Raw genomic sequence first — 46,628 nt, 5'->3', positions numbered from 1 at the left:
TTCCTACCGCAATACAGTTGCCAGCCGCGCGATGTCCATCGCGCGGGAAGACGTCTTCGCCTTCACAGAGGTGCGTTCTTTCGGCTCGCCGACGCTCGCCGGCTGGATGCCGGATCAGGTCCGGCATGACGGAGACCTGTATAGCCCCGCCGCGCACCTCACTCGATCCGCACCCGCGCCATGTCGCCGCGGACGTGGATCGCCGGCTTTGCTCCCGGCGTGTTGGGGAGCTTGCTGTCGACATAGGAAGCCCTTGCCTCGACGAGGTAGCTGACGGGCGTCGGCACGAGGAAGTGGAAACCCGCGTCGAGCATGCTGCCGGCGAGTGCGACGGTCTCGTTCTGCATCACCTTGTCGAAGACGACCCGCGCCCGAAGCGCCGCACCCGAGAGCGAGAGCTCGGCCGCATGGCCGCGGAAGCGGACGTCACCGGCATCGCTGTGCACGTCGACGGCGGAGAAGTCTCCCTGGAGATCGGTCTGTGAGGCCTGCTGGTCGATGGCGACGGCGGCCTCGGGCTTCAGCCGGGCGGAAAGCGTCATCGTGCAGTCGGACCAGCTGTAGAAATGCGTGCTGCCGAGGTCGACGACGAGGGTGTCGCTGTCGATGCGCATGCCGCCCTTGCCGAAAACGCTGGATTTCCCGCCCGCACCTGCTTAGGGAATGGCCATGCTCGAAACCTCGCCGCCCGATATCTTCGATTGCCAGACCTGCGGGGCGTGTTGCGCCCATTCGGCCGACTGGCCGCGCTTCTCGCTGGAGAGCGACGAGGCGCTTGCGCTCATTCCGGAAAAGCTCGTCGCCGCCGATCTTTCCGGCATGCGCTTCGAGGAGGGACGCTGCGCGGCGCTCACCGGCGAGCTCGGAAAGCATGTCGGCTGCGCCGTCTACGCCGTGCGACCGATCGTTTGCCGCGACTGCATGCCGGGTGACGCCGAGTGCGGCATGGCGCGGGCGGAAAAGGGCTTCGACCTCGCCGGTCTGCCGGCGCCCGAAGTCTACCGTGAAGGTTGAGCCGGACACGCGGCCGACTTTCTTCCGCTTTGTTTTTTCAAGAGGATACGGTCGTTCGATGAACGAGCATTTTCATTCCTCCGGCGGCCCGCCTGCGGGAAAGACTTTGCCGCTACCCGCGACAATTTGATCTTTGGCAGGTTGCCTCCGGGGGCTTCCGCTCCTATGTTCCCGATCGATCGATTTTCCGCACACTGTTGCCAAGAGGAGATATCACCATGGCTTTCGAATTGCCCGAACTTCCCTACGCCTACGATTCGCTCGCCCCCTACATGTCGGCGGAAACGCTCGAATATCACCACGACAAGCACCACAAGGCCTATGTCGATAACGGCAACAAGCTCGCCGCCGATGCGGGCCTCGCTGATCTCTCGGTCGAGGAGGTCGTCAAGAAGTCCTTCGGTACCAATCAGGGCCTCTTCAACAACGCCGCCCAGCACTACAACCACGTCCACTTCTGGAAGTGGATGAAGAAGGGCGGCGGCGGCAACAAGCTGCCGGGCAAGCTCGAAAGCGCGATCGCCTCCGACCTCGGCGGCTACGACAAGTTCAAGGCGGATTTCATCGCCGCCGGCACCACCCAGTTCGGCTCGGGCTGGGCCTGGGTCTCCGTCAAGGACGGCAAGCTCGAAATCTCCAAGACCCCGAACGGCGAAAACCCGCTCGTCCACGGCGCGACCCCGATCCTCGGCGTCGACGTGTGGGAACACTCCTACTACATCGACTACCGCAATCTGCGTCCGAAGTACCTCGAAGCCTTCGTCGACAACCTGATCAACTGGGACTACGTCCTGGAACGCTACGAAGCCGCGACGAAGTAAGCTCCGGCCCTTCGCTGGAATTTTTCGGAACCCGGTGCCGCAAGGCGCCGGGTTTCTTCGTTGGGGAGCGTCATCGGGTGGTTCTGTGCCTGCGCGTCAGAGCCCGAAGGTGACGAAGCCACTGGCGTCGATCGCCCATGCCGGGTTCCAGGCTACCTCCCAGGCGTGGTCGTCGGGATCGGCGACATAGCCGCGAAAGCCGCCGTGGGGCGGTTCGTCGGCAGCCCGCAGCAGTGTGCCGCCGGCATCGACCAGCCGCTGCAGAAGCGGTTCGACCTCTTTTCTTTCCCGCACATTGTGGGCGAGCGAGAAGGCGCCCGGCGCGAGCAGCCCGCGCCGGTTCATGTCGGCCTCCAGCGCATCCTTGCGGAAGGTTCCGAGCACGAAGCCGTTCATCTGGTAGAAGATGATCTCGGGGTTTTCGAAGACCGGCGACCAGCCGAAGCCCTCGACATAGAAGCGGCGCGAACGGGCGAGATCGGCGGTGCCGAGCGTGATGATGGAAATCTGTTGCTGCATGACCAAGCACCTTTCGTTGGCGCAGGCACCATGCCTGCGCGTTTGAAGGTCTTGGGCCGCTGCCGCGGCAACGGAAGGACCCGCTTTCGCGGGGGCCGGGCCAACCGCACCGACCTAACCTATTTCAGACGAAACCAATATAGCGCCGTCGCGCCCGCTGCCAAGAGGCCGGCGCAGATATCGCCGCCGGCGCTCTCGTCGGATGGGGCAGCCGCTTCACGTCTTGTTGCGGATCTGCGTCAGCGTGCGGGCGGGCGTGATCGCTTCCGGATCGAGCTTGATGTCGAGGATCGCCGGCTTGCCGGAGGCGCGGGCGCGCTCGAAGGCGGGGGCGAAATCCTCGGTCTTCTCCACCACTTCGCCATGGCCGCCATACGCGCGGGCAAGGGCGGCGAAATCCGGGTTGGTGAGGTCTGTCGCGCTGACGCGGCCCGGGTACTCCCGCTCCTGATGCATGCGGATGGTGCCGTAGATGCCGTTGTTCACCAGGCAGACGATTATCGGCAGGTTGTAGCGGATCGCCGTCGCAAATTCCTGGCCGTGCATCATGAAGCAGCCGTCACCGGCAAAGCAGATGACCTCGCGCTCGGGGAAGAGCTGCTTGGCGGCGACTGCGGCGGGAAGCCCGTAGCCCATCGAGCCGGAGGTCGGGGCGGCCTGCGTGTTGTAGGCGCGGAAGCGGTGGAAGCGGTGGACCCAGGTCGCGTAGTTGCCGGCGCCGTTGGTAAAGATCGTATCCTTCGCGGTGTTTTCTTCCAGCCATTCCATGATCGGGCCCATGTGGACCGCGCCGGGCCCGCTCGCGAGTGGCGTCGACCAGGAAAGATAGGCGGCGTGCATCGCCTCGGTGCGGGTAGCCCAGGCGGGTGACTGCGGTGCCTGAACCGACGTCAGGGCGGCGACGAAATCCTCGGGCGCGGCGCAGATCGCAAGGTCCGGGCGATAGACGCGGCCGAGCTCCGACGGATCGGGATGAACGTGCACGAGCGTCTGCGACGGGTAGGGGACGTCGAGGAGCGTGTAGCTCGACGACGGCATTTCGGAGAAACGGCCGCCGAGGAGGACGACGAGATCGGCCTCCTTGATTTCCTTCGCCAGCGCCGGATTGATGCCGATGCCGACATCGCCGGCATAGGACGGATGCAGGTGATCGAAGAGCATCTGGCGGCGGAAGGAGCAGCCGACCGGAAGTTTCCAGGCGGCGGCGAAGTCCTCGATTGCCGCGACCGCGTCCTCGCTCCAGCGGGTGCCGCCGAGGATGAGCATCGGCCGCTCGGCCTTCGCAAGCATGTCCGCGAAGGTCGCGATCTGGGCGGCGCCCGGATGGCTTTCAACCGGGGTGGCGGCACGGGGCGCCGACGCTTCGACCAGTTCGACCAGCATGTCCTCCGGCAGCGTCAGGACGACGGGGCCGGGCCGGCCGGAGGTCGCGACGGCGAAGGCGCGGGTCACGAATTCCGGGATGCGGCGGGCATCATCGATCTCGCCCACCCATTTGGCGAATTCGGTGAAGGCGCGGCGGTACTCGACCTCCTGGAAGGCTTCGCGCTCGCGGGCATCGCGCTGGACCTGGCCGATGAAGAGGATCATCGGGATCGAGTCCTGCCGGGCGATGTGGAGGCCGGCGGAGGCGTTGGTGGCGCCGGGGCCGCGGGTCACCATGCAGATGCCGGGCTTGCCGGTGAGCCGGCCCCAGCAATCGGCCATCATCGCCGCGCCGCCTTCCTGGCGGCAGACGATGGTCTCGATGCCACTGTCACGCAGGGCATCGAGCACGGCGAGATAGCTTTCTCCGGGCACGCAGGACACGCGCTCGACACCATTGGCGAGCAGCGCATCGACGATCAGTTGTCCGCCGGTCTTCTTCATCTTGAAGCCTTTCCTTCGATGTCCGCCAGCTCGGCGAGAACCTCATCCTGGTGTTCGCCGATGCGCGGGCTCGGCCGTTCGTAGCGCAGCGGGGTCTTTGAGAGCACGATCGGCGTGCGCACGCCCGGAATGCTGTTGCCGTCGGCGTCGTCTAGATCGATGCGCAGGCCGCGTGCCTTCACCTGCGGGTCGTCGAACATCTCGGCGATCGAATTGATCGGCCCGGCCGGCACGGCATTGCTCTCGCAGGCGGTCAGGAGATCGCGCTTCATCCATTTCGCGGTTTCGGCCGAAACGATGCGGCGGACCTCGGCCTTGTTGGCGACGCGCGCCTTGTTGGTCGAGAAGCGCTCGTCGTCCGCAACGGCGGCGATCTCGAGGATGGTGCAGAGGCGCCTGAACTGGCCGTCATTGCCGACGGCGAGGATCAGGTGACCGTCGGCGGTCGGCACGACCTCATAAGGGGAAATGTTCGGATGGGCATTGCCGAGGCGAACCGGCGCCTTGCCGGAGACAAGATAGTTCATGTTCTGGTTGGCGAGCACCGCGGCCATGACGTCGAGGAGCGCCATGTCGACGTGCTGGCCCTCGCCGGTCTGCATCGCGTGGATCAGCGCCGCCTGGATGGCGGTGACGGCATAGATGCCGGTGAAGATGTCGGCGATCGCGACACCCGCCTTCATCGGCTGACCGTCCGGCTCGCCGGTGATCGACATGAAGCCGGACATGCCCTGGACGATGTAGTCGTAGCCGGCGAAATTGGCATAGGGGCCGTTTTGGCCGAAGCCGGTGATGGAACAGTAGACGAGCTTCGGGTTGATCGCCTTGAGGCTCTCGTAGTCGAGGCCGTATTTTTCCAGCCCGCCGAGCTTGAAGTTCTCGATCACGACATCAGCGGTGGCGACCAGCCGGCGGACCACGTCGCGGCCTTCCTCCGTGCGGAAATCGACGGCGATCGAACGCTTGTTGCGGTTGGTCGAGTGGTAATAGGCGGCCGAGAGGTTCTCCCCGTCCTTGCCCTCGACGAAGGGCGGGCCCCAGGCGCGGGTGTCGTCGCCGCCTTCCGGGTTCTCGACCTTGATGACGTCGGCCCCCATGTCGGCCAGCATCTGCCCGGCCCATGGGCCGGCGAGGACGCGGGCCAGTTCGATCACGCGGATGCCGGCAAGCGGCGGGCGGGGCTCTCGGGCTTCGGTCATGCGACGTCCTCGTGTTCGGGGCGTTCCACCGGCGGCGATCTTGCGGCTACCGAATAAAGTCCGGCCCTGTCCGCCTCGAAGGGCGGTTGCTAAACATTTGCTATAGCGCCGAAATGTCCAGTCGGCACTTGAATTTCGCTCATGGGATCATTCCGTTTCGGACGCTGAAGCGGTCGCGACGGACGATCGGTGGCCGGCGAGCGCACGCTCGGCCCAGGCGGCGAAATCGGCGATCGCCTCCTGCCGGCCGAACTCGTTCAACGTTTCGTGGCGCATCTCGTCATAGATCCGGGTCGTGACATCGGTGAAGCCGTGGCGTTCCAGACGGCGCCCGAGCCAGGCGATCTCGCGGCCGCCGCGCGTCGCCGGGTCCTTGCCGCCGCCGACGAGGTGGATCGGCAGGTTCTTCGGCAGGCGGGCGAGCATGGCCGGGGCGGGTGCGCGGAAGGTGAGTGCAAAGACGTCGCGCCACATCGAGACGCTCGCCTCGAACCGGCAGAGCGGGTCGCCGTCGTATTTTTCGACCTCCGCCCGGTCGCGGGAGAGCCAGTCGCTGTCGGACTGCCGGCCGGGAATGGAGCGGCCCCAGGCGCGGAAGGTCGCAAGCGGCAGGATGGTGCTCGGCACGTCCGAGCCTTTCAGCATCTGCTCGGCGAACAGCACTGCCTGGGCGAAGCGGCCGGCGATGCCGGGGTTGAAGTTGGAATTCCAGACGGCGAGGGCCTGAAAATCCTGCGGGTGCGAGACCGCGGCGTTGAGCGCGATCAGCCCGCCCATGGAGTGACCGAAGAGAAGGACGGGAAGGGCACCATGGCGAGAGACGGCGAGGTCGCGCATCGCCCTGACATCGGCGATCACCTTCTCGACGCCGCCGGCCGGCGCGAAGCGGCCGAGCGGCGCCCCTTCGGCGATCGTCTCGCCGTGTCCGCGGTGGTCGTGGGCATAGACCGCAAAGCCGCGGGCGGCCATCGCCCCGGCGAAACCACGGTAGCGGCCGGAATGTTCGACGAGGCCGTGATTGACGATCAGGATGGCGCGCGGTGTGCCTTCCGCCGGCGCATGATGAAAGGCGAGCCTGGCGCCGGAGGGTGCGTCGTGAAAATCGGTCGTCTCAAACATCGGTGATCCCGTTTCCGGTTGAATTTGGCAGTCGTTATTTCAATCTTAAGTTATTTTACCTGATCTTGGGCCATTGCCCGTCCGGAGTTCCGACCAACCGTGCCTGCCCCGCGAGTTTTGCCGGATTTGGTCCTTCGGTGTCAACGAGAGCCGGGCCTTTGCCGGCGAGGTGGGGAATGGTCGATGCGACGAAATCATCGGGGATGAGCCGCGAGGCGGAAACGTCCGGGCGGATCACGCTCGTCCTGATCGCCTTCGGCGTTGCCGTCCTGCTGACGGTCTTCGATATCATGGATGGCCGCTTCTACTACCGCGATATCGACGATCTCCTGAGGTCGCTGCAAATCCGGACGCTTCTTGACGGCGGAGGTTGGTACGACCTGACGATTCCGGCGATCCGGATGCCGGAGGTCTATCTCTCTCCGTGGTCGCGTCTCGTCGATCTGCCCTACGTCGTCCTGACGCTGTTGACCCAGCCCTTTCTGGGGCGCGAAAGGGCGCTGGCCTTCGCCTTTCACGTCTGGCAGCCGGTAATGCTGGCCGGCTTCTGCTGGCTGACCGTGGCCACGATGCAGCGCATCGCCGGTGAGGCCGGCCTCGTACGCCCGGTTCACGTCATCGCCGCGTTCGCAATGATGCCGCTCTCGCTGTGGGAATTCAGCCCCGGCCGGATCGACCACCACAACATGCAACTCCTGCTGCTGATGCTGGCGCTTTACGGCGTCTCGCTGTGGTCGGCGGTGGGCGGTGTGCTCGCCGGGTTCGCCTGCGTCCTCTCCGTCGCCGTCGGGCTCGAACTGGCACCCGTGGTTCTGATCGTGATGCTCGGCGTCGGTGCGGCCTGGGTCTTCGGCGTTGCCGGCAGCGGGCCGGTGCAACGCGCCGTCACGGCATCGGTTGCAGTTCTGACGCCGGCCGCGGCGCTCCTGCTGATCGGGCCCGGCGAGATGCTCGTCACCCGCTGCGATGCCTTCTCCGCGCCCTATCTCGCTGCGCTCACCAGCTACGGGGCAATCAGCTTCGCAGCCACCCATTTCGTCCGTGACGCTCGACCCGTCGTCCGGCTCGGCGCCGTTGCCGTACCGGGCGGGCTGCTTGCCCTTCTGCTGGCCTTCGCCTTTCCGAGCTGCCTGCACGGCCCGTATCAGATGATCGACACCCAGCTTCACGCGCTGTGGCTCGACCGGGTCCAGCAGGAGAAGACATTCCTCGACTTCTATGTGGCGGGCGAGACGATCAAGGTCGTCTGCCTCGGCCTGATGGCGATCGTCGCTGCGGGCGCGCTGCCGGTCGTCTGGCGGTGCTCGCGGCGAGGGGAAGTGGCAGTCGCGACCGTCTATGCCGTCGCCGTGGCGCTGTTCCTGTTCACGCTCTTGCAGACGCGGTTCATCCGCTTTCCGGGCGCATGCGTCATGCTCTTCCTGCCGGTCGTATGGTCAGAGATCGGGCGGAGGAACATTGCCGTCGCCAGGGCGACGGCCGCGGCGACGCTCGTGGTGCTGGTCGGCGGCTATGGCCTGTACCGGCTCGTGCCGGCCGAGCCATTCCGCCCCGACGTGGTCGACTATCTGACCTTCGACACCTGCACGGGCGTGGATGTGAGCGAGCTTGCGGGGCTGCCGCCCGGGCGCATCATGGCGCCGTCTTCGCTCGGCCTCGACATCGCCGGCCGACTGCCGGAGGGCATGAGCGTCGGCGCGATCTCGTTCCACCGCGCGGTGCCGGGGCTCAAGCGCATGTTCGACCTCTTCGTCTCGACGGAGGGTGCGGTGCGCAGGCAAGCCGCAGAACCTTTCGACTATGTCGCCGTCTGCCGCTATCCGATCGTCGGCTATATCCCGAACGACACGCTCTACGCCAAGCTGGCGCGCGGCGGCGAATGGCCGGGGCTTGTCAGGATCGTCGATTCTCCGAAAGACGGCTTCCAGCTCTTCCGGATCGACCACCGGGCGCTCCGCTGAGGCCCTGCCGGGGCGGCGGTCCGCGCCTCACAGGGGGATTGGCAGTTGCCCCGCAGTGCCCTTTCGCCTACATAGCGGCACATCCAGTTCTTTTCCCCCGGGGAGCACATTTTCCATGGCACGGCAGTTCATTTATCACATGGCCGGACTGAACAAGTCCTACGGCAACAAGAAGATCCTCGAGAACATCCATCTCTCCTTCTACCCGGACGCCAAGATCGGCATTCTCGGCCCGAACGGTGCCGGCAAGTCGACGGTTCTGAAGATCATGGCGGGGCTGGACAAGGAATGGACCGGCGAAGCCTGGCTCGCCGAGGGCGCGACCCTCGGCTACCTGCCGCAGGAGCCGCAGCTCGACGAGGGCCTCAACGTGTTCGGCAACGTCATGGAAGGGGTGGCCGACAAGAAGGCGATCCTCGACCGCTACAACGAACTGATGATGAACTATTCCGACGAGACGGCGGAAGAGGGCGCCAAGCTCCAGGACATTATCGACAGCCAGAACCTCTGGGACCTCGAAAGCCAGGTGGAGATGGCGATGGAAGCGCTGCGCTGCCCGCCCGGCGACGCAACGATTGACAATCTCTCCGGCGGTGAGAAGCGCCGCGTCGCGCTCTGCCAGCTGCTGCTGCGCCAGCCCGACCTGCTGCTGCTCGACGAACCGACCAACCACCTCGACGCCGAGACGATCGCCTGGCTCGAAAAGCACCTGCGCGAATATCCGGGCGCCATCCTGATGGTCACCCACGACCGCTACTTCCTCGACAACGTCACCGGCTGGATCCTCGAACTCGACCGCGGCCGCGGCATTCCTTACGAAGGCAACTATTCCGCCTACCTGACCGCGAAGGCGAAGCGCCTGGCGCAGGAAGAGCGCGAGGAAGGCAGCCGCCAGAAGGCTCTGTCGCGCGAGCAGGAGTGGATTGCCTCGAGCCCGAAGGCCCGCCAAGCGAAGTCGAAGGCTCGTATCCGTGCCTATGACGAGCTGGTGGCGGCGGCCGAGAACCGGCGCCCCGGCGAAGCGCAGATCATCATTCCGGTGGGCGAGCGCCTCGGCAATGTCGTCATCGAGGCGGAGAACATCACCAAGGCCTATGACGGACGCGTGCTCTTCGAAAACCTCTCCTTCAAGCTGCCGCCCGGCGGCATCGTCGGTGTCATCGGCCCGAACGGCGCAGGCAAGACGACGCTCTTCAGGATGATCACGGGCCAGGAGAAGCCCGACAGCGGCGACATCCGCATCGGCGATACCGTCCACCTCGGCTATGTCGACCAGAGCCGCGATTCGCTCGATGGTTCGAAGAATGTCTGGGAGGAAATCTCCGGCGGCAACGACATCATCAAGCTCGGCAAGTACGAGATGAATTCCCGTGCCTATTGCGGTGCCTTCAACTTCAAGGGTGGCGACCAGCAGCAGAAGGTCGGCAACCTGTCCGGCGGCCAGCGCAACCGCGTGCACCTCGCCAAGATGCTGAAGGCCGGCGGCAACGTGCTGCTGCTCGACGAACCGACCAACGACCTCGACACCGAAACGCTGGCGGCGCTCGAAGACGCGCTCGAAAACTTCGCCGGCTGCGCCGTCATCATCTCGCACGACCGCATGTTCCTCGACCGGCTCGCCACCCATATCCTCGCCTTCGAGGGCGACAGCCATGTCGAGTGGTTCGAAGGCAACTTCGAGGACTACGAACAGGACAAGATCCGCCGTCTCGGCGCCGATGCGGTCAACCCGAAGCGCGTGACCTACAAGCGGCTGACGCGGTAGTCAGTGACTATCGGATAAGGCGGTAATTCCCGTTTCCCCTGAATTCGAGATATCCATTGTCTCGAAGAAACTGGAGTTGCTGCCTTATCTTCGGTCGGATGTTGTTGTTTTCCGGATAGATACTGCGCAGGTACCGTTCGAAGCCATAGACCTGCTCCAGCGAGAATTCAGTGGCTTCGAGCTGGTCGATGCAGGACATGACGTCGGCCAGCCATCCCCTTGCCGCCGGCGGCTGTTCGTCCAGAAAGGCCGTTTTCCGCCATTGCGAGAGGATGTCTTCCTTCGGAACAACCACTCCCTCTTGAATGAAGTATATTCTGCCGGCTGACGGCACATTTCCGATCAGGATGTTCGATCCGACCCATCCTGCACGGCGTGCCTTTGCTGCCAACGGTTTTCGCTTTTCGACGATCGAGGGTACGAAGAAGCGGCGCGGTATGACGCACACGCTCCTGACCTCGGCAGCTTCGAGACTATACCTCAACAGAATGAGATTGGGCGACGTATCCGACTGGAGACGTTGTATCTTCGTCTCATAGGCGCCGTTCGCCAGCTTCTTGCCGAACTCTTTCTTTTGGCTCTTGAGCTCGTACTGGTCATTGCACTTGGCGCAGTAGAAGTCCGCAACCGGCCGGTTGGCGGGAAACTGGTGCAGCCGGGCGTTTCCGCAGTTCGGGCAAAACATGCTCTCTGCCACCCAGGATTCGGTAATCGACCTTGCCGTTTGCGATCCGCTGTTGAAGGTGCGTTGTGGTTCGGAAAATCCCAGTTTCATGCGGGCTTGGACAATTCGAGTGCGAGTTCCCGGAGGAAGATGGAAAGGTTCTTGCTGTAGGTGGCGGCGAGCAGTTGGTAGTCCGGCTCGTGTCCGGCTTCCGCGGGAGAATAGTAGATCTCGTAATCTCCGTCGTCAGTGCGTTCGACAAATACTGACAGGTCCTCTGACTCTACCGGCGAAAAATCGCGCGCGCCGCAATTCGGACACTCATCGTCACAGCAGCAAGACCACTCATCATCCCATCCGGTGCCGCACTCGTCGCACTGATAGGTGTTACGATACCAAGCCATGGAGAAACCCTCCGTTCGACGTCTCGTCCGAAAATATGGATCTGAATCAATGGACTAGCAAGTAGATATATGTTTGGGCGAATTACGAACTTGAACGAACCGAGAAGTTGACATAAACATATCTTTATATCTTGATCGGGGATTGGAATGGCGAAGCTGATGGAATTTGGCGTGGATGCGCTTGTCGAACTGCTGAAGGCGGCGGGGGAGCCGACGCGGCTTCGGCTTCTCGCCCTGCTTTCCGCCGGCGACCTGACGGTGACCGACCTCACCGAAATCCTCGGCCAGTCGCAGCCGCGCATCTCCCGCCACCTGAAGCTTCTCGGCGAGGCCGGGCTGATCGACCGCTACCAGGAGGGCGCCTGGGCCTATTTCCGCCTGAAGCAGGACGGCGACGCCGCCGCACTCGCCGGGATCATCCTTTCGGCGGCCCGCGTCGACGACCCGGTTCTGGTCCGTGACGGCGAGCGGCTCTCAGCGGTCAAGCGCAACCGCGCCGACAAGGCTCAGGCCTATTTCAGCCGCAACGCCTCCGAATGGGACGAGCTGCGGCGGCTGCACGTGGACGACTGGCAGGTCGAAGCAGCACTCCTCGGCGTACTCGGGCCGGAGCAGGTGGATGCGCTCCTCGATCTCGGCACCGGCACCGGCCGCATCCTGCAGCTTCTTTCCGAGCTCTACCGACGCGCCGTCGGCATCGACGCCAGCCGCGACATGCTGGCGGTGGCGCGCGCCAATCTCGACAAGGCCGGCATCCTCAAGGCGACGGTGCGCAATGGCGACATCCTCAACCTGCCGCTCGACGGCAGCGAATACGACCTCGTGACGATCCACCAGGTGCTGCACTTCCTGGTGCAGCCGGAGCTGGCGATCGGCGAGGCGGCGCGGATGCTGAAGACCGGCGGGCGGCTGGTGATCATCGACCTTGCGCCGCACAACCTAGAACATCTTAGGGAAGACCACGCCCATGTCCGGCTCGGCTTCTCGCATCCGGTGATGGCCGACTGGCTCGCCAAATACGGGCTCGCCGTCGAGAAGGTGGTCGACCTGCCGCCGGCAAGCCCGGCCACGCAGGCGCTGACCGTCACCATCTGGGTGGCGCGCCGGCGGGGCGGCGAGGGCACCGCGGCAGACAGCATCGAAAACAGGGAGGAATGAGATGACGCCGGACGATCGACATCCGCAAGGCAAGAGGCGGCTCGGCATCTCGTTCGAGTTCTTTCCGCCGAAATCGGAGGAGATGGAAGGACAGCTCTGGACGACGATCGAGGCGCTCGCCGGCTGGAATCCCGACTTCGTTTCCGTGACCTACGGGGCCGGCGGCAGCACCAAGGCGCCGACCCTGACGACGGTGCGGCGGCTGATCGCCGAAACGAGCCTGCCGACGGCGGCGCACATCACCTGCGTCGACGCCACGCGGGAGGAAGTCCGCCACGTGGCGGAGGAGTTCATCGCTGCCGGCGTGCGCCGTTTCGTGGCGCTGCGGGGCGACCCGCAGGGCGGGGTCGGTGCGGCCTATGCCCCGCATCCGGGCGGCTTCGCCAATGCAGCCGAACTCGTCGCAGGGCTGAGGGAAATTGGCGACTTCGACATCTCGGTCTCGGCCTATCCGGAAAAGCATCCGGAAAGCCCTGACGTTGCCGCCGACATCGACATGCTGAAGCGCAAGGCCGATGCCGGCGCGACGCGGGCGCTCACCCAGTTCTTCTTCGACAACGACGTCTTCGAGCGCTATCTCGAACGGGTGCGGGCGGCGGGCGTCGCGATGCCGGTGGTTCCGGGCATCATGCTCATCCAGAACCTCACGCAGCTGAAACGCTTCGCCTCGCTCTGCGGTGCGAGCATCCCGGCTTTCCTCGACGAGCGCTTCGCCGGTCTCGACGACCAGCCGCAGGCGCGGGCGGAAGTTGCCGCCGACGTTGCCGCCGAGCAGATCGAGGACCTCGTCCGCCGCGGGATCACCGACTTCCATCTCTATACGATGAACAGGGCGCCGCTCGTCTCTGCCGTGTTGCAACGGCTCGGCCTGGAGCGGGACGGCGAGGCGCGGTCCGGTGCTGCGGCGTGAGCATACAAGTCGCCTGAACTGAAAAGGCGCATACCGTTCGCCATCGGTATACGCCTTTTTAAGAATTCTTGCATATTCTAGCCAGCACGGACGCTGATTATGTCCTGTTCCGGCGCCTGTTCATCTGGTGACTCAGATGAACAGCATGGTGGCTATGAAAACAAACGCTGCACCGACGATCAGGACATTCAAGGAATTGGTAAGTCCCATGTGTGCCTCCTTGCGTTGACCGGGGGATAATATGTCCTTTTTGTGTCGGTTGGGAAGCGAATTGTGTGCTGCGATGCAGTGATCGCGGCCTGCCAACACCCGTCAAATTGTCGCATCGCCCTGAAAATCAAGGCCTCGGTGCGCCGCATCTTTTTCGTGGATTTGTTAACGGAGCTGCTCCTGCGGCTCTTCTTCGGCCGCCGTTCGTCTCTGGATGAAACGTCCGCGAAGGCGTGTCGCGCGGCAGGGAGAACCGCTGTTTGCCTCCGGCGGCGTCGCGTGCATCATGGCGCAGAACGAGAATCGCCGCAGGAGGATTTCCGCTGGACACCGCCGTTGCCGAAAATGCCGGCCATGCCACCGCGCTCGTCGGCATCGCAGCCGTCGTCGCTGTCGCGGCTTTGCTCGGCCTTCTTTTCCTTGGGCTGCGGCAACCGCCGCTCGTCGGCTTCATCGCCGCAGGCGTCGCACTCGGACCAACCGGCGCCGGGCTGATCTCCAGTTCGGAAAACGTCGCGGTGCTCGCCGAAATGGGCGTCGTGGTGCTGCTCTTCTTCATCGGCATGGAACTGTCGGTCAAAGCCTTCGTGCTGTCGCTCAGGCAGGCGCTTCTGGTGATGGCCGGACAGTTGCTCGCCGCCATGGTGCTCGCGCTCGGGATCGCCACGCTCTCCGGTGCCTCCGGTTCCGAGACGATCATCCTCGGCTTCATCATCGCGCTCTCCTCGACGGTCGTCGCCATGAAGATGCTCGAAGAGATGGGTGTGCTGCGCGGTGACGCCGGGCGGATCGCCGTCGGCGTGCTGATCGCGCAGGACATCGCCGTGGTTCCCATGCTGATCTTCGTTTCGAGCCTCGGCGGCGAGGTGGTCGACTACCGGCTGATCGCGATCCGCATGGCGGTCGCGCTGGCGCTGCTCGGCGGGCTCCTCTGGTGGTTCGGCCGGCACATGAAGCTCAAGCTGCCGTTCGCCGAGGCGATCGAGGACAAGGTGGAGATGCTGGCGCTCGGCGCACTCGCCGTCTGCTTCACCGCCGCGGCGATCTCCGGCGTCGCCGGCCTTTCACCCGCCTACGGCGCTTTCCTCGCCGGCATCATCGTCGGCAACTCGACGTTGCGCAGCCGCGTGATCCCGGTGATCGAACCTGTCCAGAGCCTGCTGCTCGTCGTCTTCTTCCTGTCGATCGGCCTGTTGATCGACCTCGACTTCATCGCCGAACGTTTCTGGCAGGTGCTGTTCGTCTCGCTCTTCGTCATCGCGGCGAAATCGGTGCTCAACATCTTCCTCCTGCGCAAGACCGGGTCGAGCCCGCAGACGGCGCTGGTCGCCGGCCTTTCGATGGCACAGATCGGCGAGTTCTCCTTCGTGCTGTCGTCGGCGGGCTATGCGGCGGGTGCGCTCGGCTACGACCTCTTCCGGCTGTCGATCGCCGTCTCGGCCGTTTCGTTGCTCGTCTCGCCGCTCTGGGTCAACGTGATGCACCGGCTGGAGAACATGGCCTCCGAGGGGCTGGAGAACTACCGGCAGGCGCTCGCCGTCGCCTACGCCCACGAGCTTCACGAGGTGAGCCGCGGGCGCGACGTGCTGGCCCGCGGCGTCGACTGGGTGCGGGTCCGCCTCCGGGCCGCCCGCGTCGCCTACGAACAGCGCCGCCGCGCGCGTCGCGGCGGCGACAGCTGATTGCCACTCAGAGGGCATTGAGGAGCGCGGGCGTCGCCCAGCCGTCGGCGGGAATGCCGAGACGCTGCTGTTCCTTCTGCACGGCGACGCGGGTGCCGGCGCCGAGAATGCCGTCGATCTCGCCGACCTCGTGGCCGAGGGCCTGAAGGCGCGTCTGCAGCGCCTTCATCTCGGTGTCGCTGAGGCCGGGTTCCGGATTGCCCTTCTGGTAGGGCTCTGCTCCCATCAGCCGGGTGGCGAAATAGGCGGCCGAGGTCGTGTAGATGAAGGACTTGTTCCACTCGAGATAAACGCTGAAATTCGGATAGGTGAGGAAGGCCGGCCCCTTGCGACCCTGCGGCAGGACGAGACCGACGGGGAGGGCGGCGGAGGCCGTGTTGCCGTCACGCGGAGAAACTCCGAGCGCGAACCAGTCGCCTGCAGTCATGCCGCCTTCGAGACCGGTCTTCTCCCAGGGGAGATTTTCCGGAAGGGTGACTTCCTGGATCCACGGCTCGCCGGCGCGCCAGCCGAGACTCTGGATGAAGCGTGCGGCGGTTAGGATCGCATCCGGCGAACTCTTCTTGACGTTGACGTGGCCGTCACCGTCACCGTCGATGCCATAGGCGACGATATCCTTCGGCAGCATCTGCACCTGGCCGATCTCGCCCGCCCAAGCGCCGGTGTTGGTCGAGGGGTCGAGGTCGCCGTGCTCAACCATGGTGATGAGGTTGAGCAGCTGCGGCCGGAAGAGCTCGGGGCGGCGGCAGTCGTGGGAGAGGGTCACCAGCGCATTGCGGGTGTTGAAATCGCCCTGGACGGCGCCGAAGTCGGTCTCCATCGCCCAGAAGGCGGTGATGACGCCGGGCGGTACGCCGTAGTCCCGCTCGGCCTTGGCGAAGACATCGGCATAGTCCCGCATCTTCTGCCGGCCGATGTCGAGGCGAGCCTGGCTGACGGTGCGCTTCGAGAATTCGAGGAAAGTCTGTTTGAAGACGCCCTGGGCACGGTCGCGCGACAGCACCTTCTGGTCGATCGCGGCACCGGCGAGCGCACGGTCGGCGGCGTCGGGGGATGCGCCGTTCGACACGGCCTCGGCCTTCACGCCCTGCAGGAAGGCAGCGAGATCGCCGCCGCACTCGGCCGCGCCGGCAACGGCGGTGGAGGCGAGCAGGCTTGCGAGGGTAACGATGGTGGTCAGACGAGTACGGGCGGACATGCGGACTTCCTCATGGGTTTCGGTGGACGTGGTATCGGAGGAGATTTTGGCCAAAGCGAGGAAAGGCCGCCGGCTTCGGGCGGCCTTGTGCGGGTCAAGGGGGCACTCGGGCGTCACGCCCGGTCGCCGAACGTTCCTGCACGGGATCTCGTTACTGCGAGACGGAAGCGACCCATTTCTTCCAGTTCTGCTCGGTGCCGGCGAAGACGTTGATGTCGGTCTGGCCGCGAATGCCCGGAACGACGCCGGTCGAGGTGTACTGCCAGAAGGCCCAGCGGCGGTCGGCATAGATTTCCTGCGGGTGCTTGGCCACCGAGCGGACCCAGAAATGATAGTCCTGGAAATAGCCGGCGAGGTTGTCGCGGTGGAAATCGACCGAGGTGTAGATGATCGGCCGCTTGCCGTAATAGGCCTCGATCCGGTCCATGAACCGCTTCATCTCGGCGCGCACGGTGGCGGCGTCCGGTCTCAGCGTGCAGGTCTTGGAGGTCGGGTTCCACTCGACGTCCAGCACCGGCGGCAGGTGCATCGAGGCCTTCGGCACGTTGCGGATGAACCAGTCGGCCTGCTCGTCGGCGGTCGAGCAGAAATAATAGAAATGGTAGGGCGCATGGGCCAGGCCGGCTGCTGCTGCGGCGCGCCAGTATTCGTCGAAGCGGGAATCGACCCGGTCCTTGCCCTCGGTCGCCTTGATGAAGACGAAGGAGACCCCGGACTTGCGCACCGAGGCCCAGTCGACGTCGCCGTTCCACTTCGAGACGTCGATGCCGTGGACCTTGTGACGGTAGGGTGTGTCGTCGCCGAAATCCTGCGGGTCGGTGTCCTGAAAGCGCGGCTTGATCGACGATGTTTCCATCAGATCGTAGCTCGCGGAGGTGCAGCCGCCGAGAAGCAGGAAAAGGGGCAGGAACGCCAGGACAAGCAATCGCATCGGAGGCCCGTAGATGATGTTTGAACCGAAACTCCTGAGGCGGCGCACACGAACGCAGGACACAACAGGTGCAAGCCCAATTGTGGCACTATCATCGTTAAAAAGCCGTTATTTGCAACTGCCGATATCAGACGGGCATCCGCACGACCGCGAGCCAGGCATAGCCGCGGCCCACGCTTTCGAAGCGGAGCTCCGCGCCGGCGGCCTTCGCCCGCGTTTCCAGAGCCTCCCGCAGGGTCGCCCGCGGGGTGACATGGAAGCGGGAAAGCCAGGCCGTGAGCAGGCGCCGGAACCAGACCGGCAGGCGCTCCTGCTGGCCGAAGTCGACTATGTGCAGCGATCCACCGGGTGCGAGCGCCACAATTGCCGCGTCGATCGCGCTCTCCCAGTCGGGGATCATCGAGAGCGCGTAGGAGATCATGATCCGGTCGAAACCGGCGACACCGAATTCTCCGGCGGAAAAGCCCGTCGCGTCTGCGAGCCGGAAGACGGGGAGGAGCCGGCCGCGGAAATTGCGCTCCGCCTGAGCGAGCATCTCGGCGGAGATGTCGAGGCCGAAGAGCCTGGCACCGGGATAGCGGCGTGCGGCGAGCAGGAGGTTGCGGCCGGTGCCGCAGCCGATTTCGAGCAGCGCACCGTTGTCAGGCACGGCGAGTTCGGCGATCAACCGGTCGCGGCCGAGGAGATAGTATTTCCGCGTCAGGTCGTAGACGTGGCGCTGGTAGCGGTACATGCGGTCCATGCGCCCGGCATGGTCGTTCCGGTCGTCCTGTGCGAACAAGATCTCCGCCATCAGCCTTCTCTCTCGTAGATGTGGAAGCCGCCGTAGATTGCCGAGCGGTCTTCGGCCCCGAGCTCCCGCGAACGTTCGGCAAGATAGCGCCACTGGCCGAGGAGGGCGGGCGAGAGACGGCCGTCGAGCACGCTGCGTTCGGCGGCGGTGCGGAAGATCACGCGCGCTCCGGGAGAAGCGGTGCGGGTGATCTCGCTCCAGAGCGCGTTGAGCTGGCGCTCGTTCATCCAGTCCTGGGCGTCGAGGAGGACGAAGCGGTCGACGCTTGCCGCCGGCTTGCCGGCAAGCAGTTCGGTGAAGCTCGCATGATGGACAGTGACGCGACCGGCATTGGTGCGGATAGCGTCATAGTTTTCGCGGGCGAGATAGGTGGGGAGCCGCCCCTCGTCGGGACCGGGATAGCGGCGGGCAAAGGCCTGCCAGGCGAACCAGTTCTCGGCGACGGGGAAGTCGCAGGCGAGCTTTTCGAGGCGGCTTTTCAGAACCGGGGCGATGCTCCTGCCGTCGGAGAGGCTCGCAAGCTCGTCATATTGCTGCGGCGGGATGCCGAGCCCGAAGAGCGAGCTCTTGCGCCGCGTGATCCAGCGCACCAGAGGCTTGTCGAAGAGCGGGGCGATGTGCGTGTCGAAGTAGTGCCGCTGCTCGGAAAGCGTCTTCGCCTTCGTGATGCCGTCGAGGCGAACGCCGTGCAGGGACGCGAGCAGGTGGCCGGCGGCGATGAAGCGCCCGAGCAGGCCGGTGCGGCAGAAGTTGCGGTCGAAGGCGGTGATCCGCCGGCGGCCGTCGAGGCGGCGCCCGTTCCAGTATTCGCGGCTTTCGGCGTCGAGATTGGGGGCAATGAAACGGTCGAAATTGCAGCTGTTGGTGCGCATGCCCGCCGCGCCGAACATCCGCACGACAGCCGCGTGGTCGGGCAGGTGCCGGAAGGCGGCGAGTTTCAGCCGGTTGAGGGCCACGTGGTGCGGGTTCAGGTCGACGACGTCGATGCGTTCGGGCGAGCGCGAGAGATAGGCGAGCATGTTGCAACCGCCGGAGCCGATGGTGACGAGCCGGTGGCCCGCGCCGAGTTCCATCGCGGCCATGTCGACCTCCGGGTCCTCCCAGATCTGCGGGTAGACGAGGCCGGAGAAGAGCATGCCGAACAGACGTTCGGAGAGGCCGTCGCGGCTCAGCGCCCTGTGCTGGAGGAGTGCGGCCTTCAGTTTGCTGCTGCGGGGAAGTTCGGTCTCCGGGGCGAGGTCGGTCATCGGGAAGGCCATCCGTTGAAGGTCTCCGGCGTGTAGCGCGCCGATGCAACAGTTTGATGAAGCGCCCTGTTCACAGGCGATCGGATCGGTTTTGGTCGGGGAGAACCGCCGCTGTGATGCCAGCCGCGCTTCAAACGCTTTGCGGGAGACGAGGCGGCGGCGCTATGGTGCGGCCGAGAGAGGTGGCGAACGCCCGGAAGAGGAGCAGGCGCGGATGAGACTGGTCAGACGGATCGTGAAGGGCTTCTTCCTGTTGCTCGCGACGGCGATCGCCGCCGCGGTGGTCTGGCTCGCCGTGGCGCCGCCGGCCCTGCTGCGGGTCGGCACCGGCTATGCTGCCAAGATCGTCTGCTCCAACGTCTTCGTCGCCGGACGCGATCCCGACGAGGTGCTGAGGGTCGACGTGCAGGCGCCGGGCCATCCGCTGCTGAAGCTCGTCGGCCTCGATAGCGACCGCGAGAACAAGCGGGTCACGGCACGCCTTCTCGGCTTCATCGCGCCGGGCAGTGCCGTCTACCGCGAAGGCCTCGGCTGTGCGAGCGCTCCGGACGGCAGCGGTGCGATGGCGGGAACCGTCTCCGCGCCTCTGCCCGAACAGCTTGCCGCAGCCCCCACCGACGTGCCTTGGCCCGACGGCGAGGCGGCAACGCCGACCGATCCGAAGCTCGGGGCCGTGCTCGCCGATGCCGCCCTTGCCGGTCCCGGCATGCGGGCTGTGGTCGTCATCAAGAACGGCCGGCTGGTCGGCGAGACCTATGGCAACGGATTCTCTTCTGCGACGCCGCTGCTGGGCTGGTCGATGACCAAGACCGTCAATGCCGCGATCATCGGCCGGCTGATGGCCGAAGGACGCATCGCGCTCGACGACCGTGTGCTGCTGCCCGAATGGAAGGGCGACGGCCGCGCCGCGATCCGCATCCGCGACCTCTTCGCCATGGAGAGCGGCCTTGCCTTCAACGAGGAATACGGCGACGTGACCGACGTTACGCGCATGCTCTACCTGGAGCCGGACATGGCGGCATTTGCCGCCGCGCGGCCGCTCGCGGCGGAGCCGGGTACCGTCTTCAGCTATTCCTCCGGAGGAAGCGTGCTGCTCTCGAAGATCTGGATGAACCGGATCGGCGACCGCGACGCGGCGCTCGGCTATCCGCGGAAAGCTCTGTTCCAGCCGCTCGGCATGGCGAGCGCCGTCCTCGAGGCGGACGAGGCCGGCACCTTCGTCGGAAGTTCCTACATGTACGCGACGGGCCGCGACTGGGCGCGCTTCGGCCAGTTCCTGCTGCAGGACGGTGTCTGGCGGGGCGAACGCCTGTTGCCGGAGGGGTTTGTCGCGGCGATGCAGCGGCCGACACGGACCTCGGGCGGTACGTACACAGAAATCCAGGCTTGGGCGGTCGGACCGGGCGACGAGCCCGACAGCCGTTTCGGCCTTCCCGACGACACGTTCTGGCTCGCCGGCCATGACGGCCAGACGATCGCGGTCGTTCCCTCGAAGAAACTGGTGGTGGTGCGCCTCGGGCTCACGCCGTCAGAGCTCGGCTATCGCCCGCAACTGCTCGTGAAAGCAATCGCGGACGCGCTCGACTGATCCTATTCGAGGACGTGGAGCATGCCCTTGCGCTTGGCGTCGTAGTAATAGCCGCGGGCGTAGAGGCGCACCGCGCCGTCATTGCTGTTGTCGGCGACCAGCCAGGCGCCCCTCAGATACTTGGCTGCGTACTTGATGTTGGTCTCGGCGTCGAACAGGCCCGAGGCCGGGCCTTCGTAGCCCATCGACTTCGCCGTGTTGTACTTGATCTGCATGAGCCCGTAATGGCCGTTGTTGTAGGCCTGCGGGTTGTAGGTGCTTTCGCGGCGGACGACGCGGTGGAGGAGTTCCTCGGGGATCTTGTAGACCGCGGCGTACTTGCTGATGAGGGCGTTGATGACGGTCGGGCCCTTGGCGGCCTGCGGCACCTTCTCCTCCTCGGCCGCGGGCGGCGGGCCGGGCGGGGAGACGTCGAACTGCGCGTCGAGCGCTGCGAGCGACGAGGATGCCGAGGGTGCCGCATAGGCGAGCGCGCCGGCCGGCTTCTGCGTCGGAACCACGGTCTGGATCGCCGTCACTTCCGCCGGCAATACGGTTTCGGCACTTGCCAGTTCCGGAATCGCGTCGGGCTTGGCCGGCATGGCGGCGGTCTGCATGGCGAGCTGTTCCTGGCCGGCTGCCATCGCAAGCGCCGTGGGCGTCGCCGCCGGGTTCGCAAGCGCGATATCCTTGAAGGTCGGGACCGGCGCCGGCGTCGAGGTTCCGGGGATGATCGGGCCGGGCTCGGCGCCGGCAGTCGAGATAAGTGCAGTGTTCGATTCGCCAGCGGCCGGCGTCGCCGCGGCGGTCTGCGCGACAGGGGTGCCGGCTGCGGGGTTGGCCTTCAGTTCCTGCTTGGCCGCCTGGTCCATGCTGCTCGTACAGCCGGCAATCCCGGCGAGAAGCACGGCGGCGAGGCTGAGCGGGGTCTTGCGGTCCAATCGAGAAATCATCCGGCCATCCGTATCGAAACGACGGCTGCCGCGAAGCAGCTCACGAAAAGTTAACATGGGTTTTCATAGCCGCTGGGCGGAATTGCGGCAAGCCCGCCGCAATTCGGCGGATTCAGGCAGCGATCTTGCGATAACCGGCCGTCACGGCGCCGGCGGCGATCAGCACCGTTCCGCCGGTACGGTTCACCGCCTTGCGGACGGAGCGCTTGCGGATGAAGCGGCGGGCCGATTCGGCGACGAACACGTAGACCAGCGCATTGACGATCGCGAGCATGACGAAGGTCGCTTCGAGTACGACCACCTGCTGCAGGAAGGGCGCCGACGGCAGCATGAACTGCGGCACGAAGGCGACGAAGAAGACGATGCTCTTCGGGTTGAGGGCGGTGACGGCGAAGGCGTGCCCGAGGATGCGCAGAGGCTTTTCTTCCGGCAGGTTGTCGTTGTCGGCGATCGGCTCGTCACCGACCGGCGCCCGCCAGAGGCGGATGCCGAGATAGACCAGATAGGCGCCGCCGATCCACTTCATGATCGTGAAGGCGGTCGCCGAGGTGGCGAGCAGGGCACCGAGCCCGGCGACGGAGGCCGTCATCGCGACGAGGTCGCCGAGAGCGACCCCGGTGACCGTGGCCAGCGCCGTCCTGCGCCCGTGGCCGAGCGCATAGGAAATGACCAGCAGGATGGTCGGTCCGGGAATCGCCAGAAGCACCGCCGAGGCGGCGGCGAAGGCCAGCCAGTGTTCCAGTGACATTTGCCTTACTCCTCTCTCGAAGGAAGCAAGCCACCTTTCTCAGGGGCCGTCAATCGGCCGGGGTGAATTTCTGGCCGATGTAATCCATCACTTCCCCGAACCACGGCGTATTCACGTCGAAGGCCTTGCCGCCCTTGATGCGCGGGAACTCGATGGTGCGCAGCTTGCCGCCCTGGTCCTCGTCGTGGCCGGTGACCCCGGACACCTTGTTCAGAGCACTTTCGACGGCGAGGTCGACCATGCTCTGGATCAGCCGCAGGTCCTCGTAGTTGGCCGGTGCCGAGCGGGCATAGTAGCCGGACTTCTGCACCATCGAGCGCTCGGCGTTCAGCAGCTTGGCGAAATGCTTCTGGAACCAGTTGCCGACATTGATCGTGTCGATCTTCACGTGACCGAAGGCGTCGCGCTTGACCTCCTCGCCGGCGGCCTCGCGGTCGGCGACGATCTCGTCGAGGCAGGCGCCTTCCGAGACGAAGAGGGTGACGAAGCCGGTGCGGTCCATGATGTCCTTGAGGCGCGCGGCCTCGGCATCGAGATCGAAATGGGTCTCCGGCAGGTAGAGGCCGTCGATGTTCTTGAGCTGGGTGTTCATCATCAGCCCTTCGACATACTCGTTGTTGCGCGTCCGCTGGATGTAGGCGCGCGCGGTTGCGGCGGTCAGCCAGCCGCAATGGCGGCCCATGACTTCGTGGATCACCAGTGTGCGGGGGGCGGCGCTCTGTTCGTTCGAGACGTGGTCGAAGAAGCGGGCACCGACTTCGGCCGCCGTCCAGGCGCCGAGCGTCTGGCGGATCGGCACGACGTCGTTGTCGACGGTCTTCGGCAGGCCGACAACGGTGAGGTCGTAGCCGTTGGCGCCGAGGAAGGCGGCGAGATCGGCCGCCGTCGTGTTGGTGTCGTCACCGCCGATCGTGTGGAGGATGGTGACGCCGTCGGCGGCGAGCCGTTCGGCGGCGACGCGCAGCGGATTGTCGCCTTCCTTCGTCAGGCCGCGCTTGTGGCAGTCGGCCGCGTTCGTCAGCTTGACGCGGCTGTTGCCGATCGGCGAGCCGCCGTAGCGGTGGAGGAGGTGGGCCTTCTCGCGCATGTCGGCGGTGATCTCGATCTTGTCGCCGAGCAGCACGCCCTGGTAGCCGGAGCGGTAGGCGATGAGCTCGACGTCTGGCGCGATGTCCGTGTAGCGTTCGATCAGTCCGCCGACTGCGGACGACAGGCAGGGGGCGAGACCGCCGGCGGTCAGCATTGCAACTTTCTGTTTGGCCATCGTTCCTCCTTCAGCGCCTCGTGGCGCTTCTCAATACAAGCGTTCGGCGCGAATGGATGCGACAGACGGGGAGGGCTGTAAAGGGAAAATATGAGGAAATCCGGGCATTTCTGGCCCTTTCCGCGACAAGGGCGGCGGCTGTGCCGATATAATCGATTCAATCCGCCGGCGGACTGCGAGCAAGGCTGTGGATAAGAATACAGGTCCGCGCAGCGCCGGCATCCGGTCTCCCGCGACGGCCGGAACCATTGTCCGCGGTTGCGGTTGGACCACCGGAATGTGAACAAACTTTAACCTGGCTGAGGACGGGCTCGGCTTGCTTTTTCGCCGGTAATCTGGTGATGCTGGATCATGATTTTCGATTTCGCCTGCGAACAGATATCGTCTTTGTGGGACAGGTTGCTCGGCGCGATCGGCGACGCAGCAGGCAATGTTCTGTCGGGTATCGTCGAGGCTGTCCGCACGGTGTTCGAGGGCGATCCAGAAACCCGCCGGCGGGTCTCCTTCTCGGTGGCGATCATCGCGCTTTCGGCGAAGATGGCCAAGGCCGACGGCGTGGTGACGGTCAGCGAGGTCGACGCCTTCCGCCAGATCTTCGATGTTCCGGCAAGGGAAGCGCAGAACGTCGCCCGCCTCTACAACCTCGCGCGCCAGGACGTGGCCGGCTACGAGGCCTATGCCGGCAAGATCATGAAGATGTGCGGCACGGGCAAGGGTTGCCCTGTCCTCGAGGACATCGTCGACGGCCTCTTCCATATCGCCAAGGCCGACGGGCTGGTGCATGAGAAGGAAATGGCCTTCCTCTCGCGCATCGCCGACATCTTCGAGATATCGGAGGAGCGGTTCGAGGCGATCACCGAGCGCCACGTGAACCCGGACGGCAATCCCTATGCCGTGCTCGGCGTGCAGCCCTCGGACGACTTCGCGACGATCCGCAAGCGCTACCGGGCGCTCGCCGCAGAACATCACCCCGACCGCCTGCATGCCCGCGGCGTGCCCACCGAATTCCACGCCGTCGCCCATCACCGTATGGCCAGGCTCAACGCCGCCTATGCGGCGATCGAGAAAGAACGCCGCGCCGCATGAGCCTCTTCACTGCCGACCACAAGGGTGCGCGGGTCCGGCCCTCGCCGAACCATGGCGAACGCGCCGGCGGGCGGTTGCCGGACATGATCCTCCTCCACTACACCGGCATGCCGTCGGAGGAGGGGGCGCTCGAATGGCTCTGTCGGCCGGAAAGCCAGGTTTCCAGCCATTACTTCGTCCACGAGGACGGACGGATCGTGCAGCTGGTGCCGGAGAGCCGCCGCGCCTGGCATGCCGGCAGGAGCTGCTGGGCAGGCGAGAGCGACGTCAATTCGATGTCGATCGGCATCGAGATTGCCAATCCCGGCCATCCGGCAGGACTGCCGCCCTTCACCGACGCACAGATCGAAGCAGTCGTCGAATTGTGTCGCGATTGCGGCAAACGGTGGAATATCGCCCCCGAACGGGTGCTCGCGCACTCCGATGTCGCTCCCGTTCGCAAGGTCGATCCTGGCGAAAATTTTCCATGGGAGAGGCTGCATGCCGCGGGCGTTGGCCACTGGGTGGCGCCTGTGCCGCTCAGCGGTGGAAGATTTTTCCAAAAAGGCGATTGCGGCCGACCGGTCGAAGCTTTGCAGTCGATGCTCTCGCTCTACGGCTACGACATTGAAATTTCGGGACAATATTCCGAGGCGACGGAGGGCGTCGTTGCCGCGTTCCAACGCCATTTCCGTCCCGAGCGGGTCGACGGCATCGCCGACAGTTCGACCATAGAGACGCTCCACAGGCTGCTCGCCGCGCTGCCGAAATTTGCCTGACGCGGAGACCTTCCGGACACCGTTTGCGGGTTACCGGACAGGGGCTGAAGTCCCCCAAATCCTCACAGGTCACAGGAATTCCATATTGCCCGGCTTTAAAAGCTCTCGCTGAAACGCGGCAAAGTTCCCGGAGAGGTGACGGCCGCACAATAACAACGATGAGGGCAGGTGCGACGTCGTTCCCTGAACGGAGCGGCGTGGAAGGATGCTTTTGCGCGAAAAAACATGCGCCATAGCCCCACTGGTTCGGAGACTGGCTTTTCACATGCAGAAATTGATTGTTGCTGCCGCGGCATGCACCGCTATCCTCATGTCCGGCATCAGCGGAGCGAATGCCCGCAACGACGACAGACGCAGCTTCTCGGCGCCGCTGAAGGTCGTCGAACGGGATGCAGGCTTCCCAAGTGCCCCGTCCTTTTCCCAAAGCCCCTACACCCACATCATCTCGAAATATGCAAAGGCCTACGGCGTCCCGGTGAACCTCGCCCACGCCGTCGTCCGCGTCGAAAGCAACTTCAATCCGAAGGCACGGGGCAGCGCCGGCGAAATCGGCCTCATGCAGATCAAGCCCTCGACGGCGCGCATGATGGGCTATTCCGGCTCCTCGAAGGGCCTCTACGACCCGGAGACCAATATCCGCTACGGCATGAAGTATCTGGCCACCGCCCATGAACTCGGCGACGGCAAGACCTGCTCGACAATCCTCAAATACAATGCGGGCCATGGCGCCAAGCGCATGAACCCGGTGTCGAAACGCTATTGCGGCAAGGTGCTGGCGCTGATCGGCAGCTGATCGCCGGGCGTTCCGCTCCCGCGGGAGATCGCCCGCGGGAGGATGTGGCGTCACGGCGTCTTGGAGTTTGATCTCGGTCGAGAACCGAATTCGCAATTTGTGAGAGACTGATTCAAGTTGGATTGGCAAATATCTGAACGAGAATCATAATCACGGATCAGCGGACGGGAACGGGCATGAGTGATCGCTTCAAATTCATCGTCGTCGGGCGGGGCATGATGGGGGCCGCGGCAGCCCGGCATCTGAGCATCGAGAGCGAAGGGGTCGCCGTCATCGGACCGGACGAACCGGCCGATCCCGCACGTCACGAAGGCGTCTTCGCCAGCCATTACGACGAGGCGCGGATCACTCGCACGATCGATCCGGACCCCGTCTGGGCCGCTCTCGCCAACCGCTCGATCGCGCGTTACCGCGACATCGAAAGGGAGAGCGGCATCGATTTCTATCACGAGGTCGGCAGCCTCATCGTCGGACCGAAGCGGGGCGGGAGCGATCCCTATGTCGAGCGCATCTGCGAGGCCGCCCATCATATCGGCATTGCGCCGCAGATGCTCGAATGCACGGCGCTTAGCGAACGCTTTCCCTATTTCTCCTTCGGTGCCGGACAGGAGGGCGTCCACGAGGCGGCAGGGGCGGGATATCTCAATCCGCGGCAGATGGTGCGGGCGCAATCCTGTCTCGCGCACAGGGAAGGAGCGACGCTGATTGCCGAGACGGTGGTCTGCGTCCGCGACGACATCCGTGGCGTCGCGGTCCGGACCGTCGAGGGCAATACCTATTATGCGGATCGCGTCCTGGTCGCCGCCGGCGGCTTCTCGATCGCCGAGCATTTGTTGCCGCGGCCCGTCGATCTCAAGGTTTATGCCCGCACGGTCGCCTTCTTCGAGATCCCGGAAACCGATCTCGACGCCTTTGCCGGCATGCCGTCGCTCATCCACCATCCCGACGATCCGCTCGACCACATCTATCTCTTGCCGCCGGTCCGCTATCCCGACGGCAAGGTCTATCTGAAGATCGGCGGCGATCCGGACGACCTCGAACTCACGAGCGAGCCGGAGGTCCGTGCCTGGTATCGCAGCGGCGGGCGCGAGACGACCCGGCGGCATCTGGCGCGGATAGCAGCCGAACTGGTTCCTAGCGTGGCGAAGGCGACCGTCACCATGGGCGCCTGCGTCACTTCGTTCACCCCGAGTGGCTACCCGGCGATCGGCTATGTCGACGAGGAACGGATCGCGGTCCTCACCGGCGGCTGCGGGGCTGCGGCGAAAAGCTCCGACGAGATCGGCCGGCTCGGCGCCCGGCTGCTGCTCGACGGCGCATTGTCGCCAGAGGACCAGGCGGTTTTCGCGCCCCGTTTCCGATAAAGTGCGTAGCAGTGCGTCCGGATGGACGTTTTCTGTGGCATTTGCCGCGGCACTCCACTATCTAGCGCTTGCCAGTCGGCCGGGCAGCCGCGCTCTACCAATGCCGAAAGGCGGTAGGGTGAGGAAAGTCCGGGCTCCACGGAAACACGGTGCCGGATAACGTCCGGCGAGGGTGACCTTAGGGATAGTGCCACAGAAAGGAAACCGCCCCGCCTGCTTTTCCGTCCGCAAGAGGACGCAAAAGTTGGCGGGGTAAGGGTGAAAGGGTGGGGTAAGAGCCCACCGCGTCGCTGGTAACAGGGACGGCACGGTAAACCCCACCGGGAGCAAGACCGAATAGGGATGACGCGGGTGTCGCGCAAGCGGCGCCACAGCCGGTTTCCGGGCCAGTCATCCGGGTGGGTTGCGTGAGGCAGCGTGCAAACGCTGTCCCAGATGAATGGCTGCCACGTTCCGGGCGACCGGAGCCATACAGAACCCGGCTTACAGGCCGACTGGCACTTTTCCTTTTTTCGCCTGCGGCGGCTCGGCCGCCGCGGGCGTGTCTCCCAACAAGCTGCTGAAAAAAATGGGAATTCTGGCGCCGCGGCCTTGCTGCGAAAGGGCAGGCGGCCGGCTGCATGCGCGCTTGTCCCTAACCTTTCGTTAAGCTTAACCGCTTATAAACATTTGACGCTCTTCGAGAGCTTCGAACCGCCCTGTCCCATTGACGCCCATACTGTCCCATGTTATCCCATTCAAGTGCCGTTTCGGGGTGGTTTTCCACCCCAGGAATCGAAGGTCAGGGAACGCCGCCCGCACCGGGTTGCCTGCAGTTCTCCCTGTCTTTGGAAGCGGTGCGCGTGTTCTCGCGTTCCAGGGGGTGGATGGTTCACCTCCTGTCGAAAGGGGCGGCGGCAGGTTTTGATGGACCGCTTCTTGTCCAATGTGACAAACCGGATCGATACGAAGGGGCGGGTGTCCGTTCCGGCGGCGTTCAGGTCTGTCCTGGCGAGGCGCGATATCCAGGAGCTTTACTGTCTCCAGGATTTCGTGTTTCCGGCGGTCAATGTCGGCGGGCCCGATCTGCTGGAGCGATACGAGCGGCAGATCTCCGTCGAGGATCCGTTTTCGCCGCTGGCGAACGAGATGTCGCTGCTCGTGCATGGTGGCGGCGTCTTCATGAAGCTCGATGCGGAAGGGCGGTTGATGGTGACCGACTTCATTCGCGACTTCACGGGTATCACGTCGGAGGTCGCGTTCGTGGGTCGGGCGGATCATTTTCAGCTCTGGCAGCCGCAGGCCTTTCTCGAGGCGCAGGCGGCGGCGAGGCAGGCACGCAAGCTACGAGGGTTGCGGCCACAGTAAGGCGGGGACTTGGAATGGTGGCTAATCCTGGCGCAGAAATCTCCGGTGCCGACGGCGGACCGGTTCGCCACATTCCAGTCCTGCTGCCCGAGGTGCTCGCGGCGCTCGAGCCGGCGTCCGGCAAGGTCATTCTCGATGGCACCTTCGGGGCGGGCGGCTATACGAGCGCCATCCTCGATGCGGGTGCCGATGTCATCGCGCTCGATCGCGACCCGACGGCGATTGCCGCCGGCCAGTCGCTGGTTGCAGCGCGCGGCGGCCATCTGACGCTCATCCATTCGCGCTTTTCCGAGCTCGACCGCCATGCGCCCGCCGAGGGGCTTGACGGCGTCGTGCTCGACATCGGCGTCTCGTCGATGCAGATCGACGAGGCCGAGCGCGGCTTCTCCTTCCAGAAGAGTGGACCGCTCGATATGCGCATGTCCGCCGAGGGCGTCTCGGCGGCGGATGTCGTCAATCGCGCCAAGGTCGGTGATCTCATCCGCATCTTCGGCTTCCTCGGCGAGGAAAAACAGGCGGGGCGCATCGCCCGGGCGATCGAGAAGAAGCGGGCGAGCGAGCCGTTCCGCACGACGCGCGACCTCGCCGGCCTGATCGAGATCGTGACGCCGCGCAAGGCGAAGGACAAGATCCATCCGGCCACCCGCGTCTTCCAGGCGCTGCGCATCTTCGTCAACGACGAGCTCGGCGAGCTGGCGCAGGCGCTCTTTGCTGCAGAACGCGCGCTGAAGCCCGGCGGCCGCCTCGTGGTCGTGACCTTTCATTCGCTCGAAGACCGGATCGTCAAAAAGTTTTTCACCGAGCGCTCGGGCAAGGCGTCCGGCTCGCGCCACCTGCCGATGGTGCAGGGGACGCCCGCGACGTTCGAGCCCGTCGGCAAAGGCATCGTCGCGGCAAGCGAAGCGGAGGCGGATGCCAATCCGCGCGCCCGTTCCGCCAAGCTTCGGGCCGGCATCCGCACGAACGTGCCGGCGCCGAAGGCGGATATGTCCATCTTCGACCTGCCCGACCTCGCCAGCCTCGACCGGATCGGAGGATGAGCCATGCTGAAAACCCTTGATCTCATAATGATCGGTTCGATGGTCGCAGCGGCGACCGTCACCTATTCGATCAAGCATCATGCGGATGAAAAGCTTCAGGAGGTTCGCCGCATCGAGGCCGAGATCAAGCTCGAGAAGGATACGATCGATCTCCTGAAGGCCGACTGGGCGCTTTTGACCCAGCCGAACCGTCTCGAGCGGCTGCTCGCCGTCTATGGGCCGGAATTGCAGTTGCAGCCGACGGCGCCCGAACAACTCGTGCAACCGGTCGAGCTGCCGATGTTGAAGAGTGAGGTGCCCCAGCCCGAGGTGGCCGAGGGCGAGAAGAGCAAGGATCCCGTCTCGGATCTCATCACAACAGGATCGGTGAAGCCCTGATGTCTTTCCTCTCACGCATCATGCTCTTGAAAAGCCAGGCGCATTTCGCGACCGGCAGCGACCGTGCGGCCGGCGGCAAGGCCGTCGCCATCAAGGGGACCGGCAAGCGCAAGTCGGAACTCGCCCGAAAGCGCGTCGGCCTGATGATTGCCGGCTTTGTCGCCGCCTACGGCGTGATCGGCGGGCGGCTCGTCCAGTACGGCTACGCACACCCCGAAACCGTCTCCAGCATCATGCCGGCGGACCGGCTGATGGCGTCGCGACCGGACATCCTCGATCGCAACGGCGAGGTGCTGGCGACCGACATCCGCACGGTGTCGCTCTTTGCCGAGCCGCACAAGATCGTCGATGCCGACGAAGCGGTCGAGAAGCTCGCGACGGTGCTGACGGATATCGACATCAAGGGGACCTACAAGAAGCTTTCCTCCAACTCCCGCTTCCAGTGGCTGCGCCGCCAGCTCACGCCGAAGCAGCAGAGCCAGATTCTGGCGCTCGGCATCCCCGGCATCGGCTTCCGCCCGGAGAAGCGTCGTTTCTATCCCGGCGGCAGCACGGCCTCGCACATCGTCGGCTATGTCAATATCGACAACCGCGGCATGGCCGGCATGGAGCGCTACATCGACAGCCAAGGGCTGGCCGATCTCACCGCGCTCGGCATGACCACCGACACGCCCCTCGAACCGGTTCGCTTGTCGATCGACCTTCGCGTGCAGAACATCGTGCATGATGTGGTCGTCGAAGCGGTGAAGAAATTCGAAGCGCTCGGCGCCGGCGCCGTCGTCCTCGACGTCCATACCGGCGAAGTCCTGGCCATGGCCTCGCTCCCGGACTTCGATCCCAACAATCCGGCGGCGAGCGCGGAGGAAGGCTGGCTCAACCGCATGTCGAACGGCACGTTCGAGATGGGGTCGACGTTCAAGTCCTTCACGCTGGCCATGGGTCTCGATTCGGGCAAGGTGAAGCTCTCCGACACCTTCGACGCCCGTTATCCGATCCGCATCGGCCGCTACACGATCAAGGACTTCCACGGCAAGAACCGTATCCTGAGCGTACCGGAGATCTTCCAGTATTCCTCGAACATCGGCACCGCCAAGATCGCCGACACGGTGGGCACGGAAGGGCACAAGGCGTTCCTGGAGCGCCTGGGCCTCACCACGCGCATGCAGACCGAACTGCCGGAGGTCGCGACCCCGAGCCAGCCGCGGGAATGGAAGAAGATCAACTCCATCACCATCTCCTTCGGTCACGGGGTCTCGACGACGCCGTTGCAGACTGCGGTCGCAGGCGTCGCGCTGATGAACGGCGGCAAGCTCATTCAGCCGACCTTCCTGACGCGCACGCGGGAGCAGGCGGACCAGGTGGCCCAGCAGGTCCTCCGTCCGTCGACCAGCGACGACATGCGCTACCTGTTCGCAGTGAACGGCATCAAGGGCTCCGGCAAGAAAGCGCGCGTCGAGGGCTTCAACGTCGGCGGCAAGACCGGCACGGCGGACAAGGTCGTCAACGGCCGCTATGTCAGCGACAAGAACTTCAACGCCTTCCTCGCCGCCTTCCCGATCGACAATCCGCAATACGTGGTGCTCACCGTCATCGACGAGCCGAGGACGGACAAGGGCAACGGCGCGGCGCTCGCCGGCAACTCCGCCGCCCCGATGGTGGCGGACATCATTCGCAGAAGCGCCGCAATTCTCGGTGTAGAACCCAAATTCGGGGAAGACGGCTCGGCGCTGCTCGTCTCTTATTAGAAAAATGCTCGAACTATGCAGGCGATTCGCAAGCGAGTCGCCTGTTCTGCAAGGAAACGGAAATACATGCGACTGCGCGATCTGGCCGATGACGAGTTTCGGACACTGAAGGAACAGCTTGGCGGTGAGGTCGGCGATCTCGCGATAACGGGACTTTCTGCCGACAGTCGCAAGATTTCCTCCGGAATGCTGTTCGTGGCCGTCGCGGGGACCAAGGCCGACGGTGCTGCCTATGCCGCCGATGCGGTGGCGCGCGGCGCGGTCGCGGTCGTCGCGGGTCATGCGATCGAAGCGAGTGTTCCGGTCTTCACGGTTTCCAATCCACGCCGCTTCCTGGCGCTGGCGGCCGCACGCTTCTACGGTGCGCAGCCCGCGACCATGGTCGCCGTCACCGGCACGGCCGGCAAGACCTCGGTTGCCTCCTTCACCCGGCAGATATGGGCCGAAGCCGGCCATCCGGCGGCGCAGATCGGCACCACCGGCGTCGTCTCCCCGTCGCGCAACGACTACGGCTCTCTCACCACGCCCGATCCGGTGGCGCTGCACAAGCTGCTTGCCGAACTGGCGGCGGAAGGCGTGACCCATGGCGCGATGGAGGCCTCGAGCCACGGCCTCGACCAGTGCCGTCTCGATGGTGTCCGGCTTTCGGCCGCCGCCTTCACCAATCTCGGCCGCGACCACATGGACTACCATCCGACGGTTGAGGAATACATGGCCGCCAAGATGCGGCTCTTCGACACCCTCTTGCCCAAGGGTTCCCCGGCGGTGATCTTCGCCGACGATCCCTGGTCGGCCGAGGCGGTCCGCGTTGCGCGCGCCGCCGGCCACGACGTGCGCACGGTCGGCCGCAACGGCGATTTCCTGGCGCTGAAGCGCGTCGAGCACCTTCGCCACAAGCAGGTGGCCGAGGTGCATTTCGGCGATGAAATCCACGAGGTCCATGTCCCGCTCGCCGGCGATTTCCAGGTCGCCAACGCGCTCGTCGCGGCGGGACTTGCTATCTCCACCGGCGTTCCGGTCGCGACCGCGATGAGGGCGCTCGAAAAGCTCCAGGGCGCTGCCGGCCGTCTCGAACTCGTCGCCCATACCGCGGGCGGGGCGCTCGCCTATGTCGACTACGCCCACAAGCCGGATGCGCTCGAAAACGTCCTCAATTCGGTCCGTCCGTTCACCACCGGCCGCGTCATCGTCGTCTTCGGCTGCGGCGGCGACCGCGACCGCGGCAAGCGCCCGATCATGGGCGAGATCGCCTGCCGGCTTGCCGACGTGGTGATCGTGACCGACGACAATCCGCGCTCGGAGGTCGCTTCCGAAATCCGCGCGGAGATCATGGCCGCCGCACCGACGGCGACCGAAATCGGCGACCGGGCCGCGGCGATCCGCCATGCGGTCACGATGCTGAACTCCGGCGACACCCTGATCGTCGCGGGCAAGGGGCATGAGGAAGGACAGACGGTCGGTGACGTGACGCTGCCGTTCTCCGACCATGCCGAACTGCGCAAGGCACTGGAGGAGCTTGGACATTGACATTTCTCTGGACGACGGACGAGATGATCGAGGCGATGGCGGGCCGGCCGTTCGGCACGCCGCCCGAAGGGATCACGGGTATCTCGATCGACAGCCGCACGATCGCCGACGGCGAGGCCTTCTTCGCCATCAAGGGTGACCGGGTCGACGGCCACGATTTCGCGAGCCTCGCCGTTGCCAACGGTGCTTCCCTGCTCGTCGTCTCCGAGGCCAAGCTTCCGGCGCTCGGCCGCGTCACCGTTCCGATGATCGTCGTCGAGGACGTGCTGGCGGCGCTGGAAAAGCTCGCCGCCGCCGCACGCGACCGTTCGTCCGCGAAGGTCATCGCCGTCACCGGCTCGGTCGGCAAGACGACGACCAAGGAAATGCTGCGCAGGGCGCTGGAGCCGTCCGGCAAGGTGCATGCGGCCGTCGCCTCTTTCAACAATCACTGGGGCGTGCCGCTGACGCTTGCCCGCATGCCGGCGGATACCGAATTCGGCGTCTTCGAGATCGGCATGAACCATCCGGGCGAAATCCGCCCTCTGGTGCAACTCGTTCGTCCGCATGTGGCGATCGTCACCACGATCGCTGCCGCCCATCTCGGCAACTTCGCGAGCCTCGAAGAGATCGCCGCCGCCAAGGCGGAAATCTTCGAGGGCGTGGAACCCGGCGGGCACGTTCTGCTCAACCGCGACAACGCGCAGTTCGGCTTTCTCGAAAAGGCGGCGCAGGACGCGGGCGTCGAGAACATCCACAGCTTCGGCCAGCACGCCAAGGCGGAGTTCCGCCTGGCGGAGTTCGACGGCGCGGCGGAAAGCTCGACGCTCTGGGTCTCCTTCGGCGGCGAAACGCGGGAGGTCGTCATCGGCGCGCCCGGCCGCCACATCGCCGAGAACGCCGTTGCGGTGCTCGGTGCCGTCTCGCTCGTCGGCGCCGACGTGGATGCCGCGGCAGACGCCTTCGGCTCGCTTTCGGCCGTCAAGGGACGCGGCGAGCGGCATATGCTGAAGGCCGGCAGCGGCAGCTTCACGCTGATCGACGAGAGCTACAACGCCAATCCGGCCTCGATGCGCGCGGCGATCGCCGTGCTCGCGGCGGCTCATCCCCGCGGCGACGGACGGCGGATCGCCGTCATCGGCGACATGCTGGAGATGGGCGAGTTTTCAGCCAAGGTTCATGCCGAACTCGCCGGGCCGCTGCTTGCCGCCGGCATCGGGCATGTCTGGCTCGCCGGTCCGGAAATGGCGGCGCTTCGCGACGCGCTTCCGGAGAGCGTTCAGGTGGAATACCGCGAGACGACCGCGGAGCTTGCCGATTTCGTGGTGGCGTCCGTCCGCCCCGGCGACGTGCTCATGGTCAAGTCCTCGCTCGGCACCGGTTTCGGGAAGATCGTCGCGGCCTTGCTTGACAATTATCAGGCGGTCGCCGACATCGGGCGCCGCGATTAATTCTGGGGTTTCGGAAAGGGCTCTTATGCTGATCTGGCTTGTGGAACTGGAAGACCACCTGCAATTTTTCAATCTCTTCCGGTATATCACGTTCCGCACCGGTGCTGCCTTGTTCACCTCGGCACTGATCGTCTTCCTGTTCGGGCCGGCGATGATCGCTTCGCTCCGTATCCGCCAGGGCAGGGGCCAGCCGATCCGCGCCGACGGACCGCAGACCCATTTCAAGAAGGCGGGTACGCCGACGATGGGCGGGCTGATGATCCTCGCGGGCATCGTCGTGTCCTCGCTGCTCTGGGCCGATCTGTCGAGCGTCTACGTCGTCTCGACGCTGCTCGTCACGCTCGGCTTCGGCGCCATCGGATTCTACGATGATTACCTGAAAGTGACGAAGCAGACGGAAAAGGGCTTTTCCGGCAAGGCGCGCCTCGGCATCGAATTCGTCATCGCCGGCATTGCCGTCTACTTCATGATGAACACGGCGCTGACCTCCGGCCCGCATGGCTCGACCCTCGGTTCGTCGGTCGCCTTTCCGTTCTTCAAGGACTTCCTGATCAATCTCGGCATCTTCTTCGTGCTCTTCGGCGGTTTCGTCATCGTCGCCGCCGGGAACGCGGTCAACCTGACCGACGGCCTCGACGGGCTGGCGATCGTGCCGGTGATGATCGCCGCGGCATCCTTCGGCATCATCGCCTATCTGACCGGTAACGCGGTCTTCTCGAATTACCTGCAGATCAATTTCGTGCCGGGCACCGGCGAGCTTGCCGTCGTCCTCGGTGCGGTCATCGGCGCCGGCCTCGGCTTCCTCTGGTTCAACGCCCCGCCGGCGGCGATCTTCATGGGAGACACCGGTTCGCTTGCGCTCGGCGGCCTCATCGGCACCGTCGCCGTCGCCACCAAGCACGAGATCGTCATGGCGATCATCGGCGGCCTCTTCGTCATGGAGACGCTGTCGGTCATCATCCAGGTCGGCTACTTCAAGATGACCGGCCGGCGCGTCTTCCTGATGGCGCCGATCCACCATCACTTCGAGAAACTCGGCTGGACCGAGAGCCAGGTGGTGATCCGCTTCTGGATCATCGCCGTCGGGCTCGCCATGCTCGGCCTCTCGACCCTCAAACTCCGGTGAGGGGGGCGATGATCCCGGTCAACACGTTCAGGGGCAGGAAGGTCGCACTCTTCGGTCTCGGCGGGTCGGGGCTCGCGACCGCGAAGGCGCTGATTGCCGGCGGGGCCGAGGTTCTCGCGTGGGACGACAATCCCGACAGCGTGGCGAAGGCCGCCGCCGAAGGAGTTGCGACGCAGGACCTGCACGACACCGACTGGGGCAGCTTTGCCGCCTTCGTGCTGTCGCCCGGCGTGCCGCTCACCCATCCGAAGCCGCACTGGACGGTCGGGCTTGCGCGTGCCGCGGGCGTCGAGGTGATCGGCGACGTCGAGCTCTTCGTGCGCGAGCGCAGGGCTCACGCGCCAGATTGCCCGTTCATCGCGATCACCGGCACCAACGGCAAGTCGACCACCACGGCGCTGATCGCCCACATCCTCTCGGCGAGCGGTCGGGATACGCAGCTCGGCGGCAATATCGGCCGGGCGGTGCTGACCCTCGATCCGCCGAAGGCCGGACGCTATTTCGTCGTCGAGTGCTCCTCCTACCAGATCGACCTTGCGCCGACGATCGACCCGACCGCGGGCATCCTGCTCAACGTGACGCCGGACCATCTCGACCGGCACGGCACGATCCAGCACTATGCCGACGTCAAGGAACGGCTCGTCGCCGGCAGCGGCACGGCGGTGATCGGCGTCGACGACAGCTATTGCGAGCTGATCGCCGATCGCGTCGAGCGCGCCGGCACCAGGGTGGTGCGGATTTCGAAGCGACAGCCGCTTGCCGACGGTTTCTACAATGACGGCCACCGGATCATCGAGGCGCATGGCGGCGCGACGTCGGTCGTCGCCGATCTCAACGGTATCCAGACGCTGCGCGGCAGCCACAACGCCCAGAACGCTGCGGCGGCGATCGCCGCCTGTCTCGCCGTCGGGGTCAGCCCCGAGGAGGTCCGGGCCGGGCTTCGCTCGTTTGCCGGACTGAAGCATCGCATGCAGCCGGTCGGCCGCCGCGGCGAGGTGGTCTTCGTCAACGACAGCAAGGCGACCAATGCGGAAGCCGCCGCACCTGCGCTTTCGAGCTATGACCGCATCTACTGGATCGCCGGCGGTCTGCCGAAGGAAGGCGGGATCGCGAGTCTTGCGCCGCTCTTTCCGCGCATCGCCAAGGCCTACCTGATCGGCGAGGCGGCATCAGCCTTTGCCGCGACGCTCGGCGAGGCGGTGACTTACGAGATTTCCGGCACGCTCGAACGGGCGGTCGCCCACGCCGCAGCCGATGCGGCGGCGGATGGCCGGCCGGTCGCGGTGATGCTTTCCCCGGCTTGCGCAAGCTTCGACCAGTACAAGAACTTCGAGGTCCGCGGCGACGCCTTCGTTCGCCACGTCGCGGCGCTCGAAGGGATCGAAATGCTGATCGACGCTCCTGAAGGAGGCAACTGACATGGTGAGCCGCGTTGAGAGGGGGCCTGTGGCCGAGTGGTTCTGGACCATAGACCGTCTGTTCCTTGTGACATTCGTCCTGCTGATGGGCATCGGTTTCATGCTCTCCTTCGCGGCCTCGCCGGCGGTTGCCGAGCGCCTCGGCCTCGACAGCTTCCACTTCGTCAAGCGCCACGCGGCCTTCATGTTGCCGGCGCTTGGCGTGATGTTCGGCCTGTCCTTCCTCTCGCCGCGGCAGGTGCGGCGAACCGCGATCGTGATCCTCGCAGTTTCCCTGCTGATGATGGTGCTGGCGCTGTTCTTCGGCATAGAGGTCAAGGGTGCGCGGCGCTGGGTGACGCTCGCCGGCATCTCGATCCAGCCGTCGGAGTTCATGAAGCCCGCCTTCGTGGTGGTCTGCGCTTGGCTTTTCGCCGAACATGCCCGACAGCCCGAAATCCCGGGCAATTTCTTCGCGATCATCCTCTTCGGCATGGTCGCCGCACTGCTGATCGCCCAGCCTGACCTCGGCCAGACGATCCTCACTTCCGTCGTCTGGGGAGGCATGTTCTTCATGGCCGGCATGCCCTGGCTCTGGATCGTCCTTCTCGGCGGGCTCGGCGGCGCCGGCCTCGTCGGCGCCTATCTGACGCTGCCGCACGTCGCCGGCCGTATCGACCGCTTCCTGACCGGCGAGGGCGACACCTTCCAGGTCGACACCGCGCGCGAGGCGATCATCCGTGGCGACTGGTTCGGTCAGGGGCCGGGCGAGGGACTGGTCAAGCGGATCATCCCCGACAGCCACACCGACTTCATCTTCTCTGTCGCGGCGGAAGAGTTCGGGATCGTCTTCTGCATCGTCCTCGTCTCGATCTTCGCCTTCCTGGTGCTGCGCGGCCTCAACCACGCCTTCAAGGAGCGCAACGACTTCAACCGTTTCGCGGTTGCGGGTCTGGTGCTGCAGATCGGCGTCCAGTCGCTGATCAACATTGGCGTGAACCTCGAACTCCTGCCGGCGAAGGGCATGACGCTGCCGCTCATCTCCTACGGCGGCTCGTCGATGATCGCGATCTGCGTGACGGCGGGCTTCATCCTGGCGCTCACGCGCCGGCGGCCGGAGAAGCGGGCGCAGGAGCGCAGCCTGTTCCGCTCCGCACACGGCGTCCCGGCGGAGTAAATCGCAATGGCAAAGGGCCTCATTCTTCTCGCCGCCGGCGGAACCGGCGGACACCTCTTTCCGGCCGAAGCGCTCAGTCACTCGCTGGTGGATCGCGGCTACACCGTTCATCTCGTGACCGACAACCGGGCCGAACGCTATGCCGGCATGTTCCCCGCCGAGATCATCCACACAGTGCCGTCCGCCACGATCGGCTCCAAGAGCCCGGTCGCTGTCGCGCGGGCGCTGCTGACGCTCTGGCGCGGCTATCGCGCCGCCCGGCGGCTGATCCGCGAGCTGAAGCCGCTCGCCGTCATCGGCTTCGGCGGCTATCCGACCCTGCCGCCGCTGCTGGCGGCGGTGCGTCTCGGCGTGCCGACGGCGATCCATGAACAGAACGCCGTGATGGGCCGCGCCAACAAGGTGCTCGCAAGCCGCGTGACGGCGATCGCCGGCGGCTTCCTGCCCGAAGGCGGGACCTACGCGGACAAGACGACCGTCACCGGCAATCCGGTGCGGCCGGCGGTGGCCGCCGCGTCGAGCGTCCCCTACGCCGCCTCACGGGAAGGCCAGCCTTTCCGTCTCGTCGTCTTCGGCGGCAGCCAGGGCGCGCAGTTCTTCTCCTCCGCAGTGCCGGATGCTATCGCACTCCTCGAAGAGCCGTTGCGGCACCGGCTGACGGTGACCCAGCAGGCGCGGCCGGAGGATGCCGAGCAGGTAAGCGCCCGCTACCGGGCGCTCGGGATCACCGCGGAGGTCTCGCCCTTCTTCACCGACATGGCGGCCCGCATCGCCGCCGCCCATCTCGTCGTCTGCCGCTCCGGCGCCTCGACGGTATCCGAGCTTTCGATCGTCGGGCGTCCCTCGATCCTCGTGCCTTATCCTTACGCGCTCGACCACGACCAGTCGGCCAATGCCGCCGCACTCGCGGCGAACGGCGGCGCCGAGGTCATCCAGCAAAGGGATCTCTCCGTCGAGCGGCTCGCCGGACTTCTCAAGGCGGCGATGAACGAACCCGAGCGTCTTTCCGATATGGCCGCAGACGCCCGCAGATCTGGCATGCCTGATGCATCGAACTTGCTTGCCGATCTCGTAGAGGCTATTGCCGGCGGTAAGCGAGCGCATGTGAAGGGAGCCAAATCATGAAAATGCCGACGACAATCGGCCTGGTCCATTTCATCGGCATCGGTGGGATCGGCATGAGCGGTATCGCCGAGGTGCTGCACAATCTCGGCCATCGCGTGCAGGGGTCCGACCAGAGCGATGGGGCCAACGTCCAGCGCCTGCGCGCCAAGGGCATCGAGGTTTTTGTCGGCCACAAGGCGGAGAACCTCGGCGATGCGGAAGTCGTTGTCGTCTCGACCGCGATCAAGAAGGACAATCCGGAACTGGTCGCGGCGCGCGAAAAGCTGCTGCCGGTCGTGCGCCGTGCGGAAATGCTCGCCGAACTCATGCGCTTCCGCAACGCGATCGCCATCGGCGGCACCCACGGCAAGACGACGACCACCTCGATGGTCGGCGCGCTGCTGGAAGCGGGTGGCCTCGATCCGACCGTCATCAACGGCGGCATCATCAACGCCTACGGCACCAATGCCCGCATGGGCGAGGGCGAGTGGATGGTGGTCGAGGCCGACGAATCCGACGGCACCTTCCTGAAGCTGCCGGCGGAAGTGGCGATCGTCACCAATATCGACCCCGAGCACCTCGACCACTACGGCAATTTCGACGCGGTGCGCGCGGCCTTCCGCCAGTTCGTCGAGAACGTGCCCTTCTACGGCTTCGGCGTCATGTGCCTCGACCATCCGGAAGTACAGGCGCTCGTCGGCAAGATCGAGGACCGCAAGGTCATCACCTACGGCGCGAACCCGCAGGCCGATGTCCGCTTCTCCAACGTCCGGCTCGAAGGAACGCACTCGACCTTCGACGTCGAGATCCGCCGGCGGCGCACGGGCCGGGTCTTCTCCTTCAAGGACCTGACGCTGCCGATGCCCGGCCGTCACAACATCTCGAACGCCTGCGCGGCGATCGCCGTCGCCAACCGGCTCGACATTCCGGAAGAAGCGATCCGCAGGGGACTGTCGGGCTTCTCGGGCGTCAAGCGCCGCTTCACGCTGACCGGAACCTGGAACGGCGTTTCGATCTTCGACGACTACGGGCATCACCCGGTCGAGATCAAGGCCGTGCTCAAGGCCGCGCGCGAGGCGTGCAGCGGACGGGTCATTGCGATCCACCAGCCCCACCGCTATACCCGTCTTTCGAGCCTCTTCGAGGATTTCGCCAACTGCTTCAACGACGCCGACTGCATCATGCTGGCGCCGGTCTATGCGGCGGGCGAGGACCCGATCGAAGGGGTAAACGCCGAGGCGCTGGTCTCGCGCATCAAGGCGAGCGGCCATCGTGACGCACGCTACCTGCCGGGGCCGGACGGTCTCGCCCCGATCATCGCGGAACTGGCCAGACCCGGCGACTTCGTCGTACTCCTCGGAGCGGGCAACATAACCCAGTGGGCTGCCGCCCTGCCCAAGGAACTGGAAGCGATTTCGGAAGGTCGGAAATGAAACAGGTCGATGGAGAAAAGCTGCTGGCGTCGCTCGGGGACGGCGTCAATCAATTGCGCGGGCGTCTGACGCCGGATGCACCGATGGACCGGGTCACCTGGTTCCAGGCCGGCGGGCTCGCCGAGCTCATGTTCCATCCGCACGACCTCGACGACCTCGTCACGTTCCTGAAGCTTCTGCCGGAAGAGGTGCCGCTCACCGTGGTCGGCGTCGGCTCCAACCTGCTCGTGCGCGACGGCGGTATTCCGGGCGTCGTGCTGCGGCTCTCCGCCAAGGGGTTCGGCCAGGTGGAGCTTGCGGGCGAGAACCGCATCCGCGCCGGCGCCATCACCCCGGACAAGCACATCGCCGCCATGGCTATGGACCACAATATCGGTGGCTTCCACTTCTATTACGGCATTCCGGGGAGCATCGGCGGTGCGCTGCGCATGAACGCCGGCGCCAACGGCGGCGACACCTCCCAGCGTCTGGTCGAGGTCGAGGCGGTCGACCGCAAGGGCAATGTCCACGTGCTTTCCGCGGCCGACATGGGCTATAGCTACCGTCATTCGACCGCGCCTGCGGACCTGATCTTCACCAGCGCCGTCTTCGAGGGCTATCCCGAGGAAAAGGCGAAGATCCGCGCCGACATGGATGCCGTGCGCCATCACCGCGAGACCGTACAGCCGGTCAAGGAGAAGACGGGCGGCTCGACCTTTAAGAATCCAGAAGGCCATTCGGCCTGGGAACTCATCGACGAGGCGGGTTGCCGCGGACTGATGATCGGCGGCGCGCAGATGTCGTCGCTTCACTGCAACTTCATGATCAATATCGGCCATGCGACCGGCTACGACCTCGAATATCTCGGCGAGACGGTGCGCCAGCGGGTCTTCGAGAACTCCGGTGTCAAGCTGCAGTGGGAGATCAAGCGACTCGGCATCTTCATGCCGGGGCGCGAGATCAAGCCGTTCATGGGCGTTACCGAAGAATAAGCAGCTGCGCGGGCGCGCCGGGCGGCGCCCGTCCTCACGGGAATCATCGAAGACGGGCGGCGATTCCGCCCGTCTTGTCGTTTCAGGCCCTTCTTTTCACCCGGAGCGCCGCTTCCGCTGCCCGTTGGCCGGCCCCTTTGGCCGGCTCGGGAAAATCCGAAAAACAAAATATATTTCAATGAAATAGCCAGATCGCCCGTCATTCGACGTGCGAAAAAATCCGTGTCCGAGGCGCGCCGGTTAACGAAAGTAAACGCTTCATTAACCTTAATGTCGTTTTACTCGAACAACGGGTCATGTCTCGCCCAAACGGCGACGGACCTCAACAATGTTCGGTCTTTCGGAGCCGGGGGCGTAAATGAGTGGCAAGCATGTAGCCGTCCTGATGGGTGGTCTTTCTTCGGAGCGGCCGGTAAGCCTGTCTTCCGGGAATGCATGCGCCGAGGCGCTGGAAGGTGAGGGCTACCGCGTCACCAAGATCGACGTCGGTCGCGACATCGGCCAGGTGCTTGCGGAGTTGCGGCCTGATGTCGCCTTCAATGCGCTTCATGGCCCTTTCGGTGAAGATGGCACCATTCAGGGCGTCCTCGAATACCTCCAAATCCCCTATACCCATTCCGGCGTGCTCGCCTCGGCGCTCGCTATGGACAAGGGGCAGGCGAAGATCGTTGCGGCAAATGCCGGCATTCCGGTTGCGGAAGCGCGGGTGATGTCGCGCTTCGACATCGGCCCGGAGCATCCGATCAAGCCGCCTTACGTCGTCAAGCCGGTGCGTGAAGGTTCGAGCTTCGGCGTCGTCATCGTCAAGGAGGATCAGTCCCATCCGCCGCAGGTGCTGACGTCTTCCGAGTGGCGCTACGGCGACCGGGTCATGGTCGAGCACTACGTCGCCGGCCGCGAGCTCACCTGCGGCGTCATGGGTGACCGGGCGCTCGGCGTCACCGAGATCGTCCCGCAGGGCCACAGCTTCTACGACTACGATTCAAAATACGTTGCCGGGGGCTCTCGGCACGTGTTGCCGGCGGAAATTTCACCGAAAATTTACCAAAAAATACAAGAATTGGCCCTGAAGGCGCATCAGGCGATCGGCTGTCGCGGCGTGAGTCGGTCGGATTTCCGTTACGACGACCGGTTTTCCGAAGACGGTGAACTCATCTGGCTGGAGATCAATACCCAGCCCGGCATGACCCCGACCTCGCTGGTTCCTGAAATGGCCGCTCATGCCGGTTTCGGCTTTGGTGAATTCGTTCGTTGGATGGTGGAGGAAGCATCGTGCTTGCGCTAGGCGGCAGAAAGCATAAGTCCCGGGCCGGGATTTCGGCTGCGTCGCCGGCCGGCGAAGCGGTGGTGCTTCCGCGTCCGCTGCGTCGTGTCACGCGCTTCGTGGCTGGGCTCTGCTCCGGGCGCATCGGCATCCCGCAGTATGTCGGGCGCCTCTCCTTCGTCGGCTATTGCTCCTTCGTCGGTATCTACGGCGTCGTTACGGGCGGCCACGGGGCGCAGGTCGCGCAATCGCTGACCTCGTTCGCGGGCTTTGCCATCGAGGACGTCAAGGTCGCCGGCAACGAGCAGACCTCGGAGATCGACATCCTGCAGCTTCTCGGGCTCGACGGCACGACGTCGTTGCTCTCGCTCGACATCGATGCGGCCCGCGACCAGCTTTCCAAGCTTCCCTGGGTCGAAAGTGCTGAGGTCCGCAAGGTCTATCCTTCGACCATTGAGGTCGCCCTGCACGAGCGCAAGGCCTATGGGATCTGGCAGCATGGCACGGAGCTTTCGCTGATCGAGCGCAATGGCAGCGTCATCGGCCCGCTGCGCGACAACAAGTTCGCGACGCTGCCGCTCTTCGTCGGTCGCGACGCCGAGACGGCGGCTGCTTCCGTCGATCAGGAGTTCGCCAAGTGGCCGCAGATTGCCGGTCGTGTGAAGGCCTTCGTTCGCGTCGCAAGCCGCCGGTGGGATCTTCACCTCGATAACGGCGTGGTCGTGAAGCTTCCCGAGGAGGCTCTCGATGACGCGCTCGCACTGCTCTCCAAGCTCGATGCCGAGCAGCAGGTACTTGCACGAGACATCGCAGCAATCGACCTGCGGCTTCCCGATCGCACGACGATCCAGCTGACGCCCGAAGCGCAGGCGCGTCGTCAGGTGGTACTGGAACAGCGGGCCAAGGCCCTCAAGAAGGCGGAGCAGAGCATATGAGCCTTTTCGGTAGTTCCAGTTTCGGTCTGCCGCGCCTGAAGCCCCTTTCGGCGAAGCGGTCGCATGTCGTGTCGGTCCTCGACATCGGCTCGACCAAGGTCGTCTGCATGATCGGCCGGCTGACGCCGCGCAAGGAAAGCTCCGTCCTTCCGGGTCGTACCCACAACGTCGAAATCATCGGCATCGGCCACCAGCGCTCCCGCGGCGTGAAGTGCGGCGTGATCGCCGACCTCGATGCCGTCGAGAGCGTCGTCCGCCTCGCCGTCGACGCGGCCGAACGCATGGCTGGCCTCACCGTCGAGAGCCTGATCGTCAACGTTTCCGCCGGACGGCTCACCAGCGACGTCTACACGGCGACCATCGATCTCGGCGGCCAGGAAGTCGAATCGAGTGACCTGAAGAAGGTTCTCGTCGCTGCCGGCCAGCAGTCGCAGCGCCACGACCGCATCGTCCTGCATTCACTGCCGACGGGCTTCTCGCTCGACGGCGAGCGCGGCATTCGCGATCCGCTCGGCATGTACGGCGACGAACTCGGTGTCGACATGCACGTCGTTACCGCGGAACGGCCGGCGCTGCGCAATCTCGAACTCTGCGTCAACCGCGCGCACCTCTCGGTCGAAGGCGTGGTCGCGACCCCCTATGCCAGCGGGCTCGCCGCTCTCGTCGACGACGAGGTCGAGCTCGGCTGCGCGGCGATCGACATGGGCGGCGGCATGACGACCATCTCGGTCTTCGCCGAAGGCAAGCTCATCCATACCGATGCGATCGCCATCGGCGGCCACCACGTCACTACCGACCTCGCGCGCGGTCTGTCGACCCGCATCGAGGATGCCGAACGCCTGAAGGTCGTGCACGGCTCGGCGCTCTCCAACAGCACCGACGAACGCGACGTGATCTCCGTTCCTCCGATCGGCGAGGACGATCGCGACCAGCCGACCCAGGTGCCGCGTTCGCTGGTGACGCGAATCATCCGCGCGCGTATCGAGGAAATTCTCGAAATGCTGCGCGACCGGATCCAGCAGTCCGGTTTCAGCCCGGTCGTCGGCAAGCGCGTCGTCCTGACCGGCGGCGCCAGCCAGCTGACGGGCCTTCCGGAAGCCGCCCGCCGCGTGCTCGCGCGCAACGTGCGGATCGGTCGCCCGATGGGGGTCGCCGGCCTGCCGGTGGCGGCCAAGGGGCCGGCATTCTCGACCGCGGTCGGTCTCATGATCTACCCGCAGGTCGCGGACCAGGAGACGCATGCAGGGCAGGGCGGGTTGTTCTCGCCCTTCAGCAACGGGAACAGCCGGATCGCCCGTGTCGGGCAATGGCTGAAAGAGAGTTTTTGAGTTTCTGCCTCGCCGTGGCGGCGCAAGGCAAGAAGAGTTGAAGAGATCAGGCCGGCGTGGCGATGCGGCCGGAGAAAAAAGGAACGGGTAACATGACCATTAAGCTGCAGAAGCCAGACATCACCGAGCTGAAGCCTCGGATCACGGTATTCGGGGTCGGTGGCGGTGGCGGTAATGCCGTCAACAACATGATCACCGCCGGCCTCCAGGGCGTCGACTTCGTCGTCGCCAATACCGACGCGCAGGCGCTGACCATGACGAAGGCGGAGCGCATCATCCAGCTCGGCGCCAATGTCACCGAAGGTCTTGGCGCCGGCTCGCAGCCGGAAGTCGGTCGTGCAGCCGCCGAGGAGTGCATCGACGAGATCATCGATCACCTGAACGGCACCCACATGTGCTTCGTCACCGCCGGCATGGGCGGCGGCACCG

Annotated in this window: 42 protein-coding genes and 1 other RNA gene (1 of these 43 cut by a window edge); 29 read left to right on the top strand and 14 right to left on the bottom strand. The window is 65.0% G+C overall.

Features of this window, described 5'->3' with window-relative positions; all coding sequences use genetic code 11:
• Window positions 1-158: 158 nt before the first annotated feature.
• The gene (locus tag ACM6UT_RS09395) at window positions 159-614 is read right to left on the bottom strand and encodes a hypothetical protein (RefSeq protein WP_416797076.1); all 456 of its coding nucleotides are present in this window, start codon (window positions 612-614) and stop codon (window positions 159-161) included.
• 55 nt (window positions 615-669) lie between these two features.
• Here ACM6UT_RS09395 and ACM6UT_RS09390 point away from each other — a divergent pair, with 55 nt between their 5' ends.
• Together ACM6UT_RS09390 and ACM6UT_RS09385 are read left to right on the top strand one after the other, a co-directional pair.
• Window positions 670-1,014 (top strand): YkgJ family cysteine cluster protein, encoded by a 345-nt coding sequence (locus ACM6UT_RS09390; protein ID WP_416797075.1) that lies wholly within the window; start codon window positions 670-672, stop codon window positions 1,012-1,014.
• A 218-nt stretch (window positions 1,015-1,232) separates the two neighbouring features.
• Window positions 1,233-1,835, top strand: a complete 603-nt coding sequence (locus ACM6UT_RS09385) for a superoxide dismutase (protein WP_148153495.1) — start codon at window positions 1,233-1,235, stop codon at window positions 1,833-1,835.
• Between the two features lie 96 nt (window positions 1,836-1,931).
• On the opposite strand, the gene ACM6UT_RS09380 is transcribed toward ACM6UT_RS09385, so the two are convergent.
• From ACM6UT_RS09380 to ACM6UT_RS09365, 4 genes are all read right to left on the bottom strand, one after another.
• The gene (locus ACM6UT_RS09380) at window positions 1,932-2,354 is read right to left on the bottom strand and encodes a VOC family protein (protein ID WP_416797074.1); all 423 of its coding nucleotides are present in this window, start codon (window positions 2,352-2,354) and stop codon (window positions 1,932-1,934) included.
• Window positions 2,355-2,570: 216 nt separating this feature from the next.
• Window positions 2,571-4,223: a thiamine pyrophosphate-binding protein gene (locus ACM6UT_RS09375; protein ID WP_416797073.1), complete on the bottom strand. Its 1,653-nt coding sequence runs from the start codon at window positions 4,221-4,223 to the stop codon at window positions 2,571-2,573.
• Window positions 4,220-5,422 (bottom strand): succinate--glutarate CoA-transferase, encoded by a 1,203-nt coding sequence (caiB, locus tag ACM6UT_RS09370; protein WP_416797072.1) that lies wholly within the window; start codon window positions 5,420-5,422, stop codon window positions 4,220-4,222. The genes ACM6UT_RS09375 and caiB overlap by 4 nt, the downstream gene beginning before the upstream one ends.
• Window positions 5,423-5,569: 147 nt before the next feature.
• Window positions 5,570-6,541, bottom strand: a complete 972-nt coding sequence (locus tag ACM6UT_RS09365; protein ID WP_416797071.1) for an alpha/beta fold hydrolase — start codon at window positions 6,539-6,541, stop codon at window positions 5,570-5,572.
• Between the two features lie 176 nt (window positions 6,542-6,717).
• On the opposite strand from ACM6UT_RS09365, the gene ACM6UT_RS09360 reads away from it, so the two are divergent.
• Together ACM6UT_RS09360 and ettA are read left to right on the top strand one after the other, a co-directional pair.
• A complete protein-coding gene (locus ACM6UT_RS09360; protein WP_416797070.1) occupies window positions 6,718-8,502 on the top strand; it encodes a hypothetical protein in 1,785 nt (594 codons plus the stop codon).
• Window positions 8,503-8,617: 115 nt separating this feature from the next.
• A complete protein-coding gene (gene ettA / locus ACM6UT_RS09355) occupies window positions 8,618-10,267 on the top strand; it encodes an energy-dependent translational throttle protein EttA (RefSeq protein ID WP_416797069.1) in 1,650 nt (549 codons plus the stop codon).
• Window positions 10,268-10,274: 7 nt separating this feature from the next.
• On the opposite strand, the gene ACM6UT_RS09350 is transcribed toward ettA, so the two are convergent.
• Complete coding sequence (locus ACM6UT_RS09350; protein ID WP_416797068.1) at window positions 10,275-11,042, bottom strand: DpnI domain-containing protein; 768 nt, start codon at window positions 11,040-11,042, stop codon at window positions 10,275-10,277.
• Window positions 11,039-11,335 (bottom strand): hypothetical protein, encoded by a 297-nt coding sequence (locus ACM6UT_RS09345; RefSeq protein WP_416797067.1) that lies wholly within the window; start codon window positions 11,333-11,335, stop codon window positions 11,039-11,041. Before ACM6UT_RS09345 ends, ACM6UT_RS09350 begins: the two co-directional genes overlap by 4 nt.
• 147 nt (window positions 11,336-11,482) lie before the next feature.
• On the opposite strand from ACM6UT_RS09345, the gene ACM6UT_RS09340 reads away from it, so the two are divergent.
• The 3 genes from ACM6UT_RS09340 to ACM6UT_RS09330 all read left to right on the top strand — a co-directional run bounded on the left by ACM6UT_RS09340 (window position 11,483) and on the right by ACM6UT_RS09330 (window position 15,295).
• Window positions 11,483-12,493, top strand: coding sequence for an ArsR/SmtB family transcription factor (locus ACM6UT_RS09340; protein WP_416797066.1), 1,011 nt, complete (start codon window positions 11,483-11,485; stop codon window positions 12,491-12,493).
• Between the two features lies 1 nt (window position 12,494).
• Entirely contained in the window at window positions 12,495-13,403 is a 909-nt protein-coding gene (gene metF / locus ACM6UT_RS09335; RefSeq protein ID WP_416797065.1) for a methylenetetrahydrofolate reductase [NAD(P)H], read from the top strand.
• Between the two features lie 470 nt (window positions 13,404-13,873).
• Window positions 13,874-15,295: a cation:proton antiporter domain-containing protein gene (locus ACM6UT_RS09330; RefSeq protein ID WP_416797064.1), complete on the top strand. Its 1,422-nt coding sequence runs from the start codon at window positions 13,874-13,876 to the stop codon at window positions 15,293-15,295.
• Window positions 15,296-15,302: 7 nt separating this feature from the next.
• Here ACM6UT_RS09330 and ACM6UT_RS09325 read toward each other — a convergent pair whose 3' ends face one another.
• The 4 genes from ACM6UT_RS09325 to ACM6UT_RS09310 all read right to left on the bottom strand — a co-directional run bounded on the left by ACM6UT_RS09325 (window position 15,303) and on the right by ACM6UT_RS09310 (window position 19,464).
• Window positions 15,303-16,493: a lytic murein transglycosylase gene (locus ACM6UT_RS09325; protein WP_416797063.1), complete on the bottom strand. Its 1,191-nt coding sequence runs from the start codon at window positions 16,491-16,493 to the stop codon at window positions 15,303-15,305.
• 151 nt (window positions 16,494-16,644) lie between these two features.
• Window positions 16,645-17,424, bottom strand: coding sequence for a glycoside hydrolase family 25 protein (locus ACM6UT_RS09320; RefSeq protein ID WP_416797062.1), 780 nt, complete (start codon window positions 17,422-17,424; stop codon window positions 16,645-16,647).
• A 127-nt stretch (window positions 17,425-17,551) separates the two neighbouring features.
• Complete coding sequence (locus ACM6UT_RS09315) at window positions 17,552-18,217, bottom strand: class I SAM-dependent methyltransferase (RefSeq protein ID WP_416797061.1); 666 nt, start codon at window positions 18,215-18,217, stop codon at window positions 17,552-17,554.
• Window positions 18,217-19,464, bottom strand: coding sequence for a BtaA family protein (locus ACM6UT_RS09310; protein ID WP_416797060.1), 1,248 nt, complete (start codon window positions 19,462-19,464; stop codon window positions 18,217-18,219). The genes ACM6UT_RS09315 and ACM6UT_RS09310 overlap by 1 nt, the downstream gene beginning before the upstream one ends.
• A 214-nt stretch (window positions 19,465-19,678) precedes the next feature.
• On the opposite strand from ACM6UT_RS09310, the gene ACM6UT_RS09305 reads away from it, so the two are divergent.
• Window positions 19,679-21,052, top strand: coding sequence for a serine hydrolase domain-containing protein (locus ACM6UT_RS09305; protein WP_416797059.1), 1,374 nt, complete (start codon window positions 19,679-19,681; stop codon window positions 21,050-21,052).
• A 2-nt stretch (window positions 21,053-21,054) separates the two neighbouring features.
• Here the strand turns inward: ACM6UT_RS09305 and ACM6UT_RS09300 are convergent, their stop codons facing one another.
• From ACM6UT_RS09300 to ACM6UT_RS09290, 3 genes are all read right to left on the bottom strand, one after another.
• The gene (locus ACM6UT_RS09300; protein ID WP_416797058.1) at window positions 21,055-21,984 is read right to left on the bottom strand and encodes a transglycosylase SLT domain-containing protein; all 930 of its coding nucleotides are present in this window, start codon (window positions 21,982-21,984) and stop codon (window positions 21,055-21,057) included.
• A gap of 112 nt (window positions 21,985-22,096) precedes the next feature.
• Window positions 22,097-22,732: a LysE family translocator gene (locus ACM6UT_RS09295; protein WP_416797057.1), complete on the bottom strand. Its 636-nt coding sequence runs from the start codon at window positions 22,730-22,732 to the stop codon at window positions 22,097-22,099.
• Between the two features lie 49 nt (window positions 22,733-22,781).
• A complete protein-coding gene (locus ACM6UT_RS09290) occupies window positions 22,782-23,996 on the bottom strand; it encodes a pyrophosphate--fructose-6-phosphate 1-phosphotransferase (RefSeq protein WP_416797056.1) in 1,215 nt (404 codons plus the stop codon).
• Window positions 23,997-24,347: 351 nt separating this feature from the next.
• On the opposite strand from ACM6UT_RS09290, the gene ACM6UT_RS09285 reads away from it, so the two are divergent.
• From ACM6UT_RS09285 to ftsZ, 21 genes are all read left to right on the top strand, one after another.
• A complete protein-coding gene (locus ACM6UT_RS09285) occupies window positions 24,348-25,082 on the top strand; it encodes a TerB family tellurite resistance protein (RefSeq protein ID WP_416797055.1) in 735 nt (244 codons plus the stop codon).
• Window positions 25,079-25,840 carry an N-acetylmuramoyl-L-alanine amidase gene (locus ACM6UT_RS09280; protein ID WP_416797054.1) on the top strand — a complete coding sequence of 254 codons (762 nt, stop codon included), beginning with the start codon at window positions 25,079-25,081 and terminating at the stop codon, window positions 25,838-25,840. The genes ACM6UT_RS09285 and ACM6UT_RS09280 overlap by 4 nt, the downstream gene beginning before the upstream one ends.
• A gap of 265 nt (window positions 25,841-26,105) precedes the next feature.
• On the top strand, window positions 26,106-26,633 hold the full coding sequence (locus tag ACM6UT_RS09275) for a lytic transglycosylase domain-containing protein (protein WP_416797053.1): 528 nt from the start codon (window positions 26,106-26,108) through the stop codon (window positions 26,631-26,633).
• 176 nt (window positions 26,634-26,809) lie between these two features.
• A complete protein-coding gene (locus ACM6UT_RS09270; RefSeq protein ID WP_416797052.1) occupies window positions 26,810-27,997 on the top strand; it encodes an NAD(P)/FAD-dependent oxidoreductase in 1,188 nt (395 codons plus the stop codon).
• A 71-nt stretch (window positions 27,998-28,068) separates the two neighbouring features.
• Window positions 28,069-28,499, top strand: an RNA gene (rnpB, locus tag ACM6UT_RS09265) — RNase P RNA component class A.
• A gap of 404 nt (window positions 28,500-28,903) precedes the next feature.
• Window positions 28,904-29,344 carry a division/cell wall cluster transcriptional repressor MraZ gene (mraZ, locus tag ACM6UT_RS09260; protein WP_148175192.1) on the top strand — a complete coding sequence of 147 codons (441 nt, stop codon included), beginning with the start codon at window positions 28,904-28,906 and terminating at the stop codon, window positions 29,342-29,344.
• A 14-nt stretch (window positions 29,345-29,358) separates the two neighbouring features.
• Window positions 29,359-30,384, top strand: coding sequence for a 16S rRNA (cytosine(1402)-N(4))-methyltransferase RsmH (rsmH, locus tag ACM6UT_RS09255; protein ID WP_416797051.1), 1,026 nt, complete (start codon window positions 29,359-29,361; stop codon window positions 30,382-30,384).
• A 3-nt stretch (window positions 30,385-30,387) separates the two neighbouring features.
• Entirely contained in the window at window positions 30,388-30,762 is a 375-nt protein-coding gene (gene ftsL / locus ACM6UT_RS09250; RefSeq protein ID WP_416797050.1) for a cell division protein FtsL, read from the top strand.
• Entirely contained in the window at window positions 30,762-32,507 is a 1,746-nt protein-coding gene (locus tag ACM6UT_RS09245; protein WP_416797049.1) for a peptidoglycan D,D-transpeptidase FtsI family protein, read from the top strand. Before ftsL ends, ACM6UT_RS09245 begins: the two co-directional genes overlap by 1 nt.
• 66 nt (window positions 32,508-32,573) lie before the next feature.
• Window positions 32,574-34,034, top strand: a complete 1,461-nt coding sequence (locus ACM6UT_RS09240) for a UDP-N-acetylmuramoyl-L-alanyl-D-glutamate--2,6-diaminopimelate ligase (protein ID WP_416797048.1) — start codon at window positions 32,574-32,576, stop codon at window positions 34,032-34,034.
• Window positions 34,031-35,464 carry a UDP-N-acetylmuramoylalanyl-D-glutamyl-2,6-diaminopimelate--D-alanyl-D-alanine ligase gene (locus ACM6UT_RS09235; RefSeq protein ID WP_416797047.1) on the top strand — a complete coding sequence of 478 codons (1,434 nt, stop codon included), beginning with the start codon at window positions 34,031-34,033 and terminating at the stop codon, window positions 35,462-35,464. The genes ACM6UT_RS09240 and ACM6UT_RS09235 overlap by 4 nt, the downstream gene beginning before the upstream one ends.
• Before the next feature lie 25 nt (window positions 35,465-35,489).
• The gene (gene mraY, locus ACM6UT_RS09230; RefSeq protein ID WP_416797046.1) at window positions 35,490-36,590 is read left to right on the top strand and encodes a phospho-N-acetylmuramoyl-pentapeptide-transferase; all 1,101 of its coding nucleotides are present in this window, start codon (window positions 35,490-35,492) and stop codon (window positions 36,588-36,590) included.
• 8 nt (window positions 36,591-36,598) lie between these two features.
• Window positions 36,599-38,008 carry a UDP-N-acetylmuramoyl-L-alanine--D-glutamate ligase gene (gene murD, locus ACM6UT_RS09225; protein WP_416797045.1) on the top strand — a complete coding sequence of 470 codons (1,410 nt, stop codon included), beginning with the start codon at window positions 36,599-36,601 and terminating at the stop codon, window positions 38,006-38,008.
• 1 nt (window position 38,009) lies between these two features.
• Window positions 38,010-39,164 (top strand): putative lipid II flippase FtsW, encoded by a 1,155-nt coding sequence (gene ftsW, locus ACM6UT_RS09220; RefSeq protein ID WP_416797044.1) that lies wholly within the window; start codon window positions 38,010-38,012, stop codon window positions 39,162-39,164.
• Between the two features lie 6 nt (window positions 39,165-39,170).
• Window positions 39,171-40,289 carry an undecaprenyldiphospho-muramoylpentapeptide beta-N-acetylglucosaminyltransferase gene (murG, locus tag ACM6UT_RS09215; protein WP_416797043.1) on the top strand — a complete coding sequence of 373 codons (1,119 nt, stop codon included), beginning with the start codon at window positions 39,171-39,173 and terminating at the stop codon, window positions 40,287-40,289.
• Complete coding sequence (gene murC / locus ACM6UT_RS09210) at window positions 40,286-41,701, top strand: UDP-N-acetylmuramate--L-alanine ligase (protein WP_416797042.1); 1,416 nt, start codon at window positions 40,286-40,288, stop codon at window positions 41,699-41,701. The genes murG and murC overlap by 4 nt, the downstream gene beginning before the upstream one ends.
• Complete coding sequence (murB, locus tag ACM6UT_RS09205) at window positions 41,698-42,672, top strand: UDP-N-acetylmuramate dehydrogenase (protein ID WP_416797041.1); 975 nt, start codon at window positions 41,698-41,700, stop codon at window positions 42,670-42,672. The genes murC and murB overlap by 4 nt, the downstream gene beginning before the upstream one ends.
• A 358-nt stretch (window positions 42,673-43,030) precedes the next feature.
• Window positions 43,031-43,957, top strand: coding sequence for a D-alanine--D-alanine ligase (locus ACM6UT_RS09200; RefSeq protein WP_416797040.1), 927 nt, complete (start codon window positions 43,031-43,033; stop codon window positions 43,955-43,957).
• On the top strand, window positions 43,945-44,871 hold the full coding sequence (locus tag ACM6UT_RS09195) for a cell division protein FtsQ/DivIB (protein ID WP_416797039.1): 927 nt from the start codon (window positions 43,945-43,947) through the stop codon (window positions 44,869-44,871). The genes ACM6UT_RS09200 and ACM6UT_RS09195 overlap by 13 nt, the downstream gene beginning before the upstream one ends.
• A complete protein-coding gene (gene ftsA, locus ACM6UT_RS09190; RefSeq protein ID WP_129332522.1) occupies window positions 44,868-46,199 on the top strand; it encodes a cell division protein FtsA in 1,332 nt (443 codons plus the stop codon). Before ACM6UT_RS09195 ends, ftsA begins: the two co-directional genes overlap by 4 nt.
• 92 nt (window positions 46,200-46,291) lie before the next feature.
• Window positions 46,292-46,628, top strand: the beginning of a protein-coding gene (ftsZ, locus tag ACM6UT_RS09185) for a cell division protein FtsZ (protein WP_416797038.1). It continues 1,391 nt past the right edge of the window; only the first 337 of its 1,728 coding nucleotides appear in the window; its start codon is at window positions 46,292-46,294; its stop codon lies beyond the right edge, outside the window.

This window comes from Ciceribacter azotifigens (assembly GCF_048159625.1).
GTDB lineage: Bacteria > Pseudomonadota > Alphaproteobacteria > Rhizobiales > Rhizobiaceae > Allorhizobium > Allorhizobium azotifigens.
This window is presented reverse-complemented; position numbering and strand designations above follow the sequence as displayed.

Bases quoted from the DNA above. Each gene is read 5' to 3' on its own strand.
- ACM6UT_RS09395 (WP_416797076.1), bottom strand. From the start codon at position 614: ATGCGCATCGACAGCGACACCCTCGTCGTCGACCTCGGCAGCACGCAT.
- ACM6UT_RS09390 (WP_416797075.1), top strand. From the start codon at position 670: ATGCTCGAAACCTCGCCGCCCGATATCTTCGATTGCCAGACCTGCGGG.
- ACM6UT_RS09385 (WP_148153495.1), top strand. From the start codon at position 1,233: ATGGCTTTCGAATTGCCCGAACTTCCCTACGCCTACGATTCGCTCGCC.
- ACM6UT_RS09380 (WP_416797074.1), bottom strand. From the start codon at position 2,354: ATGCAGCAACAGATTTCCATCATCACGCTCGGCACCGCCGATCTCGCC.
- ACM6UT_RS09375 (WP_416797073.1), bottom strand. From the start codon at position 4,223: ATGAAGAAGACCGGCGGACAACTGATCGTCGATGCGCTGCTCGCCAAT.
- caiB (WP_416797072.1), bottom strand. From the start codon at position 5,422: ATGACCGAAGCCCGAGAGCCCCGCCCGCCGCTTGCCGGCATCCGCGTG.
- ACM6UT_RS09365 (WP_416797071.1), bottom strand. From the start codon at position 6,541: ATGTTTGAGACGACCGATTTTCACGACGCACCCTCCGGCGCCAGGCTC.
- ACM6UT_RS09360 (WP_416797070.1), top strand. From the start codon at position 6,718: ATGGTCGATGCGACGAAATCATCGGGGATGAGCCGCGAGGCGGAAACG.
- ettA (WP_416797069.1), top strand. From the start codon at position 8,618: ATGGCACGGCAGTTCATTTATCACATGGCCGGACTGAACAAGTCCTAC.
- ACM6UT_RS09350 (WP_416797068.1), bottom strand. From the start codon at position 11,042: ATGAAACTGGGATTTTCCGAACCACAACGCACCTTCAACAGCGGATCG.
- ACM6UT_RS09345 (WP_416797067.1), bottom strand. From the start codon at position 11,335: ATGGCTTGGTATCGTAACACCTATCAGTGCGACGAGTGCGGCACCGGA.
- ACM6UT_RS09340 (WP_416797066.1), top strand. From the start codon at position 11,483: ATGGCGAAGCTGATGGAATTTGGCGTGGATGCGCTTGTCGAACTGCTG.
- metF (WP_416797065.1), top strand. From the start codon at position 12,495: ATGACGCCGGACGATCGACATCCGCAAGGCAAGAGGCGGCTCGGCATC.
- ACM6UT_RS09325 (WP_416797063.1), bottom strand. From the start codon at position 16,493: ATGTCCGCCCGTACTCGTCTGACCACCATCGTTACCCTCGCAAGCCTG.
- ACM6UT_RS09320 (WP_416797062.1), bottom strand. From the start codon at position 17,424: ATGCGATTGCTTGTCCTGGCGTTCCTGCCCCTTTTCCTGCTTCTCGGC.
- ACM6UT_RS09315 (WP_416797061.1), bottom strand. From the start codon at position 18,217: ATGGCGGAGATCTTGTTCGCACAGGACGACCGGAACGACCATGCCGGG.
- ACM6UT_RS09310 (WP_416797060.1), bottom strand. From the start codon at position 19,464: ATGACCGACCTCGCCCCGGAGACCGAACTTCCCCGCAGCAGCAAACTG.
- ACM6UT_RS09305 (WP_416797059.1), top strand. From the start codon at position 19,679: ATGAGACTGGTCAGACGGATCGTGAAGGGCTTCTTCCTGTTGCTCGCG.
- ACM6UT_RS09300 (WP_416797058.1), bottom strand. From the start codon at position 21,984: ATGATTTCTCGATTGGACCGCAAGACCCCGCTCAGCCTCGCCGCCGTG.
- ACM6UT_RS09295 (WP_416797057.1), bottom strand. From the start codon at position 22,732: ATGTCACTGGAACACTGGCTGGCCTTCGCCGCCGCCTCGGCGGTGCTT.
- ACM6UT_RS09290 (WP_416797056.1), bottom strand. From the start codon at position 23,996: ATGGCCAAACAGAAAGTTGCAATGCTGACCGCCGGCGGTCTCGCCCCC.
- ACM6UT_RS09285 (WP_416797055.1), top strand. From the start codon at position 24,348: ATGATTTTCGATTTCGCCTGCGAACAGATATCGTCTTTGTGGGACAGG.
- ACM6UT_RS09280 (WP_416797054.1), top strand. From the start codon at position 25,079: ATGAGCCTCTTCACTGCCGACCACAAGGGTGCGCGGGTCCGGCCCTCG.
- ACM6UT_RS09275 (WP_416797053.1), top strand. From the start codon at position 26,106: ATGCAGAAATTGATTGTTGCTGCCGCGGCATGCACCGCTATCCTCATG.
- ACM6UT_RS09270 (WP_416797052.1), top strand. From the start codon at position 26,810: ATGAGTGATCGCTTCAAATTCATCGTCGTCGGGCGGGGCATGATGGGG.
- mraZ (WP_148175192.1), top strand. From the start codon at position 28,904: ATGGACCGCTTCTTGTCCAATGTGACAAACCGGATCGATACGAAGGGG.
- rsmH (WP_416797051.1), top strand. From the start codon at position 29,359: ATGGTGGCTAATCCTGGCGCAGAAATCTCCGGTGCCGACGGCGGACCG.
- ftsL (WP_416797050.1), top strand. From the start codon at position 30,388: ATGCTGAAAACCCTTGATCTCATAATGATCGGTTCGATGGTCGCAGCG.
- ACM6UT_RS09245 (WP_416797049.1), top strand. From the start codon at position 30,762: ATGTCTTTCCTCTCACGCATCATGCTCTTGAAAAGCCAGGCGCATTTC.
- ACM6UT_RS09240 (WP_416797048.1), top strand. From the start codon at position 32,574: ATGCGACTGCGCGATCTGGCCGATGACGAGTTTCGGACACTGAAGGAA.
- mraY (WP_416797046.1), top strand. From the start codon at position 35,490: ATGCTGATCTGGCTTGTGGAACTGGAAGACCACCTGCAATTTTTCAAT.
- murD (WP_416797045.1), top strand. From the start codon at position 36,599: ATGATCCCGGTCAACACGTTCAGGGGCAGGAAGGTCGCACTCTTCGGT.
- ftsW (WP_416797044.1), top strand. From the start codon at position 38,010: ATGGTGAGCCGCGTTGAGAGGGGGCCTGTGGCCGAGTGGTTCTGGACC.
- murG (WP_416797043.1), top strand. From the start codon at position 39,171: ATGGCAAAGGGCCTCATTCTTCTCGCCGCCGGCGGAACCGGCGGACAC.
- murC (WP_416797042.1), top strand. From the start codon at position 40,286: ATGAAAATGCCGACGACAATCGGCCTGGTCCATTTCATCGGCATCGGT.
- murB (WP_416797041.1), top strand. From the start codon at position 41,698: ATGAAACAGGTCGATGGAGAAAAGCTGCTGGCGTCGCTCGGGGACGGC.
- ACM6UT_RS09200 (WP_416797040.1), top strand. From the start codon at position 43,031: ATGAGTGGCAAGCATGTAGCCGTCCTGATGGGTGGTCTTTCTTCGGAG.
- ftsA (WP_129332522.1), top strand. From the start codon at position 44,868: ATGAGCCTTTTCGGTAGTTCCAGTTTCGGTCTGCCGCGCCTGAAGCCC.